Origin of the sequence: Paraburkholderia phenazinium, from assembly GCF_900100735.1 — a bacterium.
GTDB lineage: Bacteria > Pseudomonadota > Gammaproteobacteria > Burkholderiales > Burkholderiaceae > Paraburkholderia > Paraburkholderia phenazinia.
Map to the genome: position 1 here is coordinate 111,661 of NZ_FNCJ01000012.1, position 57,551 is coordinate 169,211.

At 64.3% G+C, this 57,551-nt stretch carries 48 protein-coding genes and 1 pseudogene (2 of these 49 only partly in view); 31 read left to right on the top strand and 18 right to left on the bottom strand.

What is annotated here, in order from left to right; all coding sequences use genetic code 11:
- The 4 genes from nusA to truB form a co-directional block, all read left to right on the top strand.
- A protein-coding gene (nusA, locus tag BLQ92_RS24565) for a transcription termination factor NusA (RefSeq protein WP_090687464.1) crosses the window boundary here: on the top strand, positions 1-153 show its 3' portion. Its footprint begins 1,323 nt before the window's first position; 153 of the gene's 1,476 nt are visible here — the last part of the coding sequence; the start codon falls outside the window, past its left edge; its stop codon occupies positions 151-153.
- 94 nt (positions 154-247) lie between these two features.
- Entirely contained in the window at positions 248-3,199 is a 2,952-nt protein-coding gene (infB, locus tag BLQ92_RS24570; RefSeq protein WP_090687466.1) for a translation initiation factor IF-2, read from the top strand.
- 143 nt (positions 3,200-3,342) lie between these two features.
- Entirely contained in the window at positions 3,343-3,708 is a 366-nt protein-coding gene (gene rbfA, locus BLQ92_RS24575) for a 30S ribosome-binding factor RbfA (protein ID WP_090687468.1), read from the top strand.
- A gap of 63 nt (positions 3,709-3,771) precedes the next feature.
- A complete protein-coding gene (gene truB / locus BLQ92_RS24580) occupies positions 3,772-4,710 on the top strand; it encodes a tRNA pseudouridine(55) synthase TruB (RefSeq protein ID WP_090687470.1) in 939 nt (312 codons plus the stop codon).
- Positions 4,711-4,846: 136 nt separating this feature from the next.
- On the opposite strand, the gene BLQ92_RS24585 is transcribed toward truB, so the two are convergent.
- The 4 genes from BLQ92_RS24585 to BLQ92_RS24600 are packed head-to-tail and all read right to left on the bottom strand — an operon-like array spanning position 4,847 to position 9,830.
- Entirely contained in the window at positions 4,847-6,409 is a 1,563-nt protein-coding gene (locus BLQ92_RS24585) for a DHA2 family efflux MFS transporter permease subunit (protein WP_090687472.1), read from the bottom strand.
- Between the two features lie 33 nt (positions 6,410-6,442).
- A complete protein-coding gene (locus BLQ92_RS24590) occupies positions 6,443-7,678 on the bottom strand; it encodes an EmrA/EmrK family multidrug efflux transporter periplasmic adaptor subunit (RefSeq protein ID WP_090687475.1) in 1,236 nt (411 codons plus the stop codon).
- A gap of 55 nt (positions 7,679-7,733) precedes the next feature.
- Complete coding sequence (locus BLQ92_RS24595) at positions 7,734-9,257, bottom strand: efflux transporter outer membrane subunit (RefSeq protein WP_090687477.1); 1,524 nt, start codon at positions 9,255-9,257, stop codon at positions 7,734-7,736.
- Positions 9,258-9,311: 54 nt separating this feature from the next.
- On the bottom strand, positions 9,312-9,830 hold the full coding sequence (locus tag BLQ92_RS24600) for a MarR family winged helix-turn-helix transcriptional regulator (protein ID WP_090687478.1): 519 nt from the start codon (positions 9,828-9,830) through the stop codon (positions 9,312-9,314).
- Positions 9,831-10,228: 398 nt separating this feature from the next.
- Between BLQ92_RS24600 and typA the strand changes: the two genes are divergently transcribed.
- The 6 genes from typA to BLQ92_RS24630 all read left to right on the top strand — a co-directional run bounded on the left by typA (position 10,229) and on the right by BLQ92_RS24630 (position 20,077).
- Positions 10,229-12,055 (top strand): translational GTPase TypA, encoded by a 1,827-nt coding sequence (gene typA / locus BLQ92_RS24605; protein ID WP_090687480.1) that lies wholly within the window; start codon positions 10,229-10,231, stop codon positions 12,053-12,055.
- Positions 12,056-12,406: 351 nt separating this feature from the next.
- On the top strand, positions 12,407-15,268 hold the full coding sequence (locus tag BLQ92_RS24610; RefSeq protein WP_090687481.1) for a 2-oxoglutarate dehydrogenase E1 component: 2,862 nt from the start codon (positions 12,407-12,409) through the stop codon (positions 15,266-15,268).
- A 123-nt stretch (positions 15,269-15,391) separates the two neighbouring features.
- Positions 15,392-16,669: a 2-oxoglutarate dehydrogenase complex dihydrolipoyllysine-residue succinyltransferase gene (odhB, locus tag BLQ92_RS24615; RefSeq protein WP_090687484.1), complete on the top strand. Its 1,278-nt coding sequence runs from the start codon at positions 15,392-15,394 to the stop codon at positions 16,667-16,669.
- A gap of 152 nt (positions 16,670-16,821) precedes the next feature.
- A complete protein-coding gene (lpdA, locus tag BLQ92_RS24620; protein WP_090687486.1) occupies positions 16,822-18,252 on the top strand; it encodes a dihydrolipoyl dehydrogenase in 1,431 nt (476 codons plus the stop codon).
- A 93-nt stretch (positions 18,253-18,345) separates the two neighbouring features.
- Positions 18,346-19,443 (top strand): cell division protein ZapE, encoded by a 1,098-nt coding sequence (zapE, locus tag BLQ92_RS24625; RefSeq protein WP_090687488.1) that lies wholly within the window; start codon positions 18,346-18,348, stop codon positions 19,441-19,443.
- Positions 19,444-19,621: 178 nt separating this feature from the next.
- Positions 19,622-20,077: a transposase gene (locus BLQ92_RS24630; protein ID WP_090687490.1), complete on the top strand. Its 456-nt coding sequence runs from the start codon at positions 19,622-19,624 to the stop codon at positions 20,075-20,077.
- Between the two features lie 147 nt (positions 20,078-20,224).
- Here the strand turns inward: BLQ92_RS24630 and BLQ92_RS24635 are convergent, their stop codons facing one another.
- The 4 genes and pseudogenes from BLQ92_RS24635 to BLQ92_RS24650 form a co-directional block, all read right to left on the bottom strand.
- Positions 20,225-20,710 (bottom strand): DUF2147 domain-containing protein, encoded by a 486-nt coding sequence (locus tag BLQ92_RS24635; RefSeq protein WP_090687493.1) that lies wholly within the window; start codon positions 20,708-20,710, stop codon positions 20,225-20,227.
- Between the two features lie 145 nt (positions 20,711-20,855).
- Positions 20,856-22,556 carry a ShlB/FhaC/HecB family hemolysin secretion/activation protein gene (locus BLQ92_RS24640; protein ID WP_090687495.1) on the bottom strand — a complete coding sequence of 567 codons (1,701 nt, stop codon included), beginning with the start codon at positions 22,554-22,556 and terminating at the stop codon, positions 20,856-20,858.
- A gap of 222 nt (positions 22,557-22,778) precedes the next feature.
- Complete coding sequence (locus BLQ92_RS24645) at positions 22,779-24,230, bottom strand: collagen-like triple helix repeat-containing protein (RefSeq protein ID WP_090687497.1); 1,452 nt, start codon at positions 24,228-24,230, stop codon at positions 22,779-22,781.
- A 224-nt stretch (positions 24,231-24,454) separates the two neighbouring features.
- Positions 24,455-25,846 (bottom strand): annotated as a pseudogene (locus tag BLQ92_RS24650) (collagen-like triple helix repeat-containing protein); the annotation flags it as partial.
- Positions 25,847-26,496: 650 nt separating this feature from the next.
- Here BLQ92_RS24650 and BLQ92_RS24655 point away from each other — a divergent pair.
- The 14 genes from BLQ92_RS24655 (at position 26,497) to BLQ92_RS24720 (ending at position 40,389) form a co-directional block, all read left to right on the top strand.
- A complete protein-coding gene (locus tag BLQ92_RS24655) occupies positions 26,497-26,658 on the top strand; it encodes a Flp family type IVb pilin (protein ID WP_090687500.1) in 162 nt (53 codons plus the stop codon).
- Positions 26,659-26,819: 161 nt separating this feature from the next.
- Positions 26,820-27,317: an A24 family peptidase gene (locus BLQ92_RS24660; RefSeq protein WP_090687502.1), complete on the top strand. Its 498-nt coding sequence runs from the start codon at positions 26,820-26,822 to the stop codon at positions 27,315-27,317.
- The gene (locus BLQ92_RS24665; RefSeq protein WP_090687504.1) at positions 27,314-27,811 is read left to right on the top strand and encodes a TadE/TadG family type IV pilus assembly protein; all 498 of its coding nucleotides are present in this window, start codon (positions 27,314-27,316) and stop codon (positions 27,809-27,811) included. The genes BLQ92_RS24660 and BLQ92_RS24665 overlap by 4 nt, the downstream gene beginning before the upstream one ends.
- Before the next feature lie 91 nt (positions 27,812-27,902).
- Positions 27,903-28,835 carry a Flp pilus assembly protein CpaB gene (cpaB, locus tag BLQ92_RS24670; RefSeq protein WP_090687506.1) on the top strand — a complete coding sequence of 311 codons (933 nt, stop codon included), beginning with the start codon at positions 27,903-27,905 and terminating at the stop codon, positions 28,833-28,835.
- A gap of 39 nt (positions 28,836-28,874) precedes the next feature.
- Positions 28,875-30,347, top strand: a complete 1,473-nt coding sequence (locus BLQ92_RS24675) for a type II and III secretion system protein family protein (RefSeq protein ID WP_090687508.1) — start codon at positions 28,875-28,877, stop codon at positions 30,345-30,347.
- 149 nt (positions 30,348-30,496) lie between these two features.
- Positions 30,497-31,738 carry a fimbrial protein gene (locus BLQ92_RS24680; protein ID WP_090687510.1) on the top strand — a complete coding sequence of 414 codons (1,242 nt, stop codon included), beginning with the start codon at positions 30,497-30,499 and terminating at the stop codon, positions 31,736-31,738.
- A gap of 3 nt (positions 31,739-31,741) precedes the next feature.
- Positions 31,742-33,085, top strand: a complete 1,344-nt coding sequence (locus BLQ92_RS24685; RefSeq protein WP_090687515.1) for a TadA family conjugal transfer-associated ATPase — start codon at positions 31,742-31,744, stop codon at positions 33,083-33,085.
- Positions 33,078-34,088, top strand: coding sequence for a type II secretion system F family protein (locus BLQ92_RS24690; protein ID WP_090687518.1), 1,011 nt, complete (start codon positions 33,078-33,080; stop codon positions 34,086-34,088). Before BLQ92_RS24685 ends, BLQ92_RS24690 begins: the two co-directional genes overlap by 8 nt.
- Positions 34,088-35,104: a type II secretion system F family protein gene (locus BLQ92_RS24695; RefSeq protein ID WP_090687522.1), complete on the top strand. Its 1,017-nt coding sequence runs from the start codon at positions 34,088-34,090 to the stop codon at positions 35,102-35,104. Before BLQ92_RS24690 ends, BLQ92_RS24695 begins: the two co-directional genes overlap by 1 nt.
- A 96-nt stretch (positions 35,105-35,200) precedes the next feature.
- Complete coding sequence (locus BLQ92_RS24700) at positions 35,201-36,007, top strand: tetratricopeptide repeat protein (RefSeq protein WP_090687526.1); 807 nt, start codon at positions 35,201-35,203, stop codon at positions 36,005-36,007.
- Positions 36,008-36,038: 31 nt separating this feature from the next.
- Positions 36,039-36,398 carry a DUF3613 domain-containing protein gene (locus BLQ92_RS24705; protein ID WP_090687529.1) on the top strand — a complete coding sequence of 120 codons (360 nt, stop codon included), beginning with the start codon at positions 36,039-36,041 and terminating at the stop codon, positions 36,396-36,398.
- A gap of 1 nt (position 36,399) precedes the next feature.
- Positions 36,400-38,217: a TadG family pilus assembly protein gene (locus tag BLQ92_RS24710; protein ID WP_090687532.1), complete on the top strand. Its 1,818-nt coding sequence runs from the start codon at positions 36,400-36,402 to the stop codon at positions 38,215-38,217.
- 10 nt (positions 38,218-38,227) lie between these two features.
- Positions 38,228-39,619, top strand: coding sequence for a sigma 54-interacting transcriptional regulator (locus BLQ92_RS24715; RefSeq protein ID WP_090687535.1), 1,392 nt, complete (start codon positions 38,228-38,230; stop codon positions 39,617-39,619).
- Between the two features lie 47 nt (positions 39,620-39,666).
- The gene (locus tag BLQ92_RS24720) at positions 39,667-40,389 is read left to right on the top strand and encodes a DUF2968 domain-containing protein (protein ID WP_090687539.1); all 723 of its coding nucleotides are present in this window, start codon (positions 39,667-39,669) and stop codon (positions 40,387-40,389) included.
- 173 nt (positions 40,390-40,562) lie between these two features.
- Here the strand turns inward: BLQ92_RS24720 and BLQ92_RS24725 are convergent, their stop codons facing one another.
- A complete protein-coding gene (locus tag BLQ92_RS24725; RefSeq protein WP_090687542.1) occupies positions 40,563-41,777 on the bottom strand; it encodes a low temperature requirement protein A in 1,215 nt (404 codons plus the stop codon).
- Between the two features lie 144 nt (positions 41,778-41,921).
- Positions 41,922-42,095: a hypothetical protein gene (locus tag BLQ92_RS40135; RefSeq protein ID WP_175772355.1), complete on the bottom strand. Its 174-nt coding sequence runs from the start codon at positions 42,093-42,095 to the stop codon at positions 41,922-41,924.
- A 287-nt stretch (positions 42,096-42,382) separates the two neighbouring features.
- Here BLQ92_RS40135 and BLQ92_RS24730 point away from each other — a divergent pair, with 287 nt between their 5' ends.
- On the top strand, positions 42,383-42,610 hold the full coding sequence (locus BLQ92_RS24730) for a hypothetical protein (protein ID WP_090687546.1): 228 nt from the start codon (positions 42,383-42,385) through the stop codon (positions 42,608-42,610).
- Positions 42,611-42,649: 39 nt separating this feature from the next.
- Here the strand turns inward: BLQ92_RS24730 and hfq are convergent, their stop codons facing one another.
- Positions 42,650-43,114, bottom strand: a complete 465-nt coding sequence (gene hfq, locus BLQ92_RS24735; RefSeq protein WP_090687550.1) for an RNA chaperone Hfq — start codon at positions 43,112-43,114, stop codon at positions 42,650-42,652.
- 366 nt (positions 43,115-43,480) lie between these two features.
- Between hfq and BLQ92_RS40140 the strand changes: the two genes are divergently transcribed.
- The 6 genes from BLQ92_RS40140 to BLQ92_RS24760 all read left to right on the top strand — a co-directional run bounded on the left by BLQ92_RS40140 (position 43,481) and on the right by BLQ92_RS24760 (position 47,800).
- Positions 43,481-43,639, top strand: coding sequence for a hypothetical protein (locus BLQ92_RS40140; protein WP_175772354.1), 159 nt, complete (start codon positions 43,481-43,483; stop codon positions 43,637-43,639).
- Positions 43,640-43,663: 24 nt separating this feature from the next.
- On the top strand, positions 43,664-44,182 hold the full coding sequence (locus tag BLQ92_RS24740; RefSeq protein WP_090687553.1) for a sigma-70 family RNA polymerase sigma factor: 519 nt from the start codon (positions 43,664-43,666) through the stop codon (positions 44,180-44,182).
- Complete coding sequence (locus tag BLQ92_RS24745) at positions 44,182-44,988, top strand: anti-sigma factor family protein (RefSeq protein ID WP_090687556.1); 807 nt, start codon at positions 44,182-44,184, stop codon at positions 44,986-44,988. Before BLQ92_RS24740 ends, BLQ92_RS24745 begins: the two co-directional genes overlap by 1 nt.
- 227 nt (positions 44,989-45,215) lie before the next feature.
- Positions 45,216-45,692 (top strand): hypothetical protein, encoded by a 477-nt coding sequence (locus BLQ92_RS24750; RefSeq protein WP_175772353.1) that lies wholly within the window; start codon positions 45,216-45,218, stop codon positions 45,690-45,692.
- A 79-nt stretch (positions 45,693-45,771) separates the two neighbouring features.
- Positions 45,772-47,349 (top strand): FAD-binding oxidoreductase, encoded by a 1,578-nt coding sequence (locus BLQ92_RS24755; protein WP_090687845.1) that lies wholly within the window; start codon positions 45,772-45,774, stop codon positions 47,347-47,349.
- A gap of 25 nt (positions 47,350-47,374) precedes the next feature.
- Complete coding sequence (locus tag BLQ92_RS24760; RefSeq protein WP_090687560.1) at positions 47,375-47,800, top strand: hypothetical protein; 426 nt, start codon at positions 47,375-47,377, stop codon at positions 47,798-47,800.
- On the opposite strand, the gene BLQ92_RS24765 is transcribed toward BLQ92_RS24760, so the two are convergent.
- The 7 genes from BLQ92_RS24765 to BLQ92_RS24795 form a co-directional block, all read right to left on the bottom strand.
- A complete protein-coding gene (locus tag BLQ92_RS24765) occupies positions 47,797-48,822 on the bottom strand; it encodes a DUF1571 domain-containing protein (RefSeq protein ID WP_090687564.1) in 1,026 nt (341 codons plus the stop codon). The two genes, BLQ92_RS24760 and BLQ92_RS24765, sit on opposite strands and share 4 nt — an antisense overlap.
- Before the next feature lie 80 nt (positions 48,823-48,902).
- Positions 48,903-50,687 (bottom strand): AMP-binding protein, encoded by a 1,785-nt coding sequence (locus BLQ92_RS24770; protein ID WP_090687567.1) that lies wholly within the window; start codon positions 50,685-50,687, stop codon positions 48,903-48,905.
- 93 nt (positions 50,688-50,780) lie between these two features.
- A complete protein-coding gene (locus tag BLQ92_RS24775) occupies positions 50,781-52,082 on the bottom strand; it encodes an acetyl-CoA C-acetyltransferase (RefSeq protein ID WP_090687569.1) in 1,302 nt (433 codons plus the stop codon).
- A 99-nt stretch (positions 52,083-52,181) separates the two neighbouring features.
- Positions 52,182-53,117, bottom strand: a complete 936-nt coding sequence (locus tag BLQ92_RS24780; protein WP_425194921.1) for a MaoC/PaaZ C-terminal domain-containing protein — start codon at positions 53,115-53,117, stop codon at positions 52,182-52,184.
- A gap of 2 nt (positions 53,118-53,119) precedes the next feature.
- Positions 53,120-54,598 carry a 3-oxoacyl-ACP reductase gene (locus BLQ92_RS24785; RefSeq protein ID WP_090687576.1) on the bottom strand — a complete coding sequence of 493 codons (1,479 nt, stop codon included), beginning with the start codon at positions 54,596-54,598 and terminating at the stop codon, positions 53,120-53,122.
- A gap of 54 nt (positions 54,599-54,652) precedes the next feature.
- Positions 54,653-57,151 (bottom strand): acyl-CoA dehydrogenase, encoded by a 2,499-nt coding sequence (locus tag BLQ92_RS24790; protein ID WP_090687580.1) that lies wholly within the window; start codon positions 57,149-57,151, stop codon positions 54,653-54,655.
- 145 nt (positions 57,152-57,296) lie between these two features.
- A protein-coding gene (locus tag BLQ92_RS24795; protein ID WP_244896671.1) for a TetR/AcrR family transcriptional regulator crosses the window boundary here: on the bottom strand, positions 57,297-57,551 show its 3' end. Its footprint extends 693 nt past the window's final position; only the last 255 of its 948 coding nucleotides appear in the window; its start codon lies off the right edge, out of view; it ends in the stop codon at positions 57,297-57,299.

Consider the following 57,551-nt stretch of genomic DNA (forward strand, 5'->3'; position numbering starts at 1 on the left):
GCCGACCTGCTCGCCAAGCTGGCTGAACACCAGATTCACACGCGTGACGAACTGGCTGAGCTGGCTGTAGATGAATTGGTCGAGATGACCGGAATGGAAGAGGATGCCGCTAAGGCGTTGATCATGAAAGCACGTGAACATTGGTTCCAGTGAGAAATGACCATGGCGCACTAAATTGAACGCGGCCGTCAGGCCGCATGACAAGATGCTAACCGCAAGGAATCGGTCCTTGCATTAAGAGGAATGAATGGCGAGTAACAACGTAGCCCAATTTGCCGCGGAACTGAAAATGCCTGCAGGCGTGCTCCTTGAGCAGCTGCAGGCAGCAGGCGTCACCAAAGCGAGCGAAGACGACACCTTGTCCGAAACGGACAAGGCGCGTCTGCTCGACCACTTGCGCAAGTCTCACGGCTCGACTGATGCGGACAAGCGCAAGATCACGCTGACGAAGCGGCATACGTCGGAGATCAAGCAATCCGACGCGACGGGTAAGGCTCGTACCATTCAGGTCGAGGTGCGCAAGAAGCGCACGTTCGTCCGCCGCGATGAAGCGGGTGGCGAAGGCGGCGATGCATCGAATCATGTGGCCGAGGCCGAGAACGATACGGACGACCTCGAACTTCAGCGGCGCGAGGAAGAAGCGCGTCACGAAGCCGAGCTGCTCGAAAAGCAGGCTCAGGAGCTGAAGGCGCGTCAGGAACAGCTGGAGCGCGAAGAGGCCGAGCGCCAGGCGCGCGAGCAGGCTGCCGAAGCCGAGCGCCGCCGTGCGGAAGAGGAAGCGGCGAAGAAGCGTGCCGCTGCCGCAGCGGAAGCTGCTGCGCAGAAGAAGGCCGAAAAGGTCGAGCAGGCTGTGCAAGCCGCGCAGCCCGCCGCAGCCTCGCCTGCACCGGCTGCCGCAAGCGAGCAGGACGATGAACGCGCGGCCGCAGAACGCGCCGCGCAACGCGAAGCCGCGAAGAAGGCGGAAGACGCAGCGCGTCTGGCCGCAGAAAAGACGCGCGCCGAGCAGGAAGAAATCAGCAAGCGCCGCGCCAAGGCAGAAGCCGAAGCACGTGCGATTCGCGAGATGATGAACACGCCGCGCAAGGCGCAGGTCAAGGCGCCGGAACCGGCGCCGGTGGCCAAGCCTGCCGAAGCGCCCAAGGCTGCGGAAGCCAAGGGTACGCTGCACAAGCCGGCTCGTCCGGAAGGCGCAGCACCGGCCCGTCCGGCCGCGAAGAAGCCGGCAGCGGCAGCACCGGCCGCTACCACGGCGCCGTCGGCTGGCGACAAGAAGAAGCCGGGCGCAGGCAAGGGCGGCTGGCAGGACGACGCAGCGAAGCGCCGCGGCATCAAGACGCGCGGCGATACGAGCGGCGGTGTGGATCGCGGCTGGCGCGGTGGCCCGAAGGGTCGCGGCAAGCATCAGGATCAGAACACCACGTTCCAGGCCCCGACCGAACCGATCGTGCGCGAAGTGCACGTGCCGGAAACGATTACGGTTGCCGATCTGGCCCACAAGATGGCCGTGAAGGCATCGGAAGTCATCAAGTCGATGATGAAGCTCGGCCAGATGGTCACCATCAACCAGATGCTGGACCAGGAAACGGCGATGATCATCGTCGAAGAACTGGGTCACCACGCGGTTGCGGCCAAGCTGGACGATCCGGAAGCGATGCTGGTCGAAGGCGAAATCACCGACGCAGAATTGCTGCCGCGTCCGCCGGTCGTGACCGTGATGGGTCACGTCGACCACGGCAAGACCTCGCTGCTCGACTACATCCGCCGCGCCAAGGTGGCAGCGGGTGAAGCGGGCGGGATTACGCAGCACATCGGTGCGTACCACGTGGAAACGCCGCGCGGTGTGATCACCTTCCTCGACACCCCGGGTCACGAGGCCTTCACGGCCATGCGTGCTCGCGGTGCCAAGGCAACCGACATCGTGATTCTGGTGGTCGCAGCCGACGACGGCGTGATGCCGCAGACGAAGGAAGCGATTGCTCACGCGAAGGCAGGTGGCGTGCCGCTCGTCGTCGCCATCAATAAGATCGACAAGCCGGATGCGAATCTGGAACGCGTCAAGCAGGAACTGGTCGCGGAAGGCGTCGTGCCGGAAGAGTACGGTGGCGAATCGCCGTTCGTGCCGGTGTCGGCCAAGACCGGCGCGGGCATCGACGACCTGCTCGAAAACGTGCTGCTGCAAGCCGAAGTGCTGGAACTGAAGGCACCGGTCGAAGCGCCGGCCAAGGGTCTGGTCATCGAAGCGAAGCTCGACAAGGGTAAGGGTCCGGTTGCAACAATCCTGGTCCAGTCGGGCACGCTGAACCGCGGCGACGTCGTGCTGGCAGGCAGCGCCTATGGCCGCGTGCGCGCCATGCTCGACGAAACCGGCAAGCCGACCAAATCGGCCGGCCCGTCGATCCCGGTTGAGATTCAAGGTCTGTCGGAAGTGCCGCAAGCGGGCGAAGAAGTCATCGTCATGCCGGACGACCGTAAGGCGCGTGAAGTCGCACTGTTCCGTCAAGGCAAGTTCCGCGACGTCAAGCTGGCCAAGCAACAGGCCGCCAAGCTCGAGAACATGCTGGAACAGATGGGCGAAGGCGAAGTGCAGTACCTGCCGCTGATCGTCAAGGCCGACGTGCAGGGTTCGCAGGAAGCGCTGGTGCAGTCGCTGCAAAAGCTCTCCACCGACGAAGTCCGCGTGCAGATCGTGCACGGCGCGGTGGGTGGCATCAGCGAAAACGACGTCAACCTGGCTACGGCTTCGAAGGCGGTCATCATCGGCTTCAACACCCGTGCTGACGCTCAGGCTCGCAAGCTGGCAGAGTCCAACGGCATCGACATTCGCTACTACAACATCATCTATGACGCTGTGGATGAAGTGAAGGCTGCGATGTCGGGCATGCTGGCGCCGGAGAAGCGCGAAGTCGTGACCGGTATGGTCGAAGTGCGTCAGGTCTTCAAGGTACCGAAGATCGGTGCAGTGGCCGGCTGTATGGTTACGGACGGCTTCGTCAAGCGCTCGTCGTCGGTGCGCGTGCTGCGCAACAACGTCGTGATTCACACGGGCGAGCTCGATTCGCTCAAGCGCTTCAAGGACGACGTGAAGGAAGTGCGTCAGGGCTTCGAGTGCGGTATGTCGATCAAGAACTTCAACGACATCGTTGAAGGCGATCAGTTCGAAGTCTTCGAAGTCACCGAAGTCGCGCGTTCGCTGTAATTCAGGCGCAACGCTGAAGGGGCGGGGCGGGCGCTTGGCGCCGCTCCGCCCCTTGTTTTTTGTAATGAGGTTTGCGCGTGCCGCCTCCCGCGGCAGACCCGCAAACCTCTTTGCCATCCGTTCAAACGGATCACGGATTCACCATGCCTAAGAAACGTACTTCTCCCAATCGCAACGTGCAGATCGCCGATCAGATCCAGCGCGACCTGTCCGAACTGCTGCGCGAGGTCAAAGACCCGCGCATCGGCATCGTCACGATTCAAAGCGTCGAGCTGACGCCCGACTACGCGCACGCGAAGGTCTACTTCACAACGCTGACCGGCGACCCGCAACAGACGCTCGAAGCGCTGAGTCACGCGGCCGGCCATCTGCATAACCAGTTGTTCAAGCGCCTGCATATCCACACGGTGCCGACGCTGCATTTCCACTACGACAAGACGATCGAGCGGGCTGTGGAAATGTCGCGCCTGATCGACGAGGCGAACGCGAGCCGCGCCAAAGAAGACTGATTGCGCGCGGTTTGCTGCGCAGTTGGCTGTGTCGCTGATTTTTGTTCGTCCTCACTATCTGATATGACCGCACCTCAACGGCCCCGTGTGCCGCGTCGCGCGCTCGACGGTGTGTTGCTGCTCGATAAGCCCATTGGCCTGTCGAGCAACGACGCGCTGATCCGGGCGAAGCGCCTCTATCTGGCGAAGAAGGCCGGCCACACCGGCACGCTCGATCCGCTCGCTACCGGTTTGCTGCCGCTGTGTTTCGGCGAAGCGACCAAGTTCTCGCAGGATTTGCTCGAAGCCGACAAGACCTATGAGGCCACCATGCGCCTCGGTATCCGCACGGCCACCGGCGACGCCGAAGGCGAGGCGATCGAAACGCGTGAAGTGAGCTGCGACGAGGCGGCGGTGGTGGCCGCGATGGCGCGTTTTCTCGGTGAGATCGTCCAGGTGCCGCCGATGTATTCCGCGCTCAAGCGCGACGGCAAGCCTTTGTACGAGTACGCCCGGGCGGGCCAGACGGTCGAGCGGGAAGGGCGCCAGGTGACGATCCTCGCGCTGGAGATGCTCTCGTGCACGCTGCCCGATGTGACGTTTCGCGTGACCTGCAGCAAGGGCACGTATGTGCGCACGCTGGCTGAGGATATTGGCGAGGCGCTCGGCTGTGGCGCGCATCTGGTGGCGTTGCGGCGTACCGGTGTGGGTGCCTTGACGCTGGAACATGCGGTGACGCTCGATGCGTTGTCCGACGCCGCCGAAGGCGAGCGCGACCAATGGCTGCAGCCGGTCGATGCGCTGCTGTCGACCTTCCCGGCGGTGCAGCTCGATGCCGAGGCGACACGACGGTTTCTGCATGGCCAGCGCTTGCGTCTGGCCGACCTTGTCTTGACGGGCGAGGCAGCACAGGCCGAACGTGTGCGCGTCTATGCGGCAGAAGAAGGCAAGCTGCTCGGTGTGGCAAAGCTGGGCGAGGGCGTGCTGGCGCCGGAGCGGTTGGTGGTGACGGCAGCGAGCTAGCACACGACGCACGGGAAACAAAAAAGGCGGTACCGCATCACTGCGGTACCGCCTTTTTCTTTGCTGCACGACTGGCTCCGAAGACGGACGGTGCGTTAAGCCTTCTCAAGCACCGCCTTCAACACAACATCGAGCATCAATGCGCCGCCGCAGCCGCCGCGCCGGCATTGCCGCCTGCGCGCTCGGGCTTGGTGATCCAGATCAGCGCAATCAGCGCGATAAAAATCCCTGCCGAGATAAAGAACAGATCGTTCACACCCAACTGTGCGGCCTGTTGGGAAGCCATGTTGTTGAACAGCCCATAGGCTTGCGGCTGATTGAAGCCGGCCGCGCCCATCTGGCGAATCGACTGATCGAACACCGGATTGTAGGAATTGGCCTGCTCGGTCAGTTGCGCATGATGCAGGATGGTGCGGTGATCCCACGCCGTCTGGAAAATCGAGGTGCCGATACCGCCGCACATGATCCGCACGAAGTTCGACAAACCCGACGCCGCCGGAATCCGGTTGCCCGGCAGTCCCGACAAGGTGATCGACACGAGCGGAATAAAGAACCCCGCCATCCCGATGCCCTGAATCAAGGTGGGCAGCAGCAGCGAATATTCGTCCACACCGGTCGTATAGCGCGAGCGCATCCAGAAGCACAGCGCAAACACGAGGAACGACAAGGTGGCGATATAGCGCGGATCCGTACGCGGGAGAACCTTGCCGGTGAGCGGCGAGAGCAGCACCGCGAACAGTCCGACCGGCGCCATCACGAGGCCCGCGTCCGTTGCTGTATAGCCGATGTCGGTCTGCAACCACAACGGCAGCAACACCAGATTGCCGAAGTAAAGCCCATAGCCGATCGACAGCGCCACCGTGCCGCCCGTGAAATTACGCCTGCTGAACAGCGACAGGTCGACCACCGGATGCTCCGCGGTCAGCTCCCAGACAATGAAGAACGCGAGCGCAATCACCGCGGTCAGCGCCAGCACCACGATGGTGGTGGACGAAAACCAGTCGAGGTCCTTGCCCTTGTCGAGCATGATCTGCAGCGAGCCGACCCAGAGAATCAGCAAGCCGAGTCCTACGCCGTCGATCGGCGCCTTGCGGATCACCGAATCGCGATTGCGGAAGATCGACCATGTCGCGATGGCGGCAATCGTGCCGACAGGAATGTTGACGTAGAAGATCCACGGCCACGAGATGTTGTCCGAGATCCAGCCACCCAGGATCGGCCCGGCCACCGGCGCAATCAGTGTGGTCATCGCCCACATGGAAAGCGCCATTGGCGCCTTGGCGCGGGGGTAGCTGGCGAGCAGCAGGGTCTGCGACAACGGAATCATCGGGCCGGCCACCGCGCCCTGCAGCACGCGCGAGGCGAGCAGGAAGGGCAGCGTCGGAGCCAGGCCGCACATCCACGACGAGATCACGAACAGGATGATCGACGCCATGAACAGGCGCACCTGGCCGATGCGCTCGGTGAGCCAGCCGGTCAGCGGCACGGAGATCGCGTTCGCCACCGCGAACGAGGTGATCACCCACGTGCCCTGATCGGACGAAACGCCCAGATCCCCAGAGATGGACGGGATCGACACGTTCGCAATCGAGGTGTCGAGCACGTTCATGAAAACGGCGAGCGACACTGCGATGGTGCCGATCACCAGTTGCGCACCCTCTAACGGCGGATGAGGGACTTGCGCTTGAGCCTGAGCCATGTATTGGAAACCTTGTTAGAACGTGGCGCAGCCTTACATTGCCTTGGTCGGTGCCTTCGCGTCGCGGGCGGCGGACTTCTGCGCACCGCTGTATTGGCCTGCGCTGGGACCGGCGTTTTCAGCAATGATGCGGGCGATTTCGGCGTCGGCCTGGTCGCCGTACTTGTCGAACACGTTGGTCTGATAGACCGTGTTCTGTGCATCGCCGAGTTGGCCGCCGTTTTCGTCCTTGATGCCGACGTCGACGTTCATCGACAGGCCAATGCGCAGCGGATGCTTTTCAAGCTCTTGCGGGTCGAGTTCGATCCGCACCGGCAGACGCTGCACCACCTTGATCCAGTTGCCCGTGGCGTTCTGCGCCGGCAGCAGCGAGAAGGCCGAACCCGTGCCTGCCGAAAAGCCCACCACCTTGCCGTGGAACACCACCGACGAGCCATAGACGTCGGCCGTCAGCTCGACCGGCTGGCCGATCCGCATATGCTTCAGCTGAACTTCCTTGAAGTTCGCGTCGACCCACACGCCGTTCAGCGGCACGATCGCCATCAGCGGGTTGCCCGGCGAGACGCGCTGGCCGACCTGCACCGAGCGCTTCGCCACGTAGCCGGTGACCGGCGCCGGCAGCGTGTTACGCGCGTTGGCCAGATACGCGTCGCGTACCTTGGCGGCTGCCGCTTCGACGTTCGGGTGATCGGCGATCGTCGTGTTGGCGGTCAGCGCGCGGTTCGAAGCGAGCTGTTGCTTCGCTGCGTCGAGCGCGGCCTGGGCGCTCTTCACGGCGTCGCGGGCGTGGGAGATTTCTTCCTGCGACACGGCGCCGGTCTGAGCCACCATCATGCGGCGGCGCAGGTCGTCGTTGGCGCGCGACAGATCGGCCTCACGCACTTCCACCTGAGCCTGGTACTGGTTGTCGTCGGCGAACAGGCCGCGCACCTGGCGCACCACCTGGCCGAGATTGGCTTCCGACTGTTGCAGCGCGACGCGTGCGTCGGCCGGATCCAGCACGACGAGCGGGTCGCCGGCCTTCACTGTCTGAGTGTCGTCGGCATTCACCGCGATGACCGTGCCGGTCACTTGCGGGGTGATCTGCACGACGTTGCCGTTCACATACGCGTCGTCGGTCGACTCGTGGAAGCGCGCCACGAGGAAGTAGTACAGCCCGTAGGCGACAGCGGCAATCAGGATCACGATGACGAGCAGCGTCATCATGCGCTTGCGTTTGCCGTTGTTCGCCGGTTGTGCGCTGGCGGCAGGTTGCTGGGGGGTGCTCATGGATATGCTCCGTATTCTCTCAATCTGCGTCGTTTATTCGGATGGGCATTCGGGTTCAGTTCGCCGCAGCCTGCGTAGCGGGTACGGCGGAGGCGGCTGACGCTGCCTTTGCATCGGTCGGCACAATCAAGCCGGTTTGCGTCGCGTCGAAACCGCCGCCGAGCGCCTTGATGAGGCCGATCTGCATGTCGCGGCGTCTCATCTTGAGGTTCGTCACCGTCTGTTCGGCGGCGAGGCGGTTCTGGTCGGCGGTCAGCACCTGCAGTTGTTCCGACAGCCCGGCCTTGTAGCGGATCACGGCCAGCTGATACGCCTTGGTCGAGGCGTCCAGCGCCCGCTGGGCGTCGCCCGACTGCTGGTCGATCGAGCGGATCGTCGCGATTTGCGTCGCCACGTCCGACAGCGCATTGATCAGCGTCTGGTTGTAGTTCGCCACATCCAGATCGAAATCGGCGTAACGGCCCTTCAATTGCGAGCGCAATGCGCCGGCGTCGAAGATCGGCAGGTGGACTGCCGGGCCGAACTGCATGTTACGGCTCGACGCAGTCAGGAATTTGCCCCAGCCGAACGCATCGAAACCGAGGCCCGCGGAGAGGTTGATGTCCGGGAAAAACTCCGCCTTGGCTTCCTTCACGTCGTGCATCGCGGCTTCGACCTGCCAGCGTGCTGCCACAATATCCGGGCGGCGCGACACCAGATCGGCAGGCACGTTATCCGGCAGCGTGACGGTGTTGCCGGCCGTCAGAACCGGCTTGGCGATCTGCATGCCGCGGTCCGGCCCCTTGCCGAGCAGGGCGCCCAACTGGTAGCGCGTCACCGTGATCTGGCCGTCGAGGTCGGTCAGGTTGGACTGGGTCGTGGCGATATTGCCTAACGCGGTCTGCTTCTCGACGTTGGTGTCGAGCCCGGCTACCACGCGGCCGTTGGTAATGCGGCTGATGTCCTGGCGATTGTCGATTTCACGCGCGGCGATATCGCGCAGCGCATACAACTGGGCGAGCTGGTTGTAGGTGCTGGCCACCGACGAGGCCAGCGTCACGCGCGCCTGCTGCATATCGGCTTCCGCCGCTTTTTCCTGCGACACGGCCTGGCCGAGGCGCTGCCGGTTCTTGCCCCACAGGTCCAGGTCCCATGAAGCGCTCGCCAGCACGTTGTTTTCGCTATACCAGGTGCCGCCATAGGGCGGCGGGTAGATCGAGTTCTGCGAGAAGATCTCGCGGTTCCACGAGTAGCTGCCGTTCACCTTCGGATACAGATTGGAACGCGAGCTTTCGATGTACGACGAAGCCTTGGCGATGCGCGCCTGCGCCTGGGCGATGGACGGGCTGCCTTCCAGCGCTTCCGCGATCAGTTGCGGCAGTTGCGGGTCGCCGAACTGGTTGGCCCAGTCGAGCGACGGCCACTGGCCGCCTTGCGACGGCAGGCTCTGGTTCGATTCGTACTGCGCCGGCGACGACATCTGCTTGTCGCTCTTGATACCGATGTAGTTCGCGCACCCTGTTAGGGCGAGCGCCGCCACCGCTGCGGTGACGGCGGCCCGGCACGACAGTGCGGGCGCGGACAGGGAAAGGGATTTCATCGCTCGACTCTTTTTGAGTGTCAGTGGAATGTAATGATGGACACTGCAATCAGCTTATGACGATTTGCTGTCAATATTGATTGTCGTGTCACGGGTTATGCCCGCTAGATCGCAGCCGCTGTTGGTCAGCACACGGCGCAACATGCTTTTCAGAAAGCCTACTTCTTCTGGTGTGAATCCGGCGAGCAGGTTGTCCATGACGCCGTTGAAAATGGCCGGCATGCGCACGGCGATGTCCTGGCCTTCGGGCGTCAGGGCGAGCCGGACTACCCGCCGGTCTTCGTTGCTGCGCACCCGGCTCAGCAGGCCGCGCTTTTCCAGTCGGTCCACCAGGCGGGTGACCGCGCTGGCGTCAATGCCGTATTCCCGCGCCAGTTCGGCCGCCAGCAGGCATTTGCCGCTCGCCACCATAAACAGGATGCTGGCCTGCTGGCTGGTGATGCCCAGTTCAGCCATGGTGCGTTGCGTGACCAGATTGGACATGGTCGATTTCACGCGCGAAATCAGATAGCCGGGGCTTTCGCCTAGCTGGTAGGCGCTGATTTCCGGCGGTGTAGAGGTCTGATCCGTCATGATTCTCATGCGACTGCAATGGTTGACTAAGCAGGATTATAGGGGCTGGTTAGTTGACGCGGCAAGCGTTATTGCAGCTTAGGCAAGGATCTATACCCACTCAAGCTATTAAAAGTCGGAGGCTGCCGTGGGAAAATCGGGCCCGAAGGGCGCGTCAGCGCTGGCGGGCGCGGCTGATGAAAGCAGGGCGGTGCGGCTGGCGCTCGGCAGCAATCAAACGTAAGGAAAAGTGTGTCCCGTTGTCGGGATTGGTGGAGTGGGATGACGGCTAGTAAGGGAATACCAGAGAACCTTAATCTGCGCGTGCTATAATTTTGGGTTCCCAAAAGTGCGCTTTGGGCTTTGTTGGCTTTGTACACAATGCTGCTGCTGGCGCACTCAACTGTCCCCAGGTTCCTATGACCCGCGCCCTACGCAACATTGCCATTATTGCCCACGTCGACCACGGCAAGACCACGCTCGTCGACCAGCTCCTCCGTCAGACCGCCACGTTCCGCGACAATCAGCAGATTGCCGAGCGCGTGATGGACTCGAACGACATCGAAAAGGAACGTGGCATCACGATCCTTTCGAAGAACTGCGCGGTCGAATACGAAGGCACGCACATCAACATCGTCGACACGCCGGGCCACGCCGACTTCGGCGGCGAAGTGGAGCGCGTGCTGTCGATGGTCGACTCCGTGCTGCTGCTGGTGGATGCCGTTGAAGGCCCGATGCCGCAAACGCGCTTCGTCACGAAGAAGGCGCTGGCGCTCGGCCTGAAGCCGATCGTGGTGGTGAACAAGGTTGACCGCCCGGGCGCGCGGATCGACTGGGTGATTAACCAGACGTTTGACCTGTTCGACAAGCTGGGCGCAACGGACGAGCAGCTCGACTTCCCGATCGTCTACGCATCGGGCCTGAACGGTTACGCCGGCCTGACCCCGGACGTGCGCGAAGGCGACATGCGCCCGCTGTTCGAAGCCGTGCTCAAGCACGTGCCGGTGCGCGACGCTGATCCGGAAGCACCGCTGCAGCTGCAGATCACCTCGCTCGACTATTCGTCGTACGTGGGCCGTATCGGCGTGGGCCGTATCACCCGCGGCCGTATCAAGCCGGGCATGGCAGTCGCCGTGCGTTCGGGCCCGGATGGCGCGATCCTCAACCGCAAGATCAATCAGGTCCTGTCGTTCAAGGGTCTTGAGCGCGTTCAGGTGGAATCGGCTGAAGCCGGCGACATCGTGCTGATCAACGGTATCGAAGAAATCGGCATTGGCGTGACCATCTGCGCACCGGAACAACCGGAAGCGCTGCCGATGATCACGGTGGACGAGCCGACCCTGACGATGAACTTCCTCGTGAATTCGTCGCCGCTGGCTGGCCGTGAAGGCAAGTTCGTGACGAGCCGTCAGATTCGTGACCGCCTGTTCAAGGAACTGAACCACAACGTCGCGCTGCGCGTGAAGGAAACCGGCGACGAAACCACGTTCGAAGTGGCGGGCCGCGGCGAGCTGCACCTGACCATTCTGGTGGAAAACATGCGTCGCGAGGGCTACGAGCTGGCCGTGTCGCGTCCGCGCGTGGTGATGCAGGAAATTGACGGCGTGAAGCACGAGCCGTACGAAAACCTGACGGTCGACATGGAAGACGGCCACCAGGGTGGCGTGATGGAAGAGCTGGGCCGCCGCAAGGGCGAAATGCTCGACATGGCATCGGACGGCCGTGGCCGTACGCGTCTCGAGTACCGTATTTCGGCGCGTGGCCTGATCGGCTTCCAGTCGGAATTCCTCACGCTCACGCGCGGCACGGGCCTGATGAGCCACACGTTCGACTCGTATCAGCCGGTCAAGGACGGCGCGGTTGGCGAGCGTCGCAACGGCGTGCTGATTTCGCAGGACGACGGCGCAGCGGTTGCTTACGCACTGTGGAAGCTGCAGGATCGCGGCCGTATGTTCGTGTCGCCGGGCGAGCCGCTGTATGAAGGCATGATCATCGGCATTCACAGCCGCGACAACGACCTGGTCGTCAACCCGATCAAGGGCAAGCAGCTCACCAACGTGCGTTCGTCGGGTACCGACGAAGCGGTGCGTCTCGTGCCGCCGATCCAGATGTCGCTCGAATACGCGGTGGAATTCATCGACGACGACGAACTGGTCGAAGTCACGCCGCAATCGATTCGTCTGCGCAAGCGTTACCTGAAGGAACACGAGCGCCGCAGCGCAAGCCGTAAGGGCGCAGTGGACTGATCCACGCGTTTCTATCGTGCAGTGCAACACAAAAGCCGCCTTCGGGCGGCTTTTGTTATTTGCGGCTCTGCACGCAGCTGGCAAGCGGCTAGCAAGCGGCTATTACCAGGATGATTGAAGAACACTGTTTCGCTTCCTGGAAAGGTCCGCGAAAGCCCGCCAGAAAAGGCTTCCGCGGCACTGTGCCTGCTATCTGCACTATCTGTTATGTGATATGCTTCCGCGGATGCAAGTTAAGGTCCTTCCAAGCAAGACTTGATTCGCGCAATCCGCCAAACGGTCAGGCCGTGTCGCGGAAGGTTTGAGTAACCCGCTATTTCTCGAGAAACTCGAAGAAAGGTGAGCGTAAATATGATGAAGCAATTCCAGTCGAACTCCTATCTGTTCGGCGGCAATGCTCCGTACGTAGAAGAAATGTACGAAGCGTATCTCGATAATCCGGCGTCAGTGCCCGAGAACTGGCGTGTGTATTTCGACGCGTTGCAGAACGTTCCTGCATCGGATGGCAGCAATGCCAACGACGTGGCCCATGGCCCGATCGTCGAGTCATTTGCACAACGGGCCAAGGCGAATGCCTTCATCCCGCGCACCGCAACGGGCGGCGAAGACCTCGCTACCGCGCGCAAACAAGTCTACGTACAGTCCCTCATCGGCGCGTATCGCTTCCTTGGCACGCAATGGGCCAACCTGGATCCGCTGAAGCGCCGCGAACGTCCCGCAATTCCCGAGCTTGAACCTGCGTTCTACGACTTCACTGAAGCCGACATGGACCAGGAGTTCAGCGCGACCAACCTGTACTTCGGGTTCGAACGCGCGTCGCTGCGCGAGATCGTCAAGGCGCTGCGCGACACGTACTGCGGCACGATCGGTGTCGAGTACATGTATCTGAGCGATCCGGAACAGAAGCGCTGGTGGAAAGAGCGCCTCGAGTCGATCCGCTCCACGCCGAACTTCTCGGCTGACAAGAAGAAACACATTCTGAACCGCTTGACGGCAGCTGAAGGCCTCGAGCGCTTCCTGCACACCAAGTACGTCGGCCAGAAACGCTTCTCGCTCGAAGGCGGCGAAAGCTTCATCGCCTCGATGGACGAAGTCGTGCGTCACGGCGGCGCTCGCGGCGTTCAGGAAATCGTCATCGGCATGGCCCACCGCGGCCGTCTGAACGTGCTGGTCAATACGCTCGGCAAGATGCCGGCTGACCTGTTTGCCGAATTCGAAGGCAAGCACGTCGACGATCTGCCGGCTGGCGACGTCAAGTACCACAAGGGTTTCTCGTCGGACGTTTCGACCGAAGGCGGCCCGGTTCACCTGTCGCTCGCGTTCAACCCGTCGCACCTTGAAATCGTCAACCCGGTGGTCGAAGGTTCGGCCAAGGCCCGTATGGACCGTCGCGGCGACGACAGCGGCCTGCAAGTGCTGCCGGTGCAGATCCACGGCGACGCGGCCTTCGCTGGCCAGGGCGTCGTGATGGAAACGCTGAACCTCGCGCAAACGCGTGGTTACGGTACGCACGGCACGCTGCACATCGTCATCAACAACCAGATCGGCTTCACCACGTCGGATCCGCGCGACTCGCGCTCGACGCTGTACTGCTCGGACGTCGTCAAGATGATCGAAGCACCGGTGCTGCACGTGAACGGTGACGATCCTGAAGCGGTGGTGCTGGCTACGCAGCTGGCAATCGATTTCCGGATGCAGTTCCACAAGGACGTCGTCGTCGACATCGTCTGCTTCCGCAAGCTCGGCCACAACGAGCAGGACACGCCGGCGGTCACGCAGCCGCTGATGTACAAGACGATTGCGAAGCACCCGGGCACGCGCGCACTGTACGCTGAAAAGCTGGTGCAACAAGGCGTGATCACGGCTGCCGACGCAGAAGAGTACGTCAAGGCCTACCGCAAGGCGATGGACGAAGGCCACCACACCGTCGATCCGGTGCTCTCGAATTACAAGAGCAAGTACGCGGTGGATTGGGTTCCGTTTCTGAACCGCAAGTGGACCGACGCAGCGGACACCGCAGTGCCGCTCGCCGAACTGAAGCGCCTCGCTGAGCGCATCACCACGATTCCGGAAAACTTCAAGGTGCACCCGCTCGTCGAGCGCGTCATCAACGACCGTCGCGCGATGGGCCGTGGTGAAGCGAAGCTCGACTGGGGTATGGGCGAACACCTGGCATTCGCGTCGCTGGTCGCATCGGGCTACGCTGTGCGCCTGACCGGTCAGGACTCGGGCCGTGGCACGTTCACGCACCGTCACGCAGTGCTGCACGACCAGAACCGCGAACGCTGGAACGACGGCACCTACGTGCCGCTGCAGAACATCGCCGAAGGTCAGGCGAAGTTCACGGTGATCGACTCGGTGCTGTCGGAAGAAGCCGTTCTCGGCTTCGAATACGGCTACTCGACCGCTGAACCGAACACGTTCGTCGCATGGGAAGCGCAGTTCGGCGACTTCGTGAACGGCGCGCAAGTCGTGATCGACCAGTTCATCTCGTCGGGCGAAGTGAAGTGGGGCCGTGTTTCGGGTCTCACGATGCTGCTGCCGCACGGCTACGAAGGCCAGGGTCCGGAGCACTCGTCGGCACGTATCGAGCGTTTCCTGCAACTGTGCGCAGACCACAACATGCAGGTCGTTCAGCCGACCACGCCGGCACAGATTTTCCACCTGCTGCGCCGTCAGATGATCCGCCTGTTCCGCAAGCCGCTGATCGTCGCTACGCCGAAGTCGCTGCTGCGCCACAAGGAAGCCGTGTCGGACCTGTCCGAACTGGCGAAGGGCGCGTTCCAGCCGATCCTCGGCGAAGTGGACGAAGCCATCGAAGCGAAGAAGGTCAAGCGCGTGGTGGTCTGCTCGGGTCGCGTGTATTACGACCTGCTGGCACATCGCCGCGAAGCGAAGGCCAACGACGTCGCCATCATCCGTATCGAACAGCTCTATCCGTTCGCGCACAAGCAGTTCGAAGCGGAAATGAAGAAGTACGACAATGCGACCGAAGTGGTGTGGGTGCAGGACGAGCCGCAGAATCAAGGCCCGTGGTTCTACATCGAGCATCACCTGAAGGAAGGCATGAAGGATGGACAGAAGCTGGCCTACAGCGGCCGTCCGGCTTCGGCTTCGCCGGCAGTTGGCTACTACGCGAAGCATTACGAGCAGCAGAAGGCGCTGGTTGAAGGTGCATTCGGCCGTCTGAAGAGCGCGTCGATCGCTAAATAACTTATTGAACCGAACCGGGAAAGCGCAGGGCGCTTTCCCGCACCGCATCTGAAGGCTCAAACGCCGCAGATCAGGGTTCGCAGACGGTTCGTTGTCACCAGATACGTATTCAGGAAAATCACAATGGCTATTGTTGAAGTCAAGGTCCCCCAGCTGTCGGAGTCGGTGTCGGAAGCCACCATGCTGCAGTGGAAGAAGAAGCCCGGTGAGGCTGTCGCGGTCGACGAAATCCTCATCGAAATCGAAACCGACAAGGTCGTGCTGGAAGTGCCGGCTCCCGCAGCTGGCGTGCTCGCACAAGTCATCTCCAACGACGGCGATATCGTCACGGCCGATCAGGTGATCGCCAAGATCGATACGGAAGGCACCGCTGGCGCCGCTGCTGTCGAAGCTGAAGTGAAGCCGGCTCCGGTTGCCGCTGCGGCACCCGCAGCAGCACCGGCTGCTCAAGCTGCATCCGCAACGGGTGCCAGCACGGCCGCCTCGCCGGCCGCCGCCAAGCTGATGGCGGAAAAGAACCTGGCGTCGGGCGACGTCGCCGGCACGGGCCGCGACGGCCGCATCACCAAGGGTGACGTGCTGACCGCTGGCGCCGCTCCGGCACCGGCTGCCAAGGCCGCTCCGGCTGCTGCACCGAAGGCTGCCAAGCCGTCGCTGCCGGACGTCAAGGCTCCGGCATCGGCCGAAGCGTGGCTCAAAGACCGCCCGGAACAACGCGTGCCGATGTCGCGTCTGCGCGCGCGTATCGCCGAGCGTCTGCTCGAGTCGCAGCAAACCAACGCCATCCTCACGACGTTCAACGAAGTGAACATGGCGCCGGTGATGGACCTGCGCAACAAGTACAAGGACAAGTTCGAGAAGGAACATGGCGTGAAGCTCGGCTTCATGTCGTTCTTCGTCAAGGCTGCGGTCCATGCACTGAAGAAGTTCCCGCTGGTGAACGCGTCGATCGACGGTAACGACATCGTCTATCACGGCTATTTCGACATCGGTATCGCGGTCGGTTCGCCGCGTGGCCTGGTGGTGCCGATTCTGCGCAACGCAGATCAGCTGAGCCTCGCAGAAATCGAAAAGAAGATTGCTGAATTCGGCCAGAAGGCGAAGGACGGCAAGCTGTCGATCGAAGAAATGACGGGTGGTACGTTCTCGATCTCGAACGGCGGTGTGTTCGGCTCGATGCTGTCGACGCCGATTATCAACCCGCCGCAATCGGCGATCCTGGGCGTGCATGCTACGAAGGAACGCGCTGTGGTCGAAAACGGCCAGATCGTGATCCGCCCGATGAACTACCTGGCGCTGTCGTACGACCACCGCATCATCGACGGTCGCGAAGCAGTGCTGTCGCTGGTCGCGATGAAGGACGCGCTGGAAGATCCGGCTCGCCTGTTGCTCGACCTGTAAGCGTCGGTCCGGCCAGGGCGCCGGCTTGTGATCCCACAAGCCGGCGTCATATTAGCCAAGAGCAAGCAGCACGTCTTTAGCATTCCGCAGTACTGGAGCGATGCGCGCCACGAAGCGTGGCCGCGCGTTGTTCCGTCATCAAAAGGATTGTCATGTCCAAAGAATTTGACGTCGTCGTGATCGGTGCCGGTCCCGGCGGTTATATCGCAGCTATCCGCGCTGCGCAGCTCGGCAAGACCGTTGCCTGTATCGAGAAGTGGAAGAACCCGGCCGGCGCGCTGAAGCTCGGCGGCACCTGCCTGAACGTGGGTTGCATTCCGTCGAAGGCACTGCTGGCTTCGTCGGAAGAGTTCGAAAACGCGTCGCATCACCTCGCCGACCACGGTATCAGCGTGGAAAACGTGCAGGTCGATATTACGAAGATGCTAGCCCGCAAGGAAGGCATCGTCGAGAAGATGACCAAGGGCATTGAATTCCTGTTCCGCAAGAACAAGATCACGTGGCTCAAGGGCCATGGCAAGTTCACCGGCAAGACGGACGCCGGCGTGCAGATCGAAGTGAGCGGCGAAGGCGAAACCGAAGTCGTCACGGCGAAGAACGTGATCATCGCCACGGGTTCGAAAGCGCGTCATCTGCCGGGCATCCCGGTCGACAACAAGATCGTCGCCGACAACGAAGGCGCATTGAGCTTCGACTCCGTGCCGAAGAAGCTGGCCGTGATCGGCGCCGGCGTGATCGGTCTGGAACTCGGCTCCGTGTGGCGCCGTCTGGGCGCTGAAGTCACGGTGCTCGAAGCGCTGCCGGAATTCCTCGGCGCGGCGGACCAGGCGCTCGCGAAAGAAGCGGCCAAGCAGTTCAAGAAACAAGGTCTGGATATTCACGTGGGCGTGAAGGTCGGCGAAGTCACGACGACCGACAAGAGCGTCACGCTGAACTACACGGACAAGGACGGCAACGCACAGAAGCTGGAAGCAGACCGTCTGATCGTGTCGATCGGCCGCGTGCCGAACACCGACAACCTCGGTCTCGAAGCGATCGGCCTGAAGGCCAACGAACGCGGCTTCATCGACGTTGACGACCATTGCGCCACCGCAGTGCCGAACGTCTACGCGATCGGCGACGTGGTGCGTGGCCCGATGCTCGCGCACAAGGCTGAAGATGAAGGCGTGCTGGTCGCTGAAATCATCGACGGTCAGAAGCCGCATATCGACTACAACTGCATTCCGTGGGTGATCTACACCGAACCGGAAATCGCATGGGTCGGCAAGACGGAACAGCAACTGAAGGCGGAAGGCCGTGAGGTCAAGACGGGCCAGTTCCCGTTCATGGCCAACGGCCGTGCACTCGGCATCAACAAGGCGGATGGTTTCGTCAAGATGATCGCCGATGCGAAGACCGACGAGCTGCTCGGCGTGCACATCATCTCGGCGAACGCATCGGACCTGATCGCGGAAGCCGTCGTGGCGATGGAATTCAAGGCGGCGTCGGAAGACATCGGCCGCATTTGCCATCCGCACCCGTCGTTGTCCGAAGTGATGCGCGAAGCGGCGCTCGCCGTGGACAAGCGCGCGCTGAACATGTAATCACGCGCACGCCTGACTGATCGCAGCAGCTTAGCTTCACGACGAAGGCGGGCGGGTTCAATCCCTCCCGCCTTCTTTTTTTGCAGCCAGAAAATGAACGTCACCGAATACTACGAAAAAGAACTGCAGACGCGGGGTTATCAATCGGACCCGGCGCAACGCGCGGCCGTGGACCGTCTGCAGCGGTGCTACGAAGAGTGGGTCGAGTACAAGTCGCGCCGCTCGAACGCGTTCAAGAAGTTGATCATTCACCCGGACCTGCCGCGCGGCGTCTACATGTGGGGCGGGGTGGGGCGCGGCAAGAGCTTCCTGATGGACAGCTTCTTTACCGTGGTACCGGTGCAGCGCAAGACGCGTTTGCACTTCCACGAGTTCATGCGCGAAGTGCACCGCGAACTCGAAGACCTGAAGGGCCAGGCCGATCCGCTCGACGAACTGGCGCGCCGCATCGGCAAGCGCTACCGCCTGATCTGTTTCGACGAATTCCACGTCTCCGACATCGCCGACGCGATGATCCTGTACCGTCTGCTCGACAAGCTGTTCGAGAACCGCGTGCAGTTCGTGATGACGTCCAACTACGATCCGGATACGCTGTACCCGGATGGCCTGCATCGCGATCGCATGCTGCCCGCCATCGAACTGATCAAGTCCAAACTGGATGTGATCAACGTGGATGCGGGCGTCGACTACCGGCAGCGTACGCTGGCCCAGGTCGAGGTGTATCACACACCACTGGGTGCGGCCTCGGACAAGGCCCTGCGCGGCGCCTTCGCGAGCCTCGCAGCGGTGCCCGACGAGAGCCCGATCCTGCGTATCGAAAAGCGCGAGCTCAAAGCACTGCGTAAGGCCGACGGCGTGGTCTGGTTCGATTTCGCGACGCTGTGCGGCGGCCCGCGCTCGCAGAACGACTATCTGGAGCTGGCGAGCCGCTTTCACGCGGTGATCCTCTCGAGCGTGCCGCAGATGAGCGCGCGCATGGCCTCGGAAGCACGGCGCTTCACCTGGCTGATCGACGTGTTCTACGACCACAAGGTCAAGCTGCTGATGTCCGCTGCGGTGCCGCCTGAACAGCTATACACGGACGGCCCGATGGCCAACGAGTTCACTCGCACGGTGTCGCGCATCGTCGAGATGCAATCGAAGGAATATCTCGATGCGCCGCGCCGTATCGTCGATACCTCGCTGACCTGAGCGATTCTTAAAGTTTTTGTAGTTCCCTAAGACATCGTATCTATTGCGATAGATCAGAGGCCGCCAGCCTACCGCTGGCGCTTCCCGTCGCATTTTCAAGATTCGGATTGGTCTTATATTCGCTCCAGGGGCGAGCCGATATCTTCTTAGTCATAGATTTTTGACGAAGGAGAAGTCCATGACCCCGTATCGCGATATCAATGATGAAGAATGGCAGCGCGTTGCACCGCTGCTCCCCGAGCTGCGGCCGCGCAGCGAACTGCGCGGCCGGCCTCTCGCCAACACGCGTTCCGTGCTCAACGGCGTGCTGTGGGTGATGTATAGCGGCGCTACCTGGTCCGCCATGCCGCGCAAATACCCCTCGTACCAAACCTGCCACCGGCGTTTCAAAGCCTGGCACGAGTCGGGCGTGCTCAAGCGCGTGATGGACCAGTTGTACGGCGAAGCGAGCACCGAGTTGTGCACCATGATGGAGTCGCGCATGCGCATCCATGTCAGCCCCGAAGAGAAAGCTGCGCGTGCGGAAGCCGCACCTGTCGCACCGTCCAAGCCGGCACTCTACGGCCCGGCAGCCTCGCAACCGGTGGTGCCTTCGGTATTCGGCTTCGCAGGATCCTTCAAGCAAGCTGCATGACGAGTCCAATGAATTGAACCCGCTCAATCGAAAAAAACCGGCCGCACGAAAAAATCGTCGGCCGGCTTTTTATTGCCTCATGCCCTTGCTGCACACCGCTGTCTCAAGTGCGGTGACATGACGCCGCGTGCGCAGCTCTCTTAAGGCTTATTGCTGGCGAATCCAGGTCTGCGAGCGGCCCAGCAGCGAAACGCCGATATACCCCCGCACCACCAGTTTCTGACCGCCGTCTTCGAGATGCATCTTGCACTTGTAGACCTTGCCGTTTTCCGGGTCGAGAATCCGGCCGCCGTCCCAGCCGTCGTCATCCTTCTTCATGTCGTTGATGATCGTCATGCCGAGGATCAGCTGGTCTTTTCGCTCATCCGTGCAAGCCGTGCAGCGGCGCTCGGGGTGGTCGTTCGGGCCGAGTCCCTTGATGACCTTGCCATCCAGCGCGCCGCTGGCGTCCTGGGTGATCTGTACGAGCGCCTTGGGCTGGCCCGTGTTGTCGTCGATGGTTTGCCACGTGCCGACCGGACTGTCGGCCTGCGCCATGGCGGTAACGGCGCTGGCGAGCAGCACGCCGGCGAGGGCCGCCTGTTTGGCGGTGCGCATCATGATGGCGCGGGTGCGCTGGGTGAATGACGTCATTGCCTTCCTCCTTGATGAAAGTCGGCGCGATCATGGTCGCGCGGCGTTATTGAAAGCGCAGAATACGTTAAAGTGCGCCCGCCGTTTGATAGTGGAGCCTCTAATTGAAACGGCGGCGCATGGGGCACTGTGCAAAACGCATGCCTCAATTCAACTGATACGAAAAAGTCGCGTTGATGCGCGGGCTGCGCGAGGCGCTTTCCACCGGCGCATCGCCCACGGCCTTGCCCACCGAGAGATCGAGCGTGTAGTACTTCTTGTCGGTGATGCGAAACCCGAAGGCAATCGACGCGAGCTTCGACGGCGAGGGTGTGCCTGCATGCAGATAGACGCGCGCCATGTCGAACGACACATAGGGCGTGAACGTCTGCAGGTAAGTCAGGCCCGGCGTGAAGGCGCGGTTGAGTTCCACCGACGCGCCCCAGCCCGAATCCCCTGACGCCTCACCGGGCTCATAGCCTTGCGCGAAATGCTGCGCGCCGAACGAGATCTGTTCCGAGGTCGGCAGCGAATCGGGGCTGTACTGGCCCGTCATGGCCACCGCCGTGCCGATCTTGAGCGGCCACTCGTTGGTCTGCGAGAAGCTCGCGCCGGTGCGCGTGAAGGTGAGCGAGACGGGGTTGGTTTCGACGACGCCGGGCACGTTCGACTCGCCGGATTTCGACGCCCCCAGAATATCGAAGGCCTGCGCGACGTTGACGCTCGCCTTGCGCACCTGGCCGGTCTGCACGCTGGTGTAGTCGGCCTGCAACTGCATCACGCGCACTTGCGAGCGCAGCCCGATCCGCGCGCCGTTGATCTGGTTCTGATAGTCGTCTTCGTCGTGCGACGCGTAGGCCGACACGGTGCCGATCACGCTCTGGCTGTTGCTCAACAGAAGCGGGTAGGCCAGCGAGCCGCCTAACTTGTCGTTAATCACAGTGCGCTGCACATAGGAAGGCAGGCCGGGGTTGTCCACCGGATTGCCGCGGTAATGCGACGCATCGACCTTCGCCACGAGGCCGTCGCTGCCGATCGGCACCGCGCCACGCGCGGCCAGGTAGGTGACGTTGTCGCGGCCCTTGGGCAGCAGCGCCGAGACGCTCAGTTGCTCGCCGAGCGAGGTCAGGCCGTTTTCGGTCGCAGTGAGCAGGCCCTGCACGCCAGGCTGATCGAAATTGACCCCGGCGCTCAGGTTGACCGGCTTGTGTTCGACCTTGAGTTCAAGCGTGGTGGCGCCGTCGGTGTTCTGCGGCGGCGGCACGTTGGCGGCCACCTTGATGCCCGGCAGGATGCCCAGCACGTTGATGTAACGCTCGAAGGTGGCGAGCCGCAACGGCCGGTCCTCGCGAATGTGTTCGGCGATCGCAAGGATCTTCTCTTCTTCCTTACCCGGGTTGCCGGTGACCTTCACTTCCGACACGTAACCTTCCACCACGGTCACGCGCACCACCCCGTTTTCGAAGTTCTGCGCCGGTATGAAGGCGAACGACAGTGCGTAGCCGCGTGACTGATACAGCTTGGTGACGCCGTCGGCCACCTGGATCAGGTCGCCGATGGTGATGTCCTTGCCGACGAGCGGAGTAAAGCGCTGCGCGACGTCGTTGAACGGAATCGTCTTGACGCCTTCCACCTGAAACTTGCTGGGCGTGAGATGCGTTGCGAGCAAGGCCTGCAACTGCGGCGCCTGCGGCTGCACCTGCAGCGTGACGTTAGGCCCTTTGTCGGGCGCGGTGACTTGCGGTAAGGAGTCCATCGGGTTTCCTCCGACGGGGTTGCCGCCGACTGCGGGACGCGATTGCGCCTGTACTGCGCCTGTGGCGATGGCCGCCAGCAGGAGTGTCCATCTGCTGTACCCGAGTTTCATCGGATTTTCCCTCGTATGGCCGTTCTTATCGTGCGAGCGCGCCGCCTGGCTCGGCAGATCGTGATCGCTTGTGTGGCTTCGCGCATACTGCCATGCCTGCGCGTGTTACGCCACGTGCTCCGTTCGTTGCGGAACACGTGGCCGATACCCACTGCTGATGCGAGCGGCCGCGGCACTTGCCAACCGCGGCTGCGAGCGGCTTGCGCCGTCCACTGCTGCGGACTACTTATGTTGTGCCGGGATCAGCCCACCCAGCAGCGAGGTCGCACCGCTCGCGGCGCTGCTCGTCGATCCCGTCGCCGAGGTGAGCGTGCCGGTGAGCGTCGAGAGCAGGCCCGTGACCGGCGCGAGCAGCGAGCCGGCCGGGGTGCCGCTGGCGGCGCTGGTAGCGGTGCCCAGCGCGCCGGTGACAGCCGAGAGCGGATTGGAACTGCTGGTGGCGTTACCCAGGGTGGAGGTGACCGAGTTGAGCGGGAGGCCGCCGAGCAAGCCGGTGACCGAAGCCAGCGGCGTGCCTGCGGTGGCCGAGGAGAGCGCCGACAGCGGCGAGCTGCCGAGCAGCGAGCTCACCAGGTTGAGCGGATTGGCGCCGAGGCCGAGGCTGGCGAGCGACGCGTTCAGCGGCCCGAGCAGGCCATTGGCGGCGGCGCCGGTGGGCGGTCCGTTGGCTACGACGACATTGCTGCTGCCGACGAGGCTCGTGATCAGACCGGGGATCGGCGCCGCGCCGTTCGGGCCATTCGGATTGACGAGGCCGCCGGCGTTCGTGACCGTGTTGCCGAGCGAGCCGACCAGGTTGCCGACGTCCGTGCCGAGCGGATTCTGTGTGGTCGAGGCGACAGTCGAGCCTGCCGTGCCCAGTGCGCCGCCTATCTGCGCCAACACACCCGAGACGGGTACGCCGAGCCCGGTGTTCGTGCCGACCGTCTGCGTGATGATGCCCGCGGTCTGCACGAGCGGCGTGATGGCGGTGCTGACAGGTTGCGTGATCTGCTGCACGGGCGCCGAGGACAGCACGTTGCCGAGCACGGTGCCGCCCACGTTGACCGCGCCGGCGGCAGTGCTGAGCGTGCTTGCAAGCGGCGTTGTCAGGGGCGAGAGCGGCGCGAGCGGGCCGGTGCCGAGTCCGGCGACGGTGGTGCTCAAGCCTTGCACGACGCCGCTGGTGGACGACACGACCGAGCCGAGGCCGCCCACGGTCGTGCCGAGCGGATTCGCCGTCGAACCGGTCTGGCCGACGCCATTGCTGACTGCATTGGCAAGCGCGGTGAGCGGACCGCTCGTGGACGACACGGTGCTGCCGAGCCCTTGCGTCAACTGCGGGCTGAGGCCAGGAATGCTCTGCGACGCAATCGTATTGCCGAGATCGTTGACGGTCTGGGCTGCTGCCGTCACCGTGCCCGTGGTGCCGGTAGAGCCGGTGGTCGGGTTGCTCGGGTTGGTGGGCGTGGTCGTGCCGGTGGTGGGTGTGCCACCGCCGGAGCCGGTCGTGGTGGTGGTCGTGCCGCCGGCTGAGCCGCTACCGGTGGCTGAGGCGAGCGGTGGCGCCGCGGTCACGCCGTTGCCGCCACAAGCGGCGAGCAGGCAGGCAACGGCGAGTGCGGTAAGTGGCGCGCGCAGAGACGACAGGCTCGCGCAAGTTGCTTCTGGAACAAAAAAACGTGTTGTGGACATAGGGTGCTCCTCGGTCTCTTGTGACTCTGAATGGATGGTCTCCGCGCGCCGGTGCAGCCATCTCTGAGCGGCGCCACTCAGCTCAGGCGAAGCGGGGGAGGCGGCGTATCCGCTGCCACCCGCTGTGCCTGCTTATCGGGTTACTTTTTCGACACGCCGCCGAGCAGGCCGCTGACCAGCGAGGTGACCGGCGAGAGCAGGCCGCCGGCGGCGCTGCTGCCGGTGCTCGAGGTCAGGCCGCTGATCGGGCTAGCCGAGGCCGTGGTCGTGGCGCTCTTGGCTGCGCTGCTGGCAGTGGTGGCCGCGCTGCCGAGCGAGCCGGTGACGCTCGAGAGCAGACCCGTAACCGGGGCGAGCGGGCTGCTGCTCGAGGCGCTGCCTGCGGCGCTGGTGACGCTGCTGAGCAGACCGGTGACGGGAGCCAGCGGGCTGCTGGTGCCGCTCCCGCCGGTGGCGCCACCCAGCGCGCCGGTGACGCTCGAGAGCAGGCCCGTGACCGGCGCCAGCGGGCTGCTGCCGCCAGCGCTTCCGCCTGCGGCCGAAGTGAGACCGCCGAGCAGGCCCGTAAGCGGCGCGATCGGGTTGGCGCTGCCGCCCGTCAACAGGCCGCCGACCGACGAGACCGTCGTGCCGGTGCTCGTCACGACATTGCCGAGGCCCGTCGTGACGGGGTTGTTGCCGGTCGCGGCGAGCAGGCCGCCCGCCTTGCCGAGGCCGCCGCCGATCGTCGACAGCAGGCCGTTGACCGGGGCGCCGAGACCCGTCACGGTGCCGACCGTCTGGGTCGTGGAGGCGAGCATCGAGGTAATCGGCGTGATGGCGGTGCTAAGGGTTTGCGTGACCTGCTCGACCGGACCGGTCGAGAGGGCCGTCGTCAGCGTGCTGCCGCCGTTGGTGACCGCGCCGCCGAGGGTGTTGATCGCGCCGCCCAGCGGCGATGTAAGGGCGGAGAGCGGGGCGAGCGGACCGCTGCCGAGACTCGTGACGAGATTGCCGGTGCTGGTGACCGCGCCGCCGACGTTGCCGACCACGCCGCCCAGGCTCGAGACGGTCGTGCCGACTGCATTGCCGCCTGTACCGAGCTGGCCCAGACCTTGGGTGACGCCGTTGCCGAGCGTGGAGACCGCGGCGCCGACGTTCTGCACAACCCCACCGAGCGATTGAGTGGTTGCCGGGCTCAGACCCGGGACAGTTTGCGAACCGATCACCGAGCCGAGCCCTGAGACGGTCGACCCGACGTTGCTGACGACGTTGCCCGTATTGCCGGCTACAGTGCCGAGTGCGTTGGCTTGCGCCGAATCGCTGCTCGAACCGCTGCCCGAAGTCGAAGAGCCGCCGCCCGAGACGCCGCCCGTGGTGCCCCCTGACGTGCTGCCTGCGTTGTTTCCTGAACCTGAACCCGAGCCATCCGAACCGCCTGACGTTGCGCCCATCCCCGAGCCGCTGCCGCTCGTCGTCGACAGCGCGCCCCCGTCGCTGCCACTACCGCTACCGCTGCCTCCGGTCCCCGAACTCAGGGTTCCCGAGCCGCCGCAGGCACTCAGAGACAGCATCGCTGCTGCCGTTGCCGCGAGTACGGTTGCTCGTACCGTGAGGTTAGCCGTTTGAATGTTCATGTCGCCCTCGAATCGCATGTGTTGTTGGGTAGTGCTGCGTGCCTACCACTGCAACAGCCATGCCATTTCAACTGGAGAATGCGCAAGGAATTTGCTTCGCAGGGCTGAGAGCAAGGCGCAGCGCGGCTGTGCGGGCGGTTGATGAAGTGGTTGTCGAATCGGAGTGGCGCTTCAATAGCGCGTTTGAAAACGGTTTCGCGGCGTGCGTAACGTAACGAGCCGGATGCGGCGTTACGGTGGGGTGCGTAACGCGGAGGACGGCCGATGCTTGAAACGATCTGTTCAAACGGATAATTAGTGGAGCGAATCTAACCTATGGTTAATCCTATGTGCTGCGACGCACGAACTGCCGTTAATCTAGGTGGACAGACGGCTTCAAACAAAATAGTGCCCATCGGGCAGCGGACAATTGCTTAAATAAGATTGGTACGCTATAAAAGCCGTCAGCATCTACGTTTGACGAGGGAGGTGCGATATCGAACAGACGGCCAAATGTAATTTATTGCTTTGAAGCCGGCTGCGATGAACGCGGTGTGGCAGTGCAAAAGACCTGGGGTCGGCGAACGAGAGAATCGTCGATCACGGCACTGTGAACACGGTCATCACGTGCAGCGCAAATACGATTGAATACTGAAAGTTCGAGGGTAAAAATGAAAAAGTTCACCACACGATTCCTGAGAGATAACCAAGGGGTGACGGCAATCGAGTACGCCATGATTGCCGGATTGATCGCGGTCCTTCTTGCCACTAGCCTGACCAATGTGAAGACCGCGCTGGAAACGGTGTTCTCCAACATCGTAACGGCTCTGTAATTCGTAAGGGTTGACGGCGGCAGCTTCTGAAATCGCGTACGGGGGATGATGTCGGCCAGCGTGTCGGCCGACTCTGCGCGCGTCACAAGAGCATTGCCAAGGGAAGGGATGCGGGTTGCGAATGCGGCCCGCATCGGTTTGTCTCGCCCGTCGAGTCCGATATGAATCTGCTTAGCGACTCTCTTTTCGCCGTCTGGGCCGCGGTCGTAGCCGTTTGCGATTGCCGCAGCCGACGCGTGTCGAATGCGCTTGTCGTTGCCGGACTGGCAGCGGCGCTGGCGTGCGCCGCGCTGGAGCACGGCCCATTCGGCATTTCGCTCACCCAGGCCGCGCTTGGCGCGCTCGTCGGCTTATGCGCGCTGTTGCCATTCTTCGCGCTGGGCGTGATGGGCGGTGCCGACGTGAAGGTCTTCGCGGTACTCGGCGCCTGGTGCGGCATGCATGCGCTAGTTGGACTGTGGATCGCCGCGAGCCTGATAGCGGGCTGCCATGCGCTCTGGTTGCTGGTGTCCACCCGCACGCGGCTCGCCGCGCTCGGGCGGCCTGGCGCGCTGACCTTCGCACTGGGCAGCAAGCGTGCGACACCGTATGCGGCGTGCCTGACCGTGCCTGCCATCGCGTGGATGGGGCTGCAAGCCTTTACTGCGGGTGTGCAATGAACTGGACTGCTTATCAACAGATTCCACGTCCCGCCATGCGGGCCGCATTCGCGCGCTCGCGCCGCGAGCGCGGCACCGCCGCAGTGGAATTCGCGCTGGTCTTTCCGCTGTTCTTTGTGATCCTTTACGGCATCGTCACCTACAGCGTGATTTTCGTCGCGCAGCAGAACCTGACCTTGGCGGCAGAGGAGGGCGCGCGCGCCGCGCTCAATTATCAAGCGGCGACGAGCACCGCCAACGCGCTGGCCGCCCGTTCGTCCGCTGCCTGCACCACGGCGAAAGGGATGGTGACATCGTTGATCAGTACCGCTACCTGTGTATCGAGCTCAAGTCCGTGTAGCTACGACGCAACAATGGATTGCGTGATCGTGACGCTCAGCTACAACTACGCGGGCAAGCCGCTGGTGCCGAGCTTGCCGCTGACCAATTTTGTGTTGCCTGCTTCGCTGGCGAGTAGTGCGACGGTACAACTTAACCCGGAAAACATACTGTAATGCACGCGTTGGCTCATCCCTTTCCGGTTGTGTATCGCCTGCCTGAGCGGGCCTTGGGCCGGTGCGCGTTCGAACGACGAGGCGACCTGTCATGCCGAACCTGACCCGGATACTCGCAGGCGTCCTCATCGCGCTCGCGCTGCTGCTCGGCATCTTTGCCTGGACGCTATCGCGCCGGCCCGTAGTTCATCCCGTCATGCCGGTGGCGCAAGCCACCTTCCCGGTGGTGGTGGCCGCGCGCGTGCTGCCCGCCGGCAAGCCGATCAGCGTCGACGCGCTGCGTGTCCAGTCGCTGCCGATCAATCCGAACGGAGCGTTCGTCGATCCCTCGATGCTGGCCGGACGCGTGCCGACCTCGGACATCGGCGCGGATTCGCCGGTCCTCGAGGCCCAACTGTCATCGGGAATCGCCGAGCGGATCGAGCCGGGTGAGCGTGCCGTGGCGGTGCGGGTCGATGAAAGCAACGCGGTGGGCAACCGCCTGCGGCCGGGCAACTTCGTCGACGTGTTCTTCACGCTGAAACGCGAGGGCAACGGCGCGAGCGGTGCGGAGGTCGAACGCAGCCAGGCGCGCCTGCTGATGTCGAAGGTGCGCGTGCTGGCCTTCGGAAACGCGACACCCGGCGCCGACAACCCGGGCGACGCGAACGGCATGGTGCGTACCGCGGTGCTGGCGGTGCCGGTGGCTGATGTCGATAACCTGACGCTGGCTGAAACGTCCGGGCGCCTCGTATTGGCGCTACGCAATCCAAAGGATGCCGAAGTAGTCGATCCGGCCGCTTTTGCAGCGACCGATGGCGTCTTGAAGATTGCCGCGAATGCGCCAGCCGGGGACGCAACACAGGATTCGACGCGCGCTGCGGCCGGCGTGGCGCTCGATCAACTGTCCGGCAGTGCGGGCAACACAGCCGCACGGCCGCAGGTGGCGCCACGCGCCGTTCGACCCACCGTGCGGGTCGCGGCGGCGCCGAACGAGAATATAGAAGTCATACGGGGTGGGCGTGCCGAAACGGTCGCCCGATAGGGTTCCAGGGAGCGGGCGGCTGGACGCGTCCATAAGAATATGAAAAAACGGATTCTTGCATGCGGGAGCGCGGCGTTGCTTGGCGTGGCGTCGCTCGTCGTAGCGCCGGCCAGCAACGCGGCGGATGGCGCGCAGATGGCCGCACAGACGGTCCCACAGTCAGTCGATATCACCGTGGGCTCGCAGCAGTCGCTCGCGGCTGGCCATAGTTTGCAGCGGATCGCAATCGGCGACCCGACGGTGGCCGACGTGCTGATCATCAAAGGCGACAAGCGCGGTGGCGTGTTGCTGATCGGCAAGTCGCCGGGCACCACCAACCTGATGCTATGGGAGCGCAATCATGACGCGCCGATGGCTTACACGGTCAACGTGACTAGCGCGGCAGCGGGTGTGCTGCTAGGGCCGGGTACGCCTAGCGTGAAGACGGCGGGAGATACGGCCTACATTTCCGGCTCGGCTGCATCCATGGAGCAGCATCAGCAAGCCGTTGCTGTCGCCGAGGCCGAAGCGCGCGCCCATGCGGCGGCGCAAGGCAGCGGTTTGAGTGGCGGGGCCGATGGTGGCAAGGGCGGCAGCGCCGGCAAGGGCGGTGGCGGGTCTGCAGGGTCTGCGGCGGGCGGCGCAGGGGCGAACGTGCTGGATGCCTCGACGGTCGCGACGCGCTCAGTCGTGCAGGTCGACGTGCGGGTGGTGGAGTTCAGCCGCACGGTACTCAAGCAGATCGGGCTGAATATTCTCAAACAGAACAACGGCTTCTCGTTCGGCTCGTTTGCCCCTTCCGCGCTGACCTCGGCGACTTTCGGCCAGTCGCCGGTGTTCAACCAGACCTCGCCGATCTCGTCGGCCTTCAATCTGGTGTTCAACTCGGCCACCCGGGGTCTGGCGGCCGACTTGAGCCTGATGGAGAGCAACAACCTCGCGCGCGTGCTGGCGGAGCCGACGCTGGTCGCCCTGTCGGGCCAGAGCGCGAGTTTTCTGGCCGGCGGCGAGATCCCGGTGCCGGTGCCGCAGGCGCTCGGCACGGTGTCGATCGAATACAAGCCGTATGGCGTCGGTCTGATGTTGACGCCAACCGTCCTAAGCCCCGAGCGGATCGCGCTGAAGGTAGCGCCGGAAGCGAGCCAGCTGGACTTTACGAATGCCATCACGATCAACGGCGTGTCGGTGCCGGCTATTTCCACGCGGCGCGCCGACACCACGGTCGAACTCGGCGACGGCGAGAGTTTCGTGATCGGCGGCCTGATCGACCGCGAGACGATTTCGAATGTGTCGAAGGTGCCGTTGCTCGGCGACTTGCCGATTATCGGCGCCTTTTTCAAGCAGTTGAGCTATTCGCAGAACGACAAGGAACTGGTCATCATCGTGACGCCGCATCTGGTCTCGCCGATCGCCAAGGGCGCTGCGTTGCCGTCGACGCCTGGCGAACTGTCGGAACAGCGTGATGGCGCGGTATGGCGTTCGGTGCTCGGCGGGATCGTGTCGCCGGATGCGGCGCCGGGGTTCTCGAAGTGAACGTGGTGCGCAGAGCGTAACGCGGCCGGTCGGCGCGGCGCTCTCGCACCGGAAAGGCGGGCAGGAGGGCGCATGGGCGCCGGTCACCCGCAGCAGTACGCAGTACGAATCGGCGGCCTTGCAGTTTCGACCGCAAAAGGATGTCCAATATGAACGCGAGAACGCATTCATTGACTGAACGGGTGATCACTGACTATTTCGTGTTCGCGTCGCTGGCCGACGAGCACGTGCAATGGCTGACCGATACGCTGGTGGCAGCAGGCGCGGTCGAACAGGTCTCGCTCGATCCGTCGATGCTGACTCAGCGCATCGCGGCGCTCAATCCGTCGCTGGTGTTTGTCGATTTTTCCGGCGGCCGTGCCGCCGCCGCGAGTGCCGCCACGAGTGCCGCACGGGCTGCTTATCCGGGTTTGCAGATTGTCGCGGTGGGTTCGATCGGCGAGCCGGAGAGCGCGCTCGCGGCGCTGCGGGTGGGCGTGCGCGATTTCATCGACCTGTCGGCGCCGGCGGAAGACGCGCTGCGCATCACGCGTCAGGTGATCGACAACCTGGTCGAGCCGGTCAGCCGGCACGGCCACGTGACGGTGCTGCTCGGCGCGCGCGTGGGCATGGGCGTGAGCACGCTGGCTGCGAACCTGTCGGCCATGTTGCATCGGCGCGACGCGGCGCAGGGACGCCAGACCGCGCTGTTCGACCTCGGCTTGCCGGCCGGCGACGGCTCCTTGCTGCTCAATACGCGCAGCGAATTCAATTTCGTCGAAGCCGTGCGCAATCTGCGCCGCTTCGACCAGACCTTCGTCCATACCGCACTGTCGCATCATCCAAGCGGTCTCGCGCTCACTTCGCTGCCGCCGAACCTGGCCGATATGCGCGAGGTGTCCTACTCGAGTTCGATCAGCCTCTTGAACCGCCTGCGCGCGTTCTTCGATCAGCAGATCATCGATCTGGGCGGCTTCACCAACAGCGAGTTCATCGCGCATGTGGTGCAGGCCGCGGATGAAACGTGGCTGCTCTGCGATCAGGGCGTGGCGTCGATCGTCTCGGCGGTCGGCGTGCTCGATGCATTGCGCGAAGAGGGCGTCGACGTCAGTCAGGTCCGGCTGCTCGTCAACAAGTTCGATCCGGATCTGGGTCTCACGGCGGGGCAGATCGCCCAGCGCCTCGACATCCCCTTGCTCGGCACACTGCCTGAGCGGCGCGTGCCGCTCGGACAGGCGGTCAATCAGGGGCAATTGCTGATCGACGTGGCCGCCCGCGACCCGTATGTGCGCGCGCTCGAACCGCTCATCGAGCGGCTCGGCGGAGCGGCGACGGCAGCGGCGCAGGCGCGCCGCAAGTCCGCGCTCGGTGCGCTCAAGCGCTTCATTCCAACCTCCAACAAGCGGTCATAGACGATGGCTAAAGACATCGAATTTGCCGACGATTCGCCTTCGTTCGCGCATAGCCAGCAGTTCCAGGACATCAAGAACGCGGCGCATGAACATCTGCTCACGCGCATCGAGGAACTGGGCGCGGAGTTCGGCCGTTGGTCGCGCAACGCGATCAATCAGTTCGTCGACCTGGAAATGGACAGCTTCGTGCGGCTGCGCCGGATTCCGATCAACGAGAGCGAGGTGCGCCTGATTGCCGAGGCGCTGACCAAGGAACTGGCGGGCTTCGGCCCGATCGAGGACCTGCTCAACGATGCGGCGGTCGAAGACATCCTGATCAACGGCTACAACGACGTCTATGTGTCGCGCCACGGCATCCTGACGAAGATTCCCGTGCGCTTTGCCGACAACGCGCACCTGCTGCGCATCGTGCGGCGGATCCTGGCGCCGATCGGCCGGCGTCTGGACGAATCGAATCCGATGGTCGATGCGAGGCTGCCGAACGGCGGGCGCGTGAACGTGGTGATCGAGCCGCTCTCGATCGACGGGCCGATCGTCTCGATCCGTAAATTCCGCAAAGACCCGTTGCGTCCCGAGGACCTGCTCGGCAACGGCACGTACAGTCCGGAAATCGGTGCGCTGCTCGAAGCGGCGGTGGCCGCGCGCTGCAACGTGCTGGTCTCGGGTGGCACGAGTTCGGGCAAGACCTCGCTGTTGAACGCGCTGGCGTTTCATATTCCCGAGCCCGAGCGGGTGGTGACGATCGAAGACACGGCCGAACTGTCGTTGAACCATCCGCATGTGGTGCGGCTCGAAAGCCGCCCGGGTGGTTTCGACGGCGCCGGCGTGGTGACGATTCGCGACCTGCTGCGCAATACCTTGCGGATGCGCCCGGACCGCATCATCGTCGGCGAAGTGCGCGGCGGCGAGGTGCTCGAAATGCTGCAGGCGATGAACACCGGCCACGACGGTTCGATGGGCACGGTGCACGCCAGCTCGCCGCGCGAGTGTCTGTACCGGCTGGAAATGCTGGCGGGTTTCGCGGGTTTTCAGGGCACCGAGTCGAGCCTGCGGCGGCAGATCGCCAACGCGATCGACTTCATCGTGCAGATCGGCCGGCTCTCGAACGGGCGCCGCAGGATTCTGTCGGTCACCGAAGTCACGGGCCTGTCCGACAACATCATTGCGACCCAGGAGCTGTATCGCTATGAGCCTCTAACGGCGCAGGACGGCGAAGAGCTCGACCAGTGGGTCTCGCTCGGCATCCATCCGCATTCGCCGAAGCTCGCACGCTTCAGGCAGGCGCTCGGCGGCGCGCCGGAGCAACACGGGCGCTTCAGCGGTTTTGGCGGGGGCTTCAATGTCTAGCGGCACCCTGCTCATCGCGGCGCTGGCGCTTTTATGCACAGCCGGCGCGCTGCTGTTATGGCAGCGCGGGGCGCGACGCGACGAGCGGGCGAGCACGGAGCGCTTTATCGACAGCCGGATGGCGCCGGCCGTCCCAAGCGCGGCCGGCGGCGCGCGTGGCGTGCCGCTGCGGCCGCAGGCACCCGCGCATGGTGGCGTGGCGCCGCACGCGCCCGCAGCGGGTGCCGATGGGCGCGTGCAATGGGCTTACCTGAAGGCGCAGGTGGGCTTCCTGATCGACAACACGATGAGCCGCGCCGGCATTTCGCATGCGCGTGTGCCGATGATCGCCGTTGCCGTGGTGTCGCTCTGGTTGTGCCTCTGGGCGGCCCGCGAGGGCGGTTGGCTGGCCGCAGCGGTCACGCTGCTGGCTTGCCTGTGTTTCGTCGCGTTCATCGTCTCGGTGCGAACCCAGAAGCGCCGCCTCGAGATCGTGCGGCATTTGCCCTCGTTTCTGGACGGCATCGTGCGTCTCATTACCTTGGGCAACAGCGTGCCGGCGGCTTTCCAGGGCGCGATGCAGATCACCGAAGGACCGTTGCGCGAGTGCCTCGATTACGTCTCGCGAATGCTGCGCACGGGCGTCGAGATCGACCGCGCGCTCTCGCAGGCGGCGGTGCTGTACGGCGCGCGCGAACTCGAACTGGTCGGCGCCGTATTGCGCCTCTCGGTGAAGTACGGCGGCCGCGCCGATGTGATGCTCGATCGCATGTCCTCGTTCATGCGCGATCTCGAACAGGCCGAGCGCGAGCTATCGGCGATGTCTGCAGAGACCCGTCTGTCGGCCTGGATTCTCGCCTTGATGCCGGTCGGGATCGGCGGTTTTCTGATGTTGACCAATCCACGTTATTTCGGCGCGATGTGGTTTGACCCGAGCGGGCGCGAACTGGTCTATCTCGCCTTTGGGCTGCAGATTGGCGGCGCCTTTTTGCTCTACCGCTTGACGCGGTTGAGGGGGGGCTGATGCGCGCCGACCTCGTTGCCGCCCTGGCGTTGGCGCTTGCCGCCCTGGCGTTGCTATTGCTCGCAGCACTGGTGCTCGCGAAACTCGCGGCTGCGCGGCGCAGCGAACGGACGCTGGCGCATGCGCTCGATGAACGCGCGCAACGGAGCGCGGCGCTTGCTGCCGCCACTGCTGCGGCGCGGCGTAGCGATGCCGTGGCGAATGCGGCAGAGAAAGCCCCGAAACTGGCCCGCGCGAGCGGACTGAAAGCGCTGGTGGAACGCTTCGCCCACACCGGCATTCGCTGGCTCGATACGCCGTTTGGCCGGCAACTGGTCGCGCTTGAAGACCGGCGCATGCTCGAGCAATGTGGCTTCGTCGACACGCGGGCGCGTGGGCTGTTCCTGATTGCGCGAATGGGTTGTGCAGCCTGTTTGCCGCTGCTCGCCGGCATGCTCGCTCGAGGTCAAGTGGACGGCCGGCAGTATTTCGCGGTGGTGATCTGCGCGTTGATCATCGGCTTCATGCTGCCGAAATTCTTTATTCAACGCCGCGCTGCCACGCGCCGGCGCGGCGTGGTCGACGAACTGCCGATGCTGGTCGACCTGCTGCGCCTGCTGCAAGGCGTGGGCTTGTCGATCGATCAGAGTCTGCAGGTGATGGTGGGCGATTTCCGTGGCGTGCTGCCGGTGCTGTCGAGCGAACTGGAAATCGCCCAGCGCCAGTTCGCGACCGGCCGCACCCGTGAACAGTCGCTGCAGCGCCTCGCCACCAGCTACGGCAACGAAGACTTGCGCGCGATCGTGCGCCTGTTGGTGCAGGTGGATCGCCACGGCGGCGCCGTGCAGGAACCGTTGAAGCAGTTCGGCGAGCGCCTGCGTGAAACGCGCCGCGCCATGCTGCGCGAGCGGATCGGACGTCTCGCGGTAAAGATGACAGGCGTGATGATCATGACGCTACTGCCGGCGCTCCTGATTGTGACCGCTGGGCCGGGCGTGCTGTCCATCACGCATTCGCTCGGCGCAGCCAAACGATAGGCAATAGCAATGACTGACGACGCGACCTCAAATCTCCTTGCCCAGCGCGTACCCGCTGCTGGGCAAATGGCGCCGGCCTTGCGGCGGGGGCGCTTCATGCGCCTCGGCCAGCGCACGGCTGCGGTCCTGGCACTCGCGCTGCTCACCGCCTGCGCATCGAAGCTGTCGGGCTACGGAGTCGGGCCACAGGTCGAACGTGAGGCCGAGATCCAGCAGGCGACGCGCGACCCCGCGCCGGATACGCCCAGCATGTATCTCGACCTGATCGGGCGGATGCAGGCGCAGGGCTTGTACTACGCATCGCTCGCCCACATCGACGCGTTCGAAAAGCAATACGGCGTGCAGCCCGACACGATCCTGATGCGTGCAGACGCACTACGCATGACCGATCAGCCGGCGGCGGCAGCGGACGCTTACACGAAATTGCTGCAGACACCGCTTGCGGCGCGCGGTTACCGCGGGCTCGGCTTGCTTGCCGGCGCGGCGGGCGACTTTAACCGTGCCGCCCAGCAATTGCAGGAAGCGGTGCGGCTCGCGCCGACCGATGCGCTGACCCTGTCCGATCTGGGCTATGCGAGCCTGCGCGCCGGTGACGTCAACGGCGCGCGGGTGCCGCTCATGAAAGCCGCACAACTCGATCAGAGCAATCAGAAGATCGTCAGCAACGTCGCGTTGTATCTGTTGGCCAATGGCGATGAGATGCACGCAGCGGTACTGATGGATCAGCAGAAGTTCAGCCCGGAGGTGCGCGCGGCGATCCGTCGCGACGCGGCAAAGGTGGCCGCGGCCGGGCGGGCGCAGCAACGCGCGGCGCAGCCGCAACAGGACGCGCGTGCCGCGCCGGTCGCAAGCGCGCAGGATGTCGAACCGGTGCCGCGAATGCTGCAGCGATTTTCACAATAACAGGCGGTAGAAGGGGCAGAAGGGGGCGAACATGACGAACCAGCAAACCAATCGAGGCAAGCGGCGCTTCGCAAGCCGCGCAGTCGTGGCGGCGCTGATGGCGCTCGCGGCGGTGGCGGCCGGCGGCATGAATGCCGCTCGCGCGCAGACCCAAGCCGCGCAGCCGCCGGTGCGGAACAGCGAAATCGACCACGCGACAAACCAGTGGCTCGCGCTTCAGCGCAGCAATACGGCCGCCGCGCCCGCGCGGCCGATGCTTGGCGCAGAAGCGAACCTCGCATACAAGCGCTATCTGGAGTCGTTCAACTCGAAGATCCCCGATTTCTACGGCTCGTCGATTGGCCAGGCGAGCGGCGGCAGTTCGCAGGGCGGCCTTGCGCCACAGAACTGATATGTCGGTCTCCGAATCATCTTCCTCTGCGCTCCGGCGCCTTGCGCGGCGCCAGCGTCGCTCGAGCGGCTCGAGCCGCGCGGGCTGCGTGCCGTTGCGCCGGCAGCGCGGCGTGACCGTGATACTGGCGGCGCTCTGCCTCGGGCTGGCCGTGGTGGCGCTGGGGGCGATCGATATCGGCAACCTCTATTTCGCCCGCCGGGAAATGCAGCGTACCGCCGATCTGGCGGCGTCGGCTGGGGCGCAGACCATCAGCAACGGCGGTGGATGTGCGTCGGCGACCACCTCGGCGCAGTACAATGCGCTGAGCGCCAACGGACTGCCGAATAGCGGCACGGTGACGGTGGTGTGCGGGCGCTGGGATCCGTCGGCCAACGCCGGCCAATCCTATTTCTCGACGAGCGGGGCGCCGTTGAACGCAGTGCAGGTGACGGTCAGCGAGACGGTGCCTTACTTCTTTGTAGGCCCGGCGCGCGTGGTTCAGGCGGTGGGTACCGCGCAAGCCACCAACATTCGTTCGTTCTCGTTGACTACGTCGGTGGCGACGCTCTCGGGAGGACTGGTGAACGGCCTGTTGAACGGCTTGTTCGGCAGCAGCCTGAATCTGAGCGTGGCGTCGTATCAGGGGCTGGCGACCACCCAGATCAAGCTGGGCGATCTGGCTGTGGCGCTCGGCGCCGGTTCGATGAGCCAGTTGCTGGCGACGAATGTCTCGGTGAAGAACCTCGTCGCCGCCATGATCACCGCCGCGGGTCAGAGCACGACGCTGGGCGCCACCGCCATTACCGATCTGGGCACGATTGAAGCGGCGATCCCGGGCGGCCTTAATGTCGCGCTCGGCAATAGCGCGACCACCAACGGTTTGCTGGCGGTGGCGCTTGACGATCCGCAAGCCGCGGTCAATGCCACCGTTAGCGTGCTCGATGCACTGCTGGTGGCCGCCGAGATTGCCCAGGGGCAGACTGCCGTCAACCTCGGCGCGGCGCTCAATCTGAGCCCGCTGGCGAGCGTGACGGCACAGGCGAAGATTATCGAGCCGCCAGTCATTGCGGTCGGCGAAGCAGGGCAGAACGCGGACGGCACGTGGCGCACCAGCGCGCATTCGGCGGATGTACGGCTCTATCTGAACCTCAGCCTGCTCAACCTGAACCTTGTGCTGCTTAACCTCAGCGCGCTGAATCTGCCCATTTATGTGGAAGCGGGTCCAGGCACCGCGTACCTGCAGAGCACCCAGTGCACGACGACGCAACCCACCAGTCAGAGTGTGATTGTGGCGCAAGCGGGGGTTGCCTCGGCGTGCGTCGGCATGGACGCCTCCAGCAATTTCGCCAATACCACGACAGCGGGCACCTGCTTGCAGCCGGTGCCGGTGACGAGTCTGAGCGTCCTCGGGGTCAATCTGGTCGACGTGTCGGTTGGCAACCCGGCTGTCAGTCCGCCGCAAGGCTTGAGAGTGGACCTGCAGGCCGCATCGGCCACGTCGATGACCTTCAATGGCGTGCCGAACGACAGTGACGCCTACCAGTCGACCAACACGAACGGAGTGGGCGCGGCGACCAGCGGCTTGCTGACCCAGGTCGTGAGCCAGCTTTCCACCTCGGTCTATGCGTCGATCGCGGGGATCCCGATAGCCAGCAATGGCGCCGTCGGACTCATCGTGGCTCCCTTGTTGAGCGCGCTGGTGAGCCTGTTAAGCCCCATCCTCGATTCCCTCGACGCGCTCCTCGTGCCCTTATTGCAACTGCTGGGTGTCCAGATCGGCGTGAGCACGGTCCACGACCTCGGACTCGCCTGCGGTCAGGCCCAACTGGTTTACTGATTCTTCGCCAATGAGAACCACCGCCAAAATCGACGAACTCGATATCTACGTTTGGGAAGGCAAGGCCGACATCGTCGACCGCGTCGCACGCTGCATGGCGAGCTTCGACGTCGAGGTGATCCGCGCCGACGACATCGCCATTTCCCCCGAGCGCACCGCGCTGCGCCCGTCGCTCGCCATCATCAGCGTCTCGGTGATCGACAGCGGCGCGCTGATCCTGCGCGACTGGCAAGCCGCTCACGGCATGCCGGTCGTGTGGGTCGGCGCGGCGCCGCGCGACCACGATCCGGCCATGTACCCGTCCGAGTATTCGCACATTCTGCCGCTCGACTTCACCTGCGCCGAACTACGCGGCATGGTCACCAAGCTGGTCCTGCAATTGCGCGCCCACACGGCGCAGACGCTCGAATCGAGCGCGCTGGTCGCCAACTCGGAGTGCATGCAGGCGCTCCTGCACGAAGTCGACACCTTCGCCGACTGCGACACCAGCGTGCTGGTGCATGGCGAGACCGGCGTCGGCAAGGAGCGCATCGCCCAACTGCTGCACGAGAAGCACCGCCGCTACGGCCAGGGGCCGTTCGTGCCGGTGAACTGCGGGGCGATTCCCGATGGCCTGTTCGAGTCGCTCTTCTTCGGACACTCGAAGGGCTCGTTTACGGGCGCGGTGGTGGCCCACAAGGGCTACTTCGAGCAGGCTGACGGCGGCACGCTGTTCCTCGACGAAATCGGCGACCTGCCGCTCTACCAGCAGGTGAAACTGCTGCGCGTGCTGGAGGACAGCGCGGTCACGCGGATCGGCTCGGCCGCTCCCGTCAAGCTCGATTTCCGGCTGGTCGCCGCAACCAACAAGCACCTGCCGCAGCTCGTCAAGGACGGCGCCTTCCGCGCCGATCTTTACTACCGGCTTGCAGTCATCGAATTGAAAATTCCCTCGCTCGAAGAGCGTGGCGCGGTCGACAAGATCGCCATCTTCAAGTCCTTCATCGCCTCGGTGGTCGGCCCGGAACGTCTTGTCACCTTGCCTGACATCCCATACTGGCTCGCCGACGCCGTGGCCGACACCTATTTCCCCGGCAACGTGCGCGAACTGCGCAACCTCGCCGAGCGGATCGGCGTGACCGTGCGCCAGATCGGCGCCTGGGATGCGGCTCGTCTGCATCGTCTACTGGCGCTCGCGCGCAGCAACCAGCCGGTGCCCGCCGAGAGCGCCGCGGAAGTACTGGTCGACCGCAGCAAATGGGACATGGCGGAGCGCAGCCGGGTGCTCGCCGCTCTCGACGCAAACGGTTGGCGCCGCCAGGATACAGCGGGTACATTGGGCATCAGCCGCAAGGTGTTATGGGAGAAAATGCGCAAGTACCAAATTTTCGACGAGGAACCCGAAACCCGCGAAAGTGAGTAATAATGAGACAGATGTACTAAAACAAATACTGTTCAAGCAGGATTTACATGGACCACAAGTCGAAACTTCGACAGATTGCCTTAGGCGCTATCTTGGCGCTCGGGACCGTGCAGGGCGTTTATGCGCAGGCTCTGGCGGATAGCGGGGCAAGCGCCGCCGTCGTTTCCCAACCGGCTACGACGACCGCCTTACCTTCGACGACGCAGAGCCAGCCGGGGCAGGCTACGGCGCTGACGCCCGACGAGGCGAAGCAATCCGCGGCCGGGAACGTCGCGGAACTGCAACAGATGATCCGAGGGTCGGATCTGACGGAACTGCGTACCACGTACAACGGCAGCTACGGTGCGAGCATGCTGTTCTACGGCAAGGAGATGACGTATTACGTCGCGCTCTTCCAGCAGAAGACGTTCTGGCGGGTCATCAAGACCGAGGACGAAACCCGCGCCGAGATGATCTACAAGGATTTTGTCCGACAGACGCTGCAGTTGTCGGACATTGAGATCCGCCGCACCCGGCTCGAGGCACAAAAGGCTTTCACGGAACGGATGATCGCCTTATCGCAAGACCGCGCCAACCGCCTGCAGGCCGACCTCGATGTTGCGCATCAGCAACAGAGCATCGTCAACAGCCAGCAGCAGCAGACGCGCGCGGAAGCCACGGCGCTTGCGCAGCAGAAGACTGCCGCCCAGGCCCAGTTGCGCGATGCGCAGCGTCAGGTGCAGGAACTGCAGCGCCAGCTGGATAGCGGCCTGCCGATGAACGCGCACTAAGCGCCGGCGGCGCGCAGGACTGGCGTCCGCCTGGCAGCACGGCAGCACACAACACGACCTCGCCCGGTTCGCCGCGCGGGGTTTTGTTGCTTTCCGGGGGGCGCTTATGGCGCCCGCTTGTCTGCGCGTTAGCCCGCCTGAGTGGGCGGTGGCGTTCTCAGCGGCGCTCGCGGTTATTCTGCGCCGAGGGGTTCTTCTTCCATCTGTCCGGTCTGCGGCGAGCGGCGGCGCGAGACGCTCTCCCAGGTGGCCACCACGATCATCACAAGGGTGGTGAGGCCACCCGTCATCAGCAGATCGGTATGAAACGCGAACGGCGCAATCAGCGCGAGCAGCGCCAGCCCGACCCAGTGCGACAGCGGGAACCAGCCATACACGACCCGCTTGTACAAGCCGTTACCCGCGATGTAGATGGCCGGTCCGCCGAGCAGCAGCCATGCCGTTGGCCAGTCGATGCGTTGCGGCGGATGCAGGATCACGTAGTCGTCGGCGGCGGCCGAGACGATCACGCCGGCCACCAGGATGACATGCACATAGTGGAAGTACGCCGCCATCAGCCCCGGCTCGGAGGAGCGTGAGATGGCGCGGCTGCCGGCGCTGCTGCTGGTGTCGAAATAGACCCACCACATGGCGATGCTGCCGGCGAAACACACCAGGAAGGCGATGATGTACGGCGCGCTCCACACGCCCAGATCGGACAGCGTGCTACCGGTGACCACCACCGATTCGCCGAGCGCCAGAATCACAAACGCCTGACAGCGTTCGGCAATATGACCGCCCTCGGTGGTGCGCCAGTCGGCGCCGCTCGAGCGGCCGAGCAGCGGCAAGGGAAAGCCGAACATCGGCGAAATGTACTCGCACAGCACCGCCGCGCTCCAGCACGCGAGGCGCGGCAGGCCGTCCAGCAGGCCGCCCGCGATCCACAACACGCCCGAGATCGTCAGCCATCCACAGATGCGCTGGAAGTTTGGGGTGAGCTGATGGTGGCGGCCCAGAAAAGCCAGCACGACAAGACTGCGGCCCACCTGGATCGTCACGTAACTGATCGCAAATACGAGGCCGCGCTCGCCGTACGCAAGCGGCAGGCTAGCGGCCATCACCATGCCGGTCACCATCACCGCGAACAGCAACAGACGAACCTGGATCCTGTCCGGATCGAACCAGTTGGTCACCCAGCAGGTGTACTGCCAGCCGAGCCACACCGCAAACCACAGCACCAGCGTTTCTAACGCGCCGTAGGCGCTCAGGTTGTGGAACAGGCGGTGCGAAAGCTGGGTGACGGCGAATGCGTAGATCAGGTCGAAGAACAGCTCGACGTTGGTGACGCGGGCTTCGCGTCCGTCGCGTTCGCGCAGGAAACGCGCGGGGGTAGCGTTGTCGCTGGGCATGCTGTCGTTCCTTCCTGGCGGGAGCGGGCAGAGGGTACGGCGCGCGACGCGGTACAGGTTCGCTGAGGCGCACGCCGGGCGAGTGGGCGCACTTGCGCCGCGCTGTGCGGCGCTAGCGCCCGGCGTGCCGCCCAGGCGGTGCGGCTACTCGTGCTTCTTTTCTTTGGCGGGTGCGTGCGGTTTCGGCTGATGATGCGGCCGCTCGGTCGGGTCGACAGCGATCGGGTCACTGGCGGGGAAGGTTTCGTCGAGGGCCTCGTCGAGCCGGTCTTCGGCCGTTTCACCGGGCGACGGCGCGTTGTGCTTCGGCTTGGACATGGTGTGGCTCCACATGGGGTAACGAGCAGTCAGGATAGCGCAATCCTGTGGCCACGGGCCACCTGGCCGTTCGGCCGGGGGCCTGAAACGCGCAGGGCGCAAGCCGCCGCGCTTGTGCCTGTTCAATACCTGTTTATGCCTGCCGGTGCCTGTGTTCACGCCGCGCGAAGCCACACGACGCCACAAAAATCCTTGAAATTGGCGGGTCGTGACTCGTCTTGGGTGTGTCGCAGGAGATGGCCGGCACCGGTCGGATCCGGGCGGCGCACAGACGAGGTGGCGCAGCTATGGAATCGAAAGGGTCGCGGCAGGCGCAGCGCTTCAATGCGTTACACGTCGTGGAAGCGGAACTGGAACATCTCGACTGGGCGACGCGCCAACCGACGGTGCGCATGCTGAACACCGGCTACTGGCGCCGCCGCGTGCTGGCGATCAAATGTGGGTATGAACTGACGCACCAGCAGGGGGTGCGCATCGAGCAGATCTTGCAGCGGCTGGGCGATCCGGTGGATTAGCCCGCCGCTTGTCTTACTCGCTTGTTTTACGCGCGTGTCTTACTCGGTACCGCTGCTGCCGTTACCGTCGCCATTGCCGCTGCCGGTACCGAACAGGCGGCGGCGCCGCGTGACGACTACCGGACCGTCCGACGGTGCACGCTCGGACGAGGCGGGGCGTTCGCCTGACGGCGGGGCGCCATACGATTCGCGCGGTTCACGCGGCTCGCGGTGCTCACGCGGTTCGCGCGAGCCATGCGGCCCACGCGTCGTGTGTTCGCCGTGCGACGGCCGGCCGGCGCGTGGCGCAGGGCGCGTGCCGGTATCGAGCTGGATGGTCGAGATGGCGCGCTTGTAGATGCCTTGCAAGCCGACTGGCGTGCGCAGCATCACCAGGTACTGGTCGAACGACTCAATGCACCCTGTCAGGCGAATGCCGTTGACAAGATAGATTTCGACGCGCTTTCGTTCTTTGCGCGCTGCGTTCATGAAGTCGTTTTGCGGATGCGATTCTGCGGATGCCATGGACAAGTCAGGTAAGAAGGACAGTTGCTCGCCGCGATTCTACCCTTTTCAGGGAAAAGCGCGCGGCGTGAGCGATCTGCGTCCACTATAACGGCTTGCGCGTAGAGAAGCATCTGATAACTGGCCCTCGTAACGTTGCGTTACGAATCTGGCGCAAGTCTGGCGGAAGAACGCTGGCCGGTCTCCCGGGACGGTGGGCGGGGGAAGGGGGCAAGCGGGGGGCAAGCCGCGGGTGGATATCTGTAAGCGGACGGAATAAAAATGCTGGCCGGGTCGTTTACCTTGCATGGCGGCGTATCTCACGGCGCCTCGATCTGGCTTCGGCCGCCCCCGGGCGCTCCACGTCAGGCCGACAGGAGACCGCATATGAAATCCTCCCACCTGCTTTCGACCGTGTGCGTGCTGATGGCGCTCGCGCTGGCCTCGCTCGGCGCGACCGGCTGCAGCTCGCCCGGCAACCAGGGCTCGTCCGGTAGCAGCAGTAGCAGCGGCACCAGTACGAACGGCACAGCCGGCGGTTATTGATCGCCCGCGCGCGCCGGTCGCCGCGTGAATTTCGAAGCGGAAGTGATCTCGTGGCTCCCGCAGTTGCGCCGCTATGCGCGCGCGCTGACGGGCGATCCCGCGTGGGCCGACGATCTGGTGCAGGACACGGCGGAGCGCGCGCTGGCGCGCTGGGCCGCATTCCGCCCGAACAGCAATCTGCGTGCGTGGCTGCTGACGATCCTGCGTCATCTCTACATCGATCAGTTGCGCGTGCGGCGCGAAATCGCCGTCGATGACGAAAGCGCACCCTGGCATACCCTCGAGGCGCCGCACGGCGAAGTCGACGGACTGGTGCTGCGCGACTTGCAGCGCGCGCTCTACTGCTTGCCGCTCGAACAGCGCGAGGTGCTGTTGCTCGTGTGCGTCGAGGAACTGACGTATCAGGAGGCGTCGATCGCGCTCGGCGTGCCGCTCGGCACGGTCATGTCGCGTCTGTCGCGTGCCCGCGAGCATCTGCGTGTACTGCTCACCGAAGGCCCGACGCGCCAGAGCGTGCCGCTGAAAGTAGTGAGAAATCCGTGATGAGCTACGACGACCACGATCCCGTGATGCCTGACTCGCTCAATCCGTCCGACTTGCGCACGTTGTCGGCGTTCATCGACGACGAGTTGCCGGATGGGACGCGCGCCGCCGTGCTCGAACATCTCGAGCGCGATCAGGAGGCGGCCGCCCAGGTCGCGGCCTGGCGCTCGCAGAAAGCGGCCTTGCGGGCGTTGTGCGGCGCGCCTCTTCGCAGCGAGCCATCCTTCATTGTGCTGCGCACGGCGCCGCCCTGGTGGCGTCGTGCGGGTCTCGCCGCATGCTGGCTGGCCGCCGGTGCCGGCCTTGCGCTTGCGCTCGGGCCGCTCGCGTCGCGGCTGTCCGGCGCCGCCAACGGCAACGACCCGATGAGCTTCGCCAAACGCGCCGACGTCGCCTATGCCGTCTATACGCCCGAGCAGCGCCATCCGGTCGAAGTGGCGGCGAACCAGGAAGAGCATCTGATCAATTGGCTCTCGAAACGCCTGAACCGGCCGCTGTCCGTGCCGTCTCTGCAGGAGTACGGTTATTCGCTGGTGGGCGGGCGCCTGCTGCCAGGCGAAGCGGGACCGGCGGCGCAGTTCATGTACGAGAACCCGGCCGGCGCGCGCCTCACGCTGTATGTGACGGGGATTCCGCGCGACGAGACCGCGTTTCGCCTGTTTCGCGACGGCAACCGGCGCACCTTCTACTGGGTCAACGATCACATGGGGTACGCGCTATCCGGGCCGATTTCGGAGAGCAAGCTGCGCGCGATTGCGATCGACGTCTGCAGCGCCCTGGGCGGCAAGCCGCAGTCGTGGGAATAGGGGGCGTGCGGGCACGCGCTGAAACATGATGTAACGCACAGGCGCCGCGCTTGTTCCCCGCTCCCGGAATAGCACCACGCCGCGCTTCGTTTACTCACTGCAGGTCCACGCTTTTGCGGCTTTGAGAAGGCGGCCACGTGGACGGATGCGAGGCAAAGCGACGAGGTCTTCACGGTGCCGGCCGCGGGTGCGGCTGCTACGCCGGGGCGTCGGGGCAGGGCAGAATCATGCGTAATATCGAAGCACGTTGTGCGGTGCTATGTTTGTGTCTGGCGTGCACGGCGCCGGTGGCGGCGCAGTCCACTATGGATGGCGCACCGTATGCGGCACCGCCGTGCCGCACGGTTGTGGGGCAGGCCGAGATCGACGGCACGTTGCAACAGATCACCGGGCTCGCGTGTCAGCAGCCGGACGGTAGCTGGCAGGTTGTGGATGGCGGCGATACGGCAGTGGCGCTGTATCCGGCGCCTCTCTATCCGTACTACGATCCATGGTATTGGGGCGGAGTGGTGGCGGTCGGATTCGGTGGACCGTTTATCTTCGTCGACCGGTTTCATCATCGTCATCCCCTCGGCCAGGTTCATTTCAGCCGTGCAGCATACGGCTTTGGAACCCGCTCGGGAGGCTGGCACGGCTCAGGCACCTGGCAAAGCACGGGCAGCATGCATGGCGGTTGGGGCGGCGGAGGTGGGATGCGCCGCTAGCGGCTAGCCGGCTTGCTGCGATTCAATGGCACGCCGCGATGGCGGCGCGCGCCAGCCGGCCGTCGTAGAAGGAGACGCCTTGACACGCATCTTGCCGCCGAATCTTTCAGAAGCGCAGTTCGACCGGGCGCTCGCCGGGTGGGGCGCCGTTGTCGGCGAGCAGCACGTCGTGTCCTCCGATGCGGAACTGGCGTCGTATCGCGATCCGTTCGCGCCCGGTCAGGCAGCAGCGTTCGCCGCGTCCGCTGCGCTTCGGCCGGATTCGGTCGAGCAGATTCGCGCGATTCTGCGCATCGCCAATCAATACCGCATCCCCCTGTGGACCGTGTCGACCGGCCGCAACTTCGCCTATGGCGGCGCCGCGCCGCGGCTCTCCGGGTCCGTGGTCCTCGACCTGCAGCGCATGAAGCGCATTCTCGAGGTCAACGAAACGTTGGCGTACGCCCTCGTCGAACCCGGCGTCACCTACTTTGATTTGTATGCGTATCTGCGCAGCCATGGTCATCGGTTGTGGGTCGACCCGCCAGCGGCCGGCTGGGGGAGCGTGATCGGCAACACGCTGGAGCGCGGCTTCGGCTACACGTCCTACGGCGATCACGCCGCCACCCAGTGCGGCATGGAGGTGGTGCTTGCCAATGGCGAGGTGGTGCGCACCGGGATGGGCGCGATCGACATCGGCAATGCATGGCAGGCCTACCAGCCCGGTTACGGCCCGTCGTTCGATGCGATGTTCATGCAGTCCAACTACGGCGTGGTCACGAAGATGGGGGTGTGGCTGATGCCTGCGCCACCGGCTTACCTGCTAGGCGAATTCCAGTTTCAGAATGAACAGGACCTCGAAACGATTGTCGAGATCCTGCGGCCGCTGAGGCTCGACGAAACGATCCGCAATCATGCGGTGATCGAAGGCGGTCTGCGCCGCGCGGCCGGCATCGCGCCACGGGCGCAGTGGTATGCAGGCACGGGGCCGATGCCCGAGCGTTCGGTGGCGGCAATGCTCGAGCAGTTGCAGATCGGCCGCTGGAATCTGCATTTTGCGTTGTACGGCACACCCGAGTTGATCGACGCGCGCTATGCGATCGTCCAGCGCGCGTTCTCGCAGGTGCCGCAGGCAAGGTTCCTCGCGAGCCGCTATAGCGGCGACGCGCAACCGTCCGCTGGCGGCGAGCGCAACCTCGCCGGCATTCCCGGGATGAGCGCGTTCCGCATGCTCGACTGGCTCGGCGGCGCGGGTGCTCACGTGGATTTCTCGCCGGTGTGTCCGGCGACCGGGCGCGATGCGATGCGCCAGTACACCATGGTGAAGGCCCGCGCGGCTGAATACGGCTTCGATTACTACGGTGGTTTCACGGCGGGAACGCGCCATCTGCATCATATTTTTGCGGCGATCTTCGCTCGCGACGACCCCTTGCAAGCCGACCACGCTGGCGATCTTCTGCGGGTGTTGATGAGCGATGCGCGGGCGGCCGGTTACGGCGAATATCGCGCGCATCTTGCCTATATGGACTTTGCTGCCGCGCAGTACAGTTTCAACGACGGCGCCTTGTTGCGGTTGTCGGAAACGATCAAGGATGCACTCGATCCGGCCGGCATTCTCTCGCCGGGAAAGCAGGGCGTGTGGCCTGCGGCATGGCGTCAGTGGCGGGGTTATACCTGAGGCGCTGCGGCGAAGGGCTAGTGCTATGGACAGACGCAGTTTCGTGATGACCGGGGCGTGGCTTTCGGCGGCAGGCGGTGGAGCCTGGCCATGGCTCGCGCGCGCCGCCTCTACGAGCAACACGCTGGCGGTGGTAGATGCGAGTCTTGGGGAAGGCCGCGTGCTGTCCGGCTGGGCGACACGCCGTGCGATACCGGTCTTTGAAACCGGCGACGATATCGGCGCGCTCTGGTATGCGGCGCTGGCGCCGCGGCTTGCTGCGACGCCGGGTCTGGTGATCGGCGTCACGCGCGCTTCCGATTACTTCGTGCTCGGCGAACTTGCGTTGCGCTCGGCACGCATGGTCGAGCATGAACGCGCATGGCATACAGGACCGCGCACGCCGGTGGCATTTCTGATCGGACCCGCCGCGCAGGTCGGCGCGCCGGGTCCGGTCCGCCACATCGGCTAGAACTTATACGCCGGGTTCTTGGGATCGAACGCCGTGTCGTCCAGGTTTTTCGCCGTGATGCTCTCGAACACGATCCGCTCGAAGATCTTGCCGTCGTTCGCGTAGGACTCGACCGTGCGGAAATACGGATGACGCAGATCGAGCCCGAGCGTTTCCTTCTTCGCATAGAACTGCGGCTGGCCGATCGGCGTTTCGTAGGTGAAGGTGACCACCCGCACGCCTTCGATGGTCTGCACCGCGATCTGGGTCGAGCGGGGCACGCCTGCCTCGACGTACTTCTTGCCTTCGGCCAGAAATTGATCGGTGATGTACTCGGTGCCGAGGTCGCGCACCTGGTGGTTCGATTGCGCGCGCGCCAGTGCCCCTGTCGTCGAGGTCCATAGCGGCATCACGCCGAGCAGGCCGCCCAGGTGGCCGTACATTTCATCGCTTCGTCTGGATTCGTCGTAGATGATTTCCTGACCCGAGTGTGCGCCGTCCGGCAGCCATTTCGCGTAGATGCGCAGCGGGCCGTGCGCGATCCGTACCAGCATGTGATCCGGTTTGTCCGGCCACGCGCCCTTCAGACGCTCCCAGCGCAGCATGGTGAACTCATACGACGGATAGCCGCTCGGCCCCTCCTTGATATAGCGCGGCAGCGTGAGCGGATCGAGCGACTGGAACAGCGCCACCAGTTGCGCGTCGTCGAGCTTCTCAAGGGTGCCGCTTTGCTGGGCTTGCCGCAGCCAATGGACCTGCTGGTCGAGCGTCAGCTTGCCGACCTGCGCGAGCGGGGTGGACGGCGCCTGCACGACGTTGGCGGCGCCGTTATCCGCGACATTCCCGGCGCTAGCGGCCGCGCCTGGCGTGTCGGTCTGCGCCAGCGCCACGGGCGCGGTCACCGCCAACGCACTGGCGAGAGCGGTGCATGCAAGCCACGCTTGCAGGCGCGTCGCGCGAGTGAGATGCCGCCCAGCTTGCGAATGTGTCGGCGAACGCGCTGAGCGCGGCCAAGGGTGCGTGGGTTGCCAGACTTGCTTCATTCAACGTCCTCCAGATCCAGAGTCGGCGGAATCGCGCGTGGTGTTGTCATGCACCGAGGCCGCCCGCGGCGTGCTTACTGTCAGGCAAGTTTTTGCTTGGCGAGTTCCTCGTCGCGCAGCGCCCGCCGCAAGATCTTGCCGACATTGGTCTGCGGCAGTTCGCTACGGAACTCCACGACCTTCGGCACCTTGTAGCCGGTCAGATTTTTGCGGCAATGCTCGATGATCTGTTCGGCGGTCAGCGCCGGATTGCGCGAGACGATGAACACCTTGACGCGCTCGCCCTGCGCGGGATCGGGAATGCCAATCGCCGCCACTTCGCGCACATCGGGGTGCATGGCGATGACGTCTTCGATCTCGTTCGGATAGACGTTAAAGCCCGAGACCAGAATCATGTCTTTCTTGCGATCGATCAGGCGCATGAAACCGCGCGAATCCATTACGCCGATGTCGCCGGTCGCGAGCCAGCCGTCCTCGTCGAACACCTTGGCGGTTTCGTCGGGGCGGTTCCAGTAGCCCTTCATTACTTGCGGACCCTTGACGCACAGTTCGCCCGCTTCGCCGATGTTGGCCCAACTGCCGTCGTCCTTCTTGAAGCGCACCTGGGTGGAGGGCGCGGGCAGGCCGATCGAGCCTTCGCAATCGCGCAGGTTCTTCAGGTCCACCGGATTCATTGAGACGATCGGCGAGCATTCGGTGAGCCCATAGCCCTCGATGATCGGCCGGCCGGTCACCGCCTTGAAGCGTTCGGCGACGGCCTTTTGCGTGACCATGCCGCCCGCCATTGCGAGTTTCAGGTTGGAGAAGTCGCGCTTCCTGAACTCCTCGTTTTCGAGGAACGCGTTGTAGAGCGTGTTCACCGCCGTAATGCCGGTGAATTTCTCGTGACGGATGATCATCATCACGCGCTTCGTGTCGCGCGGATTGGCGATCAGGATATTGCGCCCGCCGAGTCCCATGAAAATCATCGCATTCACGGTCAGCGAATAGATGTGATAGAGCGGCAGCGGCGTGAGCACGGTCTCGATGTCGCCGCTCAACTGTCCCTGCGACCAGACCTTCGCCTGCAGCAGATTGGCGATGATGTTCTGATGCGTGAGCATCGCCCCCTTGGCGACGCCGGTGGTGCCGCCCGTGTACTGCAGGAAGGCGATGTCGCCATGCGTGAGGCGTACCGGCGTGAGCGGGCGCGTATAGCCGATGGCGAGCGCATCGAGCAGTCGCACCGCTTTCGGCAGGTTGTATTTCGGCACCATCTTCTTGACGTGCCGCAGCATGAAGTTCAGCAGCCGTCCCTTCGGGTTCAGTCCGTCGGCCAGCAGGTCGCCGAGTCCCGTGACGACCACGTTCTCCACGCGCGTGCCCGGCAATGCATCCTCGACGGTCTTTGCGAAGTTCTCGAACACGATGATGGTTTGCGCGCCGCTGTCCTTCAACTGGTGGGCGAGTTCGCGCACCGTATACAGCGGGTTGACGTTGACCACCACGGCGCCGGCCTTCAGGATCCCGAACAGCGCGACCGGATACTGAAAGGTGTTGGGCAGCATGATGGCGACACGCTCGCCAGGCTTCACGCCGATGCCTTGCAGCCACGCCGCGAAGGCGGTGGCCTTGCGCGCCAGTTCGCCATAGGTGAGGTTGGCGCCGACGCTTACATAGGCGACGCGCTCGCGGAACTGGGTGGTGCACTCGTCGAAGAACTGCACGATCGACTCGTACTGGTGCACATCGATCTCATGCGGCACATCCGCCGGGTAGGACGCGTACCAGATACCGTCGGTGTTCGGTGCGGGCTGTGCCGCGTGCACCGCGATGGACGGGGCCGCCACGGATGGGGCCGGTGGCGTCTGGGTGGGCTGGTTCATGGTATGTCTCCTGAAGCGCGACGCTTCGTTTGTGTCTGTTTATGTGTTGCGGTTTCGTGCCGGTGTGCGGCAGCAAAACGATGATAGTGACGGCTAGCGCTCGAGTATCGCTACAACCCCCTGGCCGCCCGCGGCGCAGATCGAAATCAGGCCGCGCGCCGTGCCGGCCGGTTTGTCGAGTTGTGCGAGCATTTTCGCGAGGCCCGCGACAATCCTCCCGCCGGTTGCGGCAAACGGATGGCCGGTGGCAAGCGATCCTCCGTTGACGTTCAGTTTCGCACGATCGATGGCGCCGAGCGGTCCGGATAAACCCAGTTGTGTGCGGCAATACTCGTCGTCCTGCCATGCGCTGAGCGTACACAGCACCTGGGCGGCAAACGCCTCATGGATTTCGTAGAGGTCGAAGTCCCGCAGGCGCAATCCGGCGCGCGCCAGCATGCGCGGCACGGCGTAGGCGGGCGCCATCAGCAGGCCTTCCTTTTTGTCGAAATAGTCGACCGCCGCGGTCTCCGACCAGCTCAGGTAAGCGAGCACCGGCAGGCCGTGCGCGGCCGCCCAGGCGTCGCTCGCGAGCAGTACGGCCGATGCGCCGTCGGTGAGCGGCGTCGAGTTGCCGGCGGTCAGCGTGCCGGCGTCGCGGTCGAACGCCGGCTTCAGGCCCGCGAGCTTTTCCAGTGTCAGATCCGCGCGCAGGTTGTTGTCGCGGGCGAGCCCCTTGTATGGGGTCATCAGGTCATTGAGGAAGCCATGGGTGTAAGCGTCGGCGAGCTTGCGATGACTGTCGTAGGCCAGCACGTCCTGGGCCTCGCGCGAAATCGCCCAGCGCTTGGCCATCAGTTCGCAGTGTTCGCCCATCGAGAGGCCTGTGCGCGGCTCGCCGTTGCGCGGTAAGAGCGGCTTGAAGAACATGCCGGGCCGCAGCTTGGTCAGCGCGCCGACCCGCTGGCCGGTGGTCTTGCCGCGATTCGCTTCGAGCAGGATCTTGCGCATCCGCTCGTTGACGCCGATCGGCGCGTCCGAGGTGCTATCGACCCCGCCGGCGATGCCGGCCTCGATCTGGCCGAGCGCGATCTTGTTGGCGACCAGAATGGCGGCTTCGAGACCGGTGCCGCAGGCCTGCTGCACGTCGTAGGCGGGCGTCTCCCTGGCGAGCGTGGTCGAGAGCAGCGACTCGCGCGTCAGGTTGAAGTCGCGTGAATGCTTGATGACGGCGCCGGCCGCCACTTCGCCGAGGCGCTCGCCGTGCAGGTTGAAGCGGTCGATCAACCCCTGCAGCGTGAAGGTCAGCATGTCCTGATTCGAGGCGCTCGCGTAGGCCGTGTTCGAACGCGCAAACGGAATCCGGTTGCCGCCGACGATGGCGACGCGCCGCACAGCGGGAAGCGGGTGGGACATGCGCGACTCCTTTATGGGTGAGATGGGTTGACCGGTAGTGACTTCGCTACCCGTCACTCGTTTAGGGTGGCGAACGATCGCTGATGACGGGGCGCTCGATCACAGCGTGGTCCATTGAAAGCGGCCGCGCAAATGCGGTTTTTCGCCGGCTGCGTCGCGCACTTCCAGGTCGCGCGTGGTCGTCGGCGCTACTGCGGCGGCGGCCGTCGCCGGCATGGTGGTCCACAGCGAGGCGTCGCCGGGCAGCAGCATCGGCAGCTTGAACTCGGCGCTGACGAGCGCTTCGGCAAGCGGCTTGGGCGGTTGCAGGGCCGCCGCGCTGCGCGCGAGCGTCCACATGCCGTGCGCGATCGCGCGCGGAAAGCCGAACGCCTTGGCCGAGAGCATCGTCAGGTGAATCGGGTTGTAGTCGCCCGAAGCATGAGCGTAGTCGCGCCCGAGTTGCGCGGGGAGCTGCCAGCGCGCCATGCGCTGCAGCGCATCGCGGTGGATCTCGAGCGCGGCCAGTGGATCGCCTACGGGCGCTACGCCGCGTTTCAGATAGACGCTGTCGCCGTCCCAGACTGCTTCGCCGCGACGATAGAGACGCGTGTGCAGCACGAAGGCCTGGCCCTTGTCGTGCCGCAGCAAGGCGCCGAACTCGACTTCGACGCGCAGGATTTCGTTGTAGGCGAGCGACCGCCGCAGGCGCACGTGATTGGCCAGATGCACGAGACCGAGCGCGGGCCATGGGAAGGCCGCATCGGTGAGCATCACTAGATGCAGCGGGAAGGCGAGCAGATGCGGAAAGGTTAGCGGCACACCGTGCTCGGGGATAAAGCCGCAGACGCGTGCATAGCGTTCGATCGCCGCTGGGTCGAGCATCGCCGCGGGGCGCACCAGCCGCAACGCGGGCAACTGCGCGGGACGGCCACGTTTCATCACGCCGGACAAGGCGCGCGCGTACAGCTTGGCCGGCGCCGGCAACTGCTCGAGCACCACCGTTTTTGGGCGCGCCATGCCGTAGGCATGGCCGATACCGGAGGGCTCGCTCATGCTCATGCTCCGATCAGGCTTTGACCGCAGACCCGCACCACCTGGCCCGTGACCCCCGCGGAACCAGGGTGGGCGAGCCATGCGATGGTCTGCGCGACGTCCACCGGCTGGCCGCCCTGGCTCATCGAATTCATCCGGCGGCCGGCCTCGCGGATCGCCAGCGGGATCTTCGCGGTCATCTGGGTTTCGATGAACCCCGGTGCAACGGCATTGATCGTAATACGCCGTTCGGCGAGAGGCGCCGCCATGCTATGCACGCGGCCAATGACGCCTGCTTTCGAGGTCGCGTAGTTGGTCTGGCCCAGGTTGCCGGCAATGCCGCTGATCGACGACACGCAGACGATGCGGCCGCCGTCGCGCAGCGTGCCTGCCGCGAGCAGCGCATCGTCGAGCCGCTCCTGGGCGGACAGATTGATGTCGATTACGCTATCCCACGCGGCTTCGGTCATTCTGGCGATGGTCTTGTCTTTGGTGATGCCGGCGTTATGCACGACGATGTCGACACCCAGCTCGTCGAGCGCCGCCGCGATTTGCGCGGGCGTTTCGGCGGCGGCGATATCGAAGGCGAGGGGGGTGCCGCCGAGTGCGCGGATGGTGGCGTCGAGCGCGTCTTCGGCGGACGGGATATCGATGCCGATCACATGCGCGCCTTCGGCGGAGAGTGCGCTGGCGATCGCCGCGCCGATGCCGCGCGCCGCACCGGTCACGACGGCGCGCTTGCCGGCGAGCGGCTGGGCCCAGTCGAAGGTGGTAGTTTCAGGTGCGGCAGCCGTTACGGCGCTGTCTGCGGCAGCATGGACTGCTTCACTGATGGCCACACCCGCACCTGTACCTGGACCCACGGCGATGTGCACCACCTGACCCGACACATACGCCGAGCGCGGCGACAGAAAAAACCGCAGCGTCGCTTCGGCATCTTGCTCGGCGCCTTGCGCGATGTAAATCAGGTTCGCCGTAATACCGCGCCGCGCCTCCTTGCCGAGCGAACGCGTGAGGCCTTCGAGCGCGCGTTGCGCGGTCCATTGCCGCGGACTGGCGCAAGCTTCGGGCCGCCGCCCCAGCACGACGATCCGGCCGCATTTGCCGAGCGAGCGCAGCGTGTCGTGGAAGAAAGCAAACAGCGTGTCGAGTTGCGTGCTGTCGCCAATCCCGCTTGCATCGAAGATCAACGCGGCGACCCGTCCATGCGGTCCGGCTTCGGCCGGCTCGAAGCGGCCGGTCATCAGGCCATGGCGGGTCGCGAGCGGCACCCATAGCCCGGCGCTTTGATGCGCGACGCTGGTAAAGCCAGTGCGCGCGATCACGCCGGCGAGGGCCTCGAGCAGATGCGGCTCGGGTCCGGCGCCGATGGCGGCGAGCCCGTCGAACTCCGGCTGGTCCGCGCGATAGCGGCGCAATACCTCGGGCTTCGGTAAGCCGATCGAACGCGCGAGGCGCGCGCCGAATGGCGAGTTCACGAAGTTCAGGTAGCTGTCGTTCATCTGTTCTTGCTCCGCTGGCCAGTCGGGATGGCGTCAGTTTGCACGGCGCGATGCTCAGGCTGCAAGCTGGATCGCTTTTTCGAGCGCCTCCTTGCGCTGCTGCAAGTCTTCGAGCATGCCGAAATCCGCTGCGAAGTCGTCCACCTTTACCACCTCGGCGCCGTAGCGCGCATAGTCGTCGAGCACCTGGCGCTCGTCCGCGTCGATCAGACCTTGTTGTTGGGCCTGCGCGGTCCACTCGGCGAGGTGCGCGAGGCTTTGCGGCATCGGCGTGAGCAACCCCTGTTTGACCGCTTCGCGCAGCTTCTGGTCGATGGCGTTGATGCGCGGATTGAGCGCGAACAGCAGCTCGCCGTAGCCGAGCGGGTCGACATCCGGATGCGGCACATACGAGTCGGACACCAGCCGCTCGCGCGCCGCCCCCGGTGTTTGCATCAGCTCGGCGATCGCGGCGCCGAGGCTGTCGGCAGGGGCGCGATGCGGCAGGCCGAACGGGAATGCGAGCACCCGCACCAGGTTTGCGGCAAGCCGGTTCGGATAGTTGGCGAGGACGCCGTCGATGGCCTCCTGCGCCTGATGCAGCGCATCCTCGACACCCCAGCGCACGAGCGGCAGATCGCTTTCCTGACGGCCTTCGTCTTCGAAGCGCTTGAGCGTCGCCGAGATCAGGTAAAGCTGCGACAGCACATCGCCGAGCCGCCCGGAGATCCGCTCGCGCCGCTTCAGGTCGCCACCGAGCACGAACATCGAGACGTCGGCGAGCAGGGCGAACACGGTGGAAATGCGGGTGGCTGCGCGATAGTAAGGAATGAGCGGCGCATAGGCGCGTTGCGGCTTCCTGATGAAGGCGCCAGCCGTGACGCCGTAGACAAAACTGCGCACCACATTCGACAACGTGAAGCTGACATGCCCGAAGAATGCTTCATCGAAATCATGCAGCGCCTGGTGGTGGTCGGCTTCACGTGTCGCGGCCATTTCCTTCAGTACATACGGATGGCAACGAATCGCCCCCTGGCCGAAGATGATCAGGCAGCGCGTCAGAATGTTCGCGCCTTCCACGGTAATGGCAATCGGCACTTGCTGATAGGCACGGGCGAGAAAGTTCGATGGCCCCATGCAGATGCCCTTGCCGGCGGCCACATCCATGCCGTCGTTGATGACCTTGCGGGCGCGCTCGGTGATGTGATACTTCGCGATTGCCGAGATCACAGAAGGTTTTTCGCCGAGGTCGACCGCGTGCGCGGACAGGCGCCGCGCCGCATCCATCACATACAGGTTGCCGCCCATGCGGCCGAGCGCTTCCTGCACGCCTTCGAACTTGCCGACCGCGGTCCGGAACTGACGCCGCACGGCGGCATACGCGCCGGTGCCGCGCACTGCGATCTTCGCCATGCCGACATTCGACGACGGCAGCGAGATCGCCCGGCCGGCGGCGAGGCATTCCATCAGCATGCGCCAGCCGTTGCCGACTTGCGCGCGCCCGCCGATCACCCAGTCGAGCGGGACGAACACGTCTTTGCCTGAGTTCGGGCCGTTCTGAAACACCGCATTGAGCGGCCAGTGGCGGCGGCCGATGTTGACCCCTGGATGGCTGGTCGGAATCAGCGCACAGGTAATGCCGGGCTCGTCGGTCTCGCCGAGCAGATGATCGGGATCGAGCGCGCGAAAGGCGAGGCCGAGCACGGTCGCAATCGGCCCGAGCGTGATATAGCGCTTGTCCCAGGTTACGCGAAAGCCGAGCGTCTCGCGCCCTTCGAACGTACCGTTGCAGACGATGCCGAGATCGGGAATCGCCGCCGCGTCCGAACCCGCATAGGGGCTCGTCAACGCGAAACAGGGAATCTCGACGCCGCGCGCGAGACGCGGCAGATAGTAGTTCTTCTGTTCTTCAGTGCCGTAATGCATCAGCAGTTCGGCGGGGCCGAGCGAGTTCGGCACCATCACCGATACCGCGGCCGCCGAACAGCGCGTCGCCAGCTTCATGATGACCTGCGAATGCGCATACGCGGAGAACTGCTTACCGCCGTACTGCTTCGGAATGATCATGCCGAGGAAGCCGCGTTCCTTGATGTATCGCCAGGTCTGCGGCGAGAGGTCCTGCCAGACGGCCGTGGTTTCCCAGTCGTTGGCGAGGTCGCACAGTTCCTTGCATTCGACGTCGAGGAACGCTTGTTCTTCGGCCGTCAGCGTGGCGGGGCCGTGGCCGAGCAGGGTGTCCCAGTGCGGGCGTCCCGAGAACAACGAAGCATCCCACCAGACCGTGCCTGCTTCGATCGCGTCGCGCTCGGTAGGCGACATCTCCGGCAGGATCTTGCGAAACACATCGAGCACGGGCTTGGCGAACCAGGCGCGCCGCAGCGGCTTGACGGTAAGCACGAGCGCCGGCAGCACGAACACCAGCGTGAGCACGGCGGTGGCGAGCGGCCCCGCGGCGCCGCTCAGATGCGCAACCGCAGTCCAGAGAATCAGGAAGGCGAGCCACCACGAGGCGCGGGCCTGCACGTACACGAGCGCCGCAGCGGCGGCGACCAGCACTAAGAAGAACCACGACATGACGTCTCCTCCTGTTTCGAAAGTGCGTGCGGACGCATCCGCAGGATGCGGAAGGTTCGCATTGATATGTTTGACAGCACGTGCGGTGCCAGCTACACCGCGGCGCCCGGGCGGCGGCCTCTAAACCGCCCCAGGCGCGCCCGGCTCAGACCGCGCCGTGGGCGACGTGCCGTAATGGACCGCTCAGGTCGCCGCTTAGGTCGCCACTTATGTCGCCACTCAGGCTGCCACTCAGATCACCCTTCCGGCCGCCACTAACGTCCCCGTTGAGGCCGCTATTCGGGCCACTGAAGTGCGCCTCGGGCTCGTGCCGCGGCTGGTCCGGCCCGGCATCCGCCGGCTTGGCCGACAGGCTGCCGCACGGTAGGTCGTGGGTCTCCGAAGTGCCGTCGGCAGCGTC

What these genes read in the sequence shown, in the direction of transcription:
- infB (WP_090687466.1), top strand. Translation starts at nt 248, where the DNA reads ATGGCGAGTAACAACGTAGCCCAATTTGCCGCGGAACTGAAAATGCCT.
- rbfA (WP_090687468.1), top strand. Translation starts at nt 3,343, where the DNA reads ATGCCTAAGAAACGTACTTCTCCCAATCGCAACGTGCAGATCGCCGAT.
- truB (WP_090687470.1), top strand. Translation starts at nt 3,772, where the DNA reads ATGACCGCACCTCAACGGCCCCGTGTGCCGCGTCGCGCGCTCGACGGT.
- BLQ92_RS24585 (WP_090687472.1), bottom strand. Translation starts at nt 6,409, where the DNA reads ATGGCTCAGGCTCAAGCGCAAGTCCCTCATCCGCCGTTAGAGGGTGCG.
- BLQ92_RS24590 (WP_090687475.1), bottom strand. Translation starts at nt 7,678, where the DNA reads ATGAGCACCCCCCAGCAACCTGCCGCCAGCGCACAACCGGCGAACAAC.
- BLQ92_RS24595 (WP_090687477.1), bottom strand. Translation starts at nt 9,257, where the DNA reads ATGAAATCCCTTTCCCTGTCCGCGCCCGCACTGTCGTGCCGGGCCGCC.
- BLQ92_RS24600 (WP_090687478.1), bottom strand. Translation starts at nt 9,830, where the DNA reads ATGACGGATCAGACCTCTACACCGCCGGAAATCAGCGCCTACCAGCTA.
- typA (WP_090687480.1), top strand. Translation starts at nt 10,229, where the DNA reads ATGACCCGCGCCCTACGCAACATTGCCATTATTGCCCACGTCGACCAC.
- BLQ92_RS24610 (WP_090687481.1), top strand. Translation starts at nt 12,407, where the DNA reads ATGATGAAGCAATTCCAGTCGAACTCCTATCTGTTCGGCGGCAATGCT.
- odhB (WP_090687484.1), top strand. Translation starts at nt 15,392, where the DNA reads ATGGCTATTGTTGAAGTCAAGGTCCCCCAGCTGTCGGAGTCGGTGTCG.
- lpdA (WP_090687486.1), top strand. Translation starts at nt 16,822, where the DNA reads ATGTCCAAAGAATTTGACGTCGTCGTGATCGGTGCCGGTCCCGGCGGT.
- zapE (WP_090687488.1), top strand. Translation starts at nt 18,346, where the DNA reads ATGAACGTCACCGAATACTACGAAAAAGAACTGCAGACGCGGGGTTAT.
- BLQ92_RS24630 (WP_090687490.1), top strand. Translation starts at nt 19,622, where the DNA reads ATGACCCCGTATCGCGATATCAATGATGAAGAATGGCAGCGCGTTGCA.
- BLQ92_RS24635 (WP_090687493.1), bottom strand. Translation starts at nt 20,710, where the DNA reads ATGACGTCATTCACCCAGCGCACCCGCGCCATCATGATGCGCACCGCC.
- BLQ92_RS24640 (WP_090687495.1), bottom strand. Translation starts at nt 22,556, where the DNA reads ATGAAACTCGGGTACAGCAGATGGACACTCCTGCTGGCGGCCATCGCC.
- BLQ92_RS24645 (WP_090687497.1), bottom strand. Translation starts at nt 24,230, where the DNA reads ATGTCCACAACACGTTTTTTTGTTCCAGAAGCAACTTGCGCGAGCCTG.
- BLQ92_RS24655 (WP_090687500.1), top strand. Translation starts at nt 26,497, where the DNA reads ATGAAAAAGTTCACCACACGATTCCTGAGAGATAACCAAGGGGTGACG.
- BLQ92_RS24660 (WP_090687502.1), top strand. Translation starts at nt 26,820, where the DNA reads ATGAATCTGCTTAGCGACTCTCTTTTCGCCGTCTGGGCCGCGGTCGTA.
- BLQ92_RS24665 (WP_090687504.1), top strand. Translation starts at nt 27,314, where the DNA reads ATGAACTGGACTGCTTATCAACAGATTCCACGTCCCGCCATGCGGGCC.
- cpaB (WP_090687506.1), top strand. Translation starts at nt 27,903, where the DNA reads ATGCCGAACCTGACCCGGATACTCGCAGGCGTCCTCATCGCGCTCGCG.
- BLQ92_RS24675 (WP_090687508.1), top strand. Translation starts at nt 28,875, where the DNA reads ATGAAAAAACGGATTCTTGCATGCGGGAGCGCGGCGTTGCTTGGCGTG.
- BLQ92_RS24680 (WP_090687510.1), top strand. Translation starts at nt 30,497, where the DNA reads ATGAACGCGAGAACGCATTCATTGACTGAACGGGTGATCACTGACTAT.
- BLQ92_RS24685 (WP_090687515.1), top strand. Translation starts at nt 31,742, where the DNA reads ATGGCTAAAGACATCGAATTTGCCGACGATTCGCCTTCGTTCGCGCAT.
- BLQ92_RS24690 (WP_090687518.1), top strand. Translation starts at nt 33,078, where the DNA reads ATGTCTAGCGGCACCCTGCTCATCGCGGCGCTGGCGCTTTTATGCACA.
- BLQ92_RS24695 (WP_090687522.1), top strand. Translation starts at nt 34,088, where the DNA reads ATGCGCGCCGACCTCGTTGCCGCCCTGGCGTTGGCGCTTGCCGCCCTG.
- BLQ92_RS24700 (WP_090687526.1), top strand. Translation starts at nt 35,201, where the DNA reads ATGCGCCTCGGCCAGCGCACGGCTGCGGTCCTGGCACTCGCGCTGCTC.
- BLQ92_RS24705 (WP_090687529.1), top strand. Translation starts at nt 36,039, where the DNA reads ATGACGAACCAGCAAACCAATCGAGGCAAGCGGCGCTTCGCAAGCCGC.
- BLQ92_RS24710 (WP_090687532.1), top strand. Translation starts at nt 36,400, where the DNA reads ATGTCGGTCTCCGAATCATCTTCCTCTGCGCTCCGGCGCCTTGCGCGG.
- BLQ92_RS24715 (WP_090687535.1), top strand. Translation starts at nt 38,228, where the DNA reads ATGAGAACCACCGCCAAAATCGACGAACTCGATATCTACGTTTGGGAA.
- BLQ92_RS24720 (WP_090687539.1), top strand. Translation starts at nt 39,667, where the DNA reads ATGGACCACAAGTCGAAACTTCGACAGATTGCCTTAGGCGCTATCTTG.
- BLQ92_RS24725 (WP_090687542.1), bottom strand. Translation starts at nt 41,777, where the DNA reads ATGCCCAGCGACAACGCTACCCCCGCGCGTTTCCTGCGCGAACGCGAC.
- BLQ92_RS40135 (WP_175772355.1), bottom strand. Translation starts at nt 42,095, where the DNA reads ATGTCCAAGCCGAAGCACAACGCGCCGTCGCCCGGTGAAACGGCCGAA.
- BLQ92_RS24730 (WP_090687546.1), top strand. Translation starts at nt 42,383, where the DNA reads ATGGAATCGAAAGGGTCGCGGCAGGCGCAGCGCTTCAATGCGTTACAC.
- hfq (WP_090687550.1), bottom strand. Translation starts at nt 43,114, where the DNA reads ATGGCATCCGCAGAATCGCATCCGCAAAACGACTTCATGAACGCAGCG.
- BLQ92_RS40140 (WP_175772354.1), top strand. Translation starts at nt 43,481, where the DNA reads ATGAAATCCTCCCACCTGCTTTCGACCGTGTGCGTGCTGATGGCGCTC.
- BLQ92_RS24745 (WP_090687556.1), top strand. Translation starts at nt 44,182, where the DNA reads ATGAGCTACGACGACCACGATCCCGTGATGCCTGACTCGCTCAATCCG.
- BLQ92_RS24750 (WP_175772353.1), top strand. Translation starts at nt 45,216, where the DNA reads ATGCGTAATATCGAAGCACGTTGTGCGGTGCTATGTTTGTGTCTGGCG.
- BLQ92_RS24760 (WP_090687560.1), top strand. Translation starts at nt 47,375, where the DNA reads ATGGACAGACGCAGTTTCGTGATGACCGGGGCGTGGCTTTCGGCGGCA.
- BLQ92_RS24765 (WP_090687564.1), bottom strand. Translation starts at nt 48,822, where the DNA reads ATGAAGCAAGTCTGGCAACCCACGCACCCTTGGCCGCGCTCAGCGCGT.
- BLQ92_RS24770 (WP_090687567.1), bottom strand. Translation starts at nt 50,687, where the DNA reads ATGAACCAGCCCACCCAGACGCCACCGGCCCCATCCGTGGCGGCCCCG.
- BLQ92_RS24775 (WP_090687569.1), bottom strand. Translation starts at nt 52,082, where the DNA reads ATGTCCCACCCGCTTCCCGCTGTGCGGCGCGTCGCCATCGTCGGCGGC.
- BLQ92_RS24780 (WP_425194921.1), bottom strand. Translation starts at nt 53,117, where the DNA reads ATGAGCGAGCCCTCCGGTATCGGCCATGCCTACGGCATGGCGCGCCCA.
- BLQ92_RS24785 (WP_090687576.1), bottom strand. Translation starts at nt 54,598, where the DNA reads ATGAACGACAGCTACCTGAACTTCGTGAACTCGCCATTCGGCGCGCGC.
- BLQ92_RS24790 (WP_090687580.1), bottom strand. Translation starts at nt 57,151, where the DNA reads ATGTCGTGGTTCTTCTTAGTGCTGGTCGCCGCCGCTGCGGCGCTCGTG.